The organism is Salinivibrio sp. ML323, from assembly GCF_001995745.1.
Lineage (GTDB): Bacteria > Pseudomonadota > Gammaproteobacteria > Enterobacterales > Vibrionaceae > Salinivibrio > Salinivibrio kushneri.
Genome location: NZ_MUES01000002.1, coordinates 230687 through 288357 on the forward strand (window position 1 = coordinate 230687; position 57671 = coordinate 288357).

Here is a 57671-nt window from a genome sequence, read left to right on the forward strand (position 1 = left end):
GTGATAACCGTGCTCAATGCCAAGTTGCATGATGTCTCCCACCTCGTCAGGGAGCGCGCGAGTCAGTCCCACACCGGCAAACGGCGTGGTGCCGACACCATCAGACTGCACGCCGAGATCATCCAGCGTGTTCTCAAAGGTGGTGAATAGGCTGAAAATGCCAATCGAACCTGTGATCGTGGTAGGTTGGGCAATGATTTTATCGGCACTGGCCGATAGCCAATATCCCCCCGAGGCGGCCACGCTCGACATCGACACCACGACAGGTTTGCCGGCCTCACGCAATGCGTCTACCTCATTGCGAATGACTTCAGAGGCGAAAGCGCTGCCTCCCGGGCTATCAACACGCAGCACGACGGCTTTAACACTGTTGTCTAGGCGCGCATCGCGAAGCATTGCCGCGGTGGTATCGCCACCCACCGTCCCCGGACGTTGATGTCCGTCCATGATGGGGCCGCTGGCGACGACGACAGCAATGTTATTGTTGCCCGGCAAGCTAAAGCCACTTTGTATCTTCGGCAGGTAATCGTAATAACCTGTGTATTCAAAGCTGTCTTTGCCATCGCTCCCGAACTTATCGGCGAGATGGCGACGGATTTGCTGACGCGTCATTAATTTATCGACGATTCCTACGTCCTTAGACAATGCGGCGAAGTCACCCTCGAAACGGCGTAATCGCGAGAGCAGTTGCTCAGCGCTGGGAGAGAGCATATCCGCTTGGATACCGCGGTTCTTGGCGACATCACTCACATACGCCTGCCACAGCTGAGACAGCCAGGCTTGATTCGCCTCGCGGGCGGCATCGGACATGTTGTTGCGCGTGTAAGGCTCGACAAACGATTTATAGGTCCCCACACGGAACACATGGGTAGAGACGTCCAACTTATCGAGTAAGTCTTTCCAATACAGATTGTAGCTACCATAGCCTTGCAGCATCACCATGCCATCAGGCGACATTAGCACCTCATCAGCATAGCTAGCTAAATAGTACTGACTTTGGCTATAGGTGCCGCCAATGGCGATCACGGGTTTGCCGCTTTCTTTAAAGGTATTGATGGCTTTGGCGATATACCGCATCTTGGTCAAGCTGGTGGACGGCATGTCGCCCAAGCTGAGCACAAGCCCATTGACCTGCTCGTCAGTGGCGGCATGGCGCACGGTGTCGACAATGTCAAACAACACATTTTCACGCTCAACCGGTTGACCGAGTGCGTTGCGCGATAGCGTATCAATTGGGCTAATACGTTGACGCTGCTCAACAATCGGGCCATCAATGTTTAGCAAGAGGGCGCGTGGCTCGGGCTCAGATTGAGCGACCTTGACCGATTCAGCGTCTTTTGGCGTCAAGGGGGTTTCCGACGTCAGCGCAAAGTAGATGGCAACAATGACGCCTATGAAAAGGACGTTTAACAAAAGCTGCCGCGTGAAACTGAGCGCACGCCACAGCCATTTAAAAAGGGATGCAATAAAGCGGAACAGTTTTTTCATACTTGAGTCCATCGGTGCATGTCGCTGATATCCTAGCTGATCAGAGCCAAGAGCGATAGGTGCGAGCGATTATCGATATACGCCAATACTGGGTGAAAGTCCTACCCAGATCATAAATCGCGATACCATGTTGCTAACTTGTAAACGAATGTTTGAAATCACGTGTCTGTCAGCGCTATAGTCTGGTCAGACCACAAAACAATAAGTGAGCAAGCAATGGAACAGCACCCTTATCCCCACATGCTAGCCCCCCTCGATCTTGGGTTTACCACCCTAAAAAATCGCGTGCTAATGGGCTCTATGCATACTGGGCTTGAAGAAGCAAACGATGGTTTTAAAAAGCTAGCCGCCTTCTACGCCGAGCGTGCGAAAGGCGATGTAGGGTTGATTGTGACGGGTGGCTTCTCGCCCAATTTTCGCGGTCGCTTGACGCCATTTAGCGCCCAGTTCAGCTCTGGACGCGCGGCACGTGCACATCGTGCCATCACGGAAGCGGTTCATGCTCATGGCGGGAAAATAGCGCTTCAGCTTTTGCATGCGGGACGTTATGCCTTTCATCCGTTCGCGCAAAGTGCATCAGCCATTCGCGCCCCCATCAGTAAATTTACTCCGTTTGAAATGAGTGAGCGGGCGATTTGGCGCACCATTAAAGCGTTTGGGCGTAGTGCCGCGCTTGCCCGCGAAGCGGGCTATGATGGCGTTGAGATCATGGGCTCGGAAGGTTACCTCATTAACCAATTTTTCTGTCACCGCGCCAACCGCCGTTACGACCAGTGGGGCGGAACGGTTGAAAATCGCATGCGCTTTGCCGTTGAAGTGATGCGCGCGGTGCGTCAGGCCGCTGGCGACGACTTTATCGTGATATTCCGCTTATCGATGCTGGATTTGGTTGAGCAAGGCAATACCTTCGAGGATGTGGTTGCCTTAGCGAAGGGCCTTGAACAAGCGGGCGTGACCATTATCAACACGGGGATCGGTTGGCATGAAGCGCGCGTGCCCACCATTGCCACCCAGGTACCACGAGGTGCGTTTAGCTGGGTGACGGAAAAATTAAAAGGTGAAGTGTCGGTGCCCTTGGTGACCTGTAACCGCATCAATACGCCTGAGGTCGCTGAATCGATTTTGGCCAGCGGGCAGGCGGATATGGTGTCGATGGCGCGACCCTTTTTGGCCGACGCTGAGTTTGTCGCCAAGGCCAAGGCGGGGCAGCCGGATGATATTAATACCTGTATTGCTTGTAACCAAGCCTGTCTTGATCACGTATTTAAAGGAAAACGGGCAAGTTGCTTGGTGAACCCGAAAGCCTGTTACGAAACCGAACTGATCGCCACACCGGTCCGGCAAGTGAAACAGGTGGCGGTGATTGGGGGTGGCATGGCAGGGATTAGCTGTGCCACCGAGGCGGCCGAACGCGGCCACGATGTGACCTTGTTCGAAAAGTCGGATCGTCTAGGCGGGCAATTCAATTTGGCGATGGCCATTCCAGGAAAAGAAGAGTTTAAAGAAACCATTCGCTATTACCTCCGGAGGTTGGAAAAAGCGGGAGTGACGGTCAAACTCAATCAAACAGTGGATGTGGATACATTAAGTGCCTTTGATGACGTTGTGGTGGCGACAGGCGTCAAACCGCGCCGCCCTGCGATTGAAGGGATCGAGCATCCAAAGGTGATTGACTACCAAACCTTTATTCGTGACAACCCGGCCTTGGGTAGCCATGTCGCGATTATCGGCGCGGGAGGCATTGGAGTGGATGTTGCCACCATGATCACCGAGCCCAAGGATCAAAGCTTGGATGATTGGCTCAAAGAGTGGGGCATCGATAAAACCATTAGCCACGAAGGCGGCTTGTATCCTGGCCATGATACCCATAGCGATAAGCAGGTTTGGGTATTACAGCGCCGAGAAGGCCGAGTTGGCAAAGGGCCGGGCAAAACCACTGGCTGGATCCATCGTAAAACCTTGCAAAAACGGGGCGTGAATCTTGTGGGGGGGGTGACCTATCACAAAATTGATGATGAGGGACTACATGTGAGTATCAAAGACGAGGCGCACTTGATTCCTGCCACTCAGATCATCTTGTGTGCCGGGCAAGAGTCGGTTAATCAGCTTGCAGAGCAGTTGAAACAAGCTAATCTGTCCTATCACTTAATTGGTGGGGCAGAGCATGCGGGCGAGCTGGATGCGAAGCGTGCGATTCGCCAAGGGATTGAAACGGCGTTGGCGCTCTAAATCCATACACTTTGCACGATTTTATCCGTTCTAGGCTGTGTTAACCTGTGATCACCGAGTTATACATGGCCGTTTAACGGTAAAAAGGATGAATCATGGACGCACTTGAATTGCTCTTACAGCGCCGCTCGATACCGCGTCTCGCCGCGCCCGCACCGAGCGGTGACGTGCTTGAAAACATTATTCAAGCAGGGCTGCGCGCCCCTGATCATGGCGCGTTGACGCCGTGGCAATTTGTGATCTGCGAAGGTGAGGGGCTCACCCGGCTTTCCACTATTCTTGCCGACGCCGCACAAACCAATGGCGCGGATGAGGCGGCGATTGAAAAAGCGCGTAATGCCCCGCTTCGAGCGCCTATGGTGGTGGCAGTGATTGCCCGCACGCGTCCGCACGATAAGGTTCCTACCATTGAGCAACATATTTCGGCGGGATGTGCCACACAAGCGATGCAAATGGCGGCTGTCGCGCAGGGCTTTCAAGGGTTTTGGCGCACTGGCGCGTTTGCTTATCATCCTGCTGTGCGCGAAGCGCTGTCGGTAGAAGGTGACGATCAGATTGTCGGCTTTTTATACTTGGGGACGCCTGATTGCGCCCCAGCTAATGCTCCTAAGCGTGATACCAGTAAGTTTGTGACCTACCTGTAAACTAGGATAAATCGCGTTTACCTCGAAAAAACCTGTGCATATGTACAGGTTTTTTATTGCGCCCTGATCGGCCTTTGCATACCATGCGCTCAGCGACGGTTAAAAAGGCTTTGTCATGGCACGATTGTTTATAGCGGAAAAACCCAGTCTCGGACGCGCGATTGCGGCGGGACTGCCTAAACCGCACAAAAATCACAAAGGGTACATCGAGACCGCTCAAGGCGATGTAGTGACCTGGTGTATCGGCCATTTGTTAGAGCAGGTTGAGCCGGATGCGTATGACAGCCGCTATAAAAAGTGGGATCTGGCTGATCTGCCGATTGTGCCTGAAAAATGGCAGCTCCGTCCTCGTCAAGCCGCCGCGGCGCAACTGGCTGTCGTCAAAAAACTGATCAAACAGTTTGATCAACTGGTGCACGCGGGTGATCCCGATCGAGAGGGACAGTTGTTGGTTGATGAAGTGATTGACTACGCCAAGGTCAGTGCCAACAAAAAAGCTAACATTAAGCGCCTTTTAATCAGTGATTTAAACCTTTCTGCGGTGAAGAAAGCCCTCGCGCACCTGCAAGATAACAAAGCCTACATGCCACTGTCCGTATCGGCTTTAGCGCGTTCACGCGCCGACTGGTTGTATGGAATGAATCTGTCTCGTGCCTATACCTTGTTAGGGAAACAGGCCGGCTACCAAGGCGTGTTATCGGTCGGACGTGTGCAAACGCCAGTGTTAGGACTGGTGGTGCGCCGTGATCAGGCGATAGACAGTTTTGTACCTCACCCGTTTTTTCAACTGGATGCGATCATTGCTCATCCAGAGGGAGAGATACGGGCACGTTGGCAGCCCAGTGAAGCGTGCGCAAAGTGGCAAGATGAACAGGGACGCGTCCTGTCTCGTCCCTTGGCAGAGAACGTCGCACAACGCATCGCAGGACAAACCGCGACCGTCACTGAAGCGGAGCGTCAGCAACGTAAACAGGCCGCGCCGTTGCCGTACAACTTGTCGGCACTACAAATTGACGCTTCAAAGCGGTTTGGTTTTAGTGCGCAAAAAGCACTGGATGTGTGCCAGCAGCTTTACGAACGCCACAAACTGATCACTTATCCGCGCTCAGACTGTCGCTATTTGCCCAAAGGCCACTTCGCCGAGGCGAATAAGATACTCGGTGCCATTAAGCAAGGCTGTGAGACGCTTAGCCAAGCATGTGAGGGGGCTGATACCAAGCGCAAAGGGAAGGCATGGAACGACAGTAAAGTAGGCGCTCATCATGCGATTATCCCCACAGCGAAAGTCGCGCCGACAAGCTTGTCAGCCGATGAAGCAAAGATTTATCAGCTCATCGCGCGCCAATACGTGATGCAGTTTTATCCGGCCGCTGAATACGCAGAAGGGAAGCTCATCTTTGATATCGCAGGTGGGTGTTTTATTGCCAAAGGGAAGGTGCTGACGTTGGCCGGCTGGCGTGCTTTGTTGCCGACAAATAACACCGCAGACAGCGACGCGGCCCCCTTGCCGCTAATGGAGAAAGGCGATCAAGGACGCTGTGAACGCGGTGAGATTAAAGATTGCATGACAGAGCCGCCGGCGGCGTTTACGGAATCCACGCTGTTGCAGGCGATGACAGGCATTGGTCGCTATGTACAAAACAAAGCGCTGAAAGAGATATTGCGCGAGACCGACGGCTTAGGCACTGAAGCCACCCGTGCCGGTATTATTGAGTTATTGGTGAAACGTGGCTTATTAACGCGGCAAGGAAAGACGTTGCACGCTAGCGCCAGTGGTAAAGGGCTTATCGCGGCGCTGCCAGACAGTGCCACCTATCCGGATATGACCGCCGATTGGGAGCGGCAACTGCAAGATATGGCGGATCGTCAGTGTGCGTATCACCCTTTTATGCAAGAATTAACGGCACAAGTGACAGGCTTAATTGAAACCGTAAAAACATCGCCCCCACCGGCCTCGTTAAGCGATTTGCCAGCCGCCCCCACTAAATCGTTCGCGCGTAAAGGGCGGCGCACGTCCGGCTACCGAAAACGGACAGCGAAATCAAAGCCGGCGGCTAATACAAAGTCAACGGCGAAATCAGCGCGCGCCACGAAAGCGAGACGCAAAGCCGCAAAATAATGTTGTTGGAGCGGTACGCCATATTACCACCAGTATGGCGACAGCTTGCATGTGAAGCATGTGGCGAGCAAACGTACAAGGTGACCTGTTAGAACGCATAAGCGGCAATACAGCCAACCAGTGTCATCACAAACAGGAAGCCTTTAAGCACCTTGGGGTTGGCGGAAATGGCAAAGCGAACGGCCACTCGTGCGCCCAACATGGTGCCAATGGCTAAAATCAGCCCTGGTACCCAGCGCACCAGATCATCGGCAATAAACACCACTAAAGATAAGCTGGTGAAGGCGAGCGTACAGGCCAGCTTGAGCGCATTGCCACGCACTAGGTCATAGTGCAGTGTACCGCACAGGGCTGCCAGTAGTACAAATCCTACCCCGGCTTGCACGAAGCCGCCATAGAAGCCTGCCAGCAAGAGACCCAACCAAGCCATGGGGGTATCTTTAACGCGCTTCGTTGGTGTTCCCTCTGGAGGGCCAAAGGTCGCGGGTTTGATCAGCATTACTAGCGTCATGGTCAGCAAAGTGCCAAGCAACAAGGGTTTCACCCAGCTTGCCGGTAGCCAAGCGGCAGCTAATGCGCCGCAAAGGCCACCGAGTAAATTGGGGACTAAAACAGGGATAATATCTTGGGTATCCAGTTTATTGTGCTGGCGAAAGCCCGCCATGCCGGAAGTACACTGTAACCACACTGCCACGCGATTGGTGGCATTGGCGACATCAGCCGGCATGCCCATCACCATTAACGCAGGTAAGGTCAAGTTCGAGCCACCGCCCGCCAATGTATTAATGATCCCCGCGATCAGTCCTAAGCTGACCAGTAGCAGACCATACTCGAGGGTCATTGCCATGCACACTCCTTGTTTTGCATCGCTGCGTTGGTGTGGTTACCTTGAGTGAAAGGGGTAACCGCTTGATAGAAAAGCCCCATCAAGCATACTGTTTATGCGCAATGTTGTGAAACCTAATAGTAATACTGGCGAATCTGTTCACGCCCTTTATAATCACGTCCTACACCCGAAGTTTGGTTATTTTCGCCCTATTAGTCCTGCGAAATAAGGTTATATCACGTCATGCAGCAAGCTGTTCCATCCGCGCTTGATAAAGTTGCGCGCCGCTCCGCGCGAGTGGGGTTTGTTTATAATGTGCTTATTTCCATCATGGTCTTTGCTTTCTCTGTGGTCTCGGTGGAGTTTTGGCTTTACCAGCAAGCGCATGACCAAGAGGTGAAAGAAGTGCAACGTGCGCTGCTGGCCTATCGCTCTCGTATTGAGCTGAAAGTGACACAGAATTTGGATTTAAGCCACGGGCTTGCCACCTACATCAGCCTTAATCCGGATTTGGACCAAAAGGATTTTTCCCGCTTTGCCGGCCAGCTTAGAGATAAAACGCCCCATATTCTTAATTTTGGCGCGGCGCGAAACTGGGTGATCAGTCACGTTTATCCCAATACACTCGAGGACTCGGTATTGGGCGCTGATTATCGTGATCTTCCCGAGCAACTAGAGAGTGTTCGTGCCGCCTATGGCTCGAGGCAGCCGGTCATCTCTGGCCCTGTTGAGCTTATACAAAGCGGGACGGCGTTGATTGCCAGGCAGTCAATCGTTAACCAAAACACCGGTCTGCCTTGGGGGGTGTTATCCACGGTGTTAGATATTGATGGTTTGTTCTCCGCCAGTTTTAAGCAAGGCGAAAACTATCCTGTCCGCGCGGTATTACAAGAAAAACGCGAATCAGAATCAGTATTCACGACGGTTTATGGTGACACCTCAGTACTGAGCCAGTCGCCCGAGACGGTTACGGTCAATTTGCCGTCGGGGGATTGGCGTTTATTGGGCGTACCGCAATCGGGGTGGAAAGGGTTGCATCCTCACCCCACGGTCTGGGTTGTGGGTACAATTATTTTACTTTTTTGGCTGGGTGGCCTGTATGGCCGTTACAATGCGGGGCGCAGTTTTGCCCAATCGATCGGGCGTGTGGTGGATGATAGCTACCGCTTTAGAAGCATTTTTAAACGTCACGATGCGGTGATGATGCTCCTCGATGCGAAAACGGGCGATATTCTTGATGCCAATGACAGTGCGCAGCAGTTCTATGGCTATGACCATGCTGCTCTAACGTCGATGCAGATCAGTGATATCAATACCCAAACCGATAGTGTCCTCAGAGAAAGCCTCTCGCAGGCACAACAGCGCGCGAAAAATTGTTTTATCTTCTCACATCGGCTTAAAAGTGGTGAGGTGCGGCAAGTGGAAGTTCATTCTTCACCGATCACCATTGGTCATGCCAAGCTGCTTTTTTCTGTGATTCATGATGTGTCAGAACGTCTTGAAGTAGAGAGAAAGCTGATGCTGAATGCAAAAATTTTCGAGCAGTCCAGTGAAGGGGTGCTGATTACCGATGCGACGGGAAGGATCGTGACGGTAAATGGTGGCTTTAGTGCGATTACCGGGTATCAAGAGGAAGAGGTGCTTGGTGCCACGCCGGCCATTTTGAACTCTGGACGTCATGACAAATCGTTTTTCGCTGAAATGTGGCAGCAAATTGTCGACCACGGACGGTGGAAAGGCGAAATCTGGAATCGACGCAAAGATGGCGTAGTGTACCCCCAGCTACTCTCTATCAGCGTGGTAAAAGATGAGGCTGATAATGTGGTTAATTATATTGGGGTGTTCTCGGATATCACCAAGCTTAAAGATTCAGAGAAAAAACTGATTGATTTAGCCCATTATGATTCGTTAACCGAGCTGCCGAATCGTCTGTTGTTAACGTCCCGCGTTCGTCAAGCGATGAATATGCAGTCCGTTCAGCGCAATCAGATCGCTTTGATGTTTCTGGATCTCGACCAATTTAAGTTCGTCAATGACAGCCATGGCCACGCGGTGGGCGATGAGTTGTTGAAGTTGGTGAGTGATCGCTTACATGGCTTGCTTGAGGAAGGCGACACCTTGGCACGTTTGGGGGGCGATGAGTTTGTCATTCTTCGTTTGATTCACACTGATGACACCGCGTGTATTCGCTTGTCAGAAGATGTGATCCATGCCATGAACCGTTTGTTTGTCCTCGATGGCGGCATTGATGCACAAATTGGGGTAAGCATAGGTATTGCGCAATACCCAGACGATACGTCAAGTACCGAAGAGCTCCTTACGTTCGCCGATTCAGCCATGTATCACGCCAAAAAGTCGGGCCGCAATACCTATGCGTTCTATGATGATGCGTTAACCATTAATGCCAACCATAAGCTACGTTTAGCGGTGGAGTTACGCCAATGTGTACAAAACAATGAACTGGCGCTTTATTATCAGCCACAAGTGGATCTGGTGACGGGGCAAATCATTGGTGTCGAGGCGTTACTGCGCTGGCATCATCCCGAACGTGGCTTGCTGTCTCCTATTCATTTTATCGAGGTCGCGGAAGAGCGCTCAATCATTCATGATATTACCCGGTGGGTGGTGGAAACCGGTTGCCAGCAATTAAAAGCGTGGCATGATGCGGGTGCGCCGATCTCCATGGCCGTAAACATCTCTCCCCGTAACATTGCTGACGTCACTTTTGTCCAAGTAGTGGCTGAGGCATTAGATAAAACCGGCGCGGATCCGCGCTTTTTAGAGTTAGAGATCACAGAAAATACCTTGATCGAAAACCAAGCCAATGCGTTACGTGTTCTCGAACAGTTGCGTGAAAAGGGGGTTGGGATAGCGATCGATGATTTTGGTACCGGCTATTCGTCCATGGCGTACCTAAAACGTTATCCGATCTCGAAGCTAAAAATTGACCGTCACTTTATCAAAGATATTCAAAGCCAATCGCCAGACGAAGAAGAAGTCGCGATTGTTTCAGCAATGATAGCGATGGCGGATAGTCTCGGGATCGGCGTGGTGGCGGAAGGGATTGAAACGCTACATCAACAAGCCATACTGCATGAGCTTGGCTGCACCTTTGGGCAAGGTTATTTATATCGTCGTCCAGCCCCTGCTGCCGATATTGGCGAGCTTTTGGGTGTGGAGAATGATTGATGTTTCACCATGCTGTTGCTGATCAAACTGTTGCCGATTAAACAGAGCAATGACTGACTTGACTCATCCTTGGATGGTCATGGCTCACATTTTTAGGGCGCAGACGCAGGAATGATGTCAACCGCTTGCGGGTTTTTTATCCTATAAGAAAATCGCAAGGAGTACGATCATGACCCCTGTATTTACTTGGCAGCGGCTCGCTATCGCGATAGCCGCTTCGCTTTCAATGGCAGCCGCAGCCTCTCCTCATATCACGGTGACCACCTCAACCACACAAGCTGATAAACCACTTGATGTAGACGCACCAGCGGTCTTCGCATTGGGAAAGAACACGTACCAAATCACCGTGGATGGCGTTGAGGGGGACTGCCAAGCCGATACGCCAAACAAAGCCAAGTTTAATACGCCGATACCGCTTAAGTGCGACACGGCCAGCACCTTTGATCTCACCATTCGCTTTGCTGGTGACTATGGCTTTTATTATCAAGCGGATACGCGCACATTACGGGTAAAGCGTGAGCCAAAAAAGACGGCCTCCACCTTTAAACGGCCTTTGCCAGATGTGCAATGCCAGCAGTATCAAGGCGGGCCGGTTACTCTGCAACTGGGCAATAGCTTTGCCGAAGGTACCCAGCTAAAAGAAGCGCTCAGTGGCCAGGTGGTGCGTGTAAAGGATCACAGTGTCACGCTAACGCCGGCAGCGAACAGTGGTGGCTTGGTACTCTTAGCCCCGGTTGACGCGCCTTCTCCGACGTTTAGCTACCGGAATGCCAATATCTATTTTGTGATGGTGGACAGGTTTAACAATGGCGATCCGAGCAATGATCACAGTTATGGACGCCATCAAGATAACGCACAGAACATCGGCACCTTTCATGGCGGAGATCTGCAAGGGGTGATCGATAAACTGGATTATATCCAGTCGCTCGGCACAGATGTGATTTGGTTGTCGCCGATTGTCGAGCAAGTCCATGGCTTTGTTGGCGGTGGGAGCAAGGGCAGCTTTCCTTTTTATGCCTATCATGGCTACTGGTCACGTGACTTTACCCAAGTAGACAAAAACTTTGGTGATGACACCGTACTCAAAACCCTCGTGGATGAAGCGCACCAGCGCGGCCTAAAAGTCTTTCTTGACGCTGTGGTCAATCATCCAGGTTATGCCACGCTCGCGGACTTACAGCAAGATGGGATTAACGTCGTCAATGACGCTGAGTTGCCAGAAAAATGGCAAGATTGGCAGCCTGATAAGGGGCAAAGTTGGCATGACTTCCATCAGGCCATTGACTACAAGAGCACCCAATGGCACCAATGGTGGGGCAAAGACTGGGTGCGAGCTGGGTTACCTGGTTATGATCAGCCCGGCAGCAGTGATAAAACCCTGACACTGGCTGGGCTACCCGACTTAAAAACGGAATCCGATCAGCCAGTGACGCCACCGCAATGGTTGCTCAACAACCCAGGTACCCGCGTTGAAGCGCGCGATAACTATACCGTGAGTGATTACTTACTGGAATGGCAAACCCAATGGGTAGAGCGTTTCGGTATTGATGGCTTTCGGGTGGATACGGTCAAGCATGTTGATGGCGAAGTATGGCGAGCATTGAAATCGCAAGCCTCTGCGGCGTTAGAGACGTGGCGGCATCAGCATGGCAAAACGGGAGAGCCGTTTTGGATGATGGGAGAAGTATGGGGCCACCGTGCTTATCGCAGCCCTTATTTTGACCAAGGCTTTGATGCCTTGATTAATTTCGATTTGCAAAAGCAGATGGACAAGGGAGCGTATTGCCTCAGTGAAATGCAAGACACTTATCAAGCGTATGCTGACACCATGGCAAAAGAGGGCGATTTCATTCCGGTAAGCTATATGTCGTCCCATGATACTGAGCTTTTTTTCAGTCGCTTTAAAGACGCCAGCATGCAGCGTGGTGCCGCTAACGCACTCTTGCTGGCGCCCGGTGCGGTACAAGTGTTCTATGGTGATGAAGTCGGGCGTGACTTGGGCCCTTACGGAGACGATTTCCATCAAGGTACCCGTTCAGACATGATATGGCAGCGCAATGATATGCAAACAGATTTGCTAAACCATTGGCGTAAAGTAGGCCAGTTTAGGCAAGATCACCCGGCGATTGGGGCAGGTACGCACCAAGTCATCCCACAAGCGGGGGCCTATGTATTTTCTCGTCAACGTGGCGAAGATACCGTGGTTGCGGCATTTGTCGGGCGGCAAGCGAAGTAACCGCCTTTAATGCGCACACACGAAAAAGCCCACCGTTCGATGAACGGTGGGCTTAAATATTGGTCGGTCTGACTGGATTTGAACCAGCGACCCCTGACACCCCATGACAGTGCGCTACCAGACTGCGCTACAGACCGACTAAGCGCTATATTACGAATCGGCCTAGTGGGTGTCAATTGCCAAGGGGCATTGTTTTTCGGTTTTTCAACCGTTTGGCTATTAAAGCGTCAACCCACCGTCGCGATGTGACATTTTGCTCTGCCCCTTGCTCATCACGACGACGGCTCTTCGGGATAATAAAAGCGTTTCAGTTCATGCATCACTTGCATCAGTAGTGACAATTGCGGTTTCCCCTCTGGCAGCGGTGTATAGTGCTTATCAAACACCTTATAGTTGCCAAACTTATCCACCACGGTGGTTTTTTGCGGTTGTACTACCACGATATCTCGGCTATCGCCGGCGAGCACCCACTTGCGTGGACGGTTTTTAAGCTCGAACAAGTTGGTTCCACTGCTATACGTCTCCGCCGGAGAGCTGACCGATAGCAAGGATTCCATCAATGTGGGGGCCACATCTAGGTGGCTACTATAATGCGCAGTTTGCTCCGCATTTTGGTTGGGCCAATGCATAATCATGGGCACTTGTAACTGATATCGGCTGTAGTTTGAGTTTGAGCCCCAACTGTTGAGTCCGGTCTCGTTAAACTCCATCCCGTGATTGGCGGTGATCATCACCACGGTATTGTCCAATTGCCCTGACTGGCCTAGATGCTCAAGCAAGCGGCCAAGTTGGTCATCGACATAATGCGCGGCGTTGTTGTAGCTGTTTTTTAATACCAAGCTTGTCTGGGTATCGACCCCTGCCATGGCACTATCCAGTGCCGGTTGAAAAGGCTGTGGGTAGTCACCACCTTGCTCGTATTCATTCACGGTTGCTAATTCTAGGTAACCAAACCATGGCTTGTCGGTTTCGCGACTTCCCAGCCAGTTTTGCATCGTGCTGATGGCCTCGGCATCGGCTTGCCAAGCGGGTTTGTCCGATTGGCTATCGCGTTCAAGCGCTTGGCTGAAAATACTCTGATAATAAATGGGATTGGCAAAATGATCGCCACTAAACAACCCCAGTTGATAATCACGCTGTTTGAGTGTTTCTATCAGTACCGGACGCAGCCCCTCGGTACGGGCGCTTTGCGCATAACTGCCAGGCAAGCCGTAGAAAAAGCCAAACAACCCCGCCATGTCGTCATTGCTGCTGCTAAAGTGATTTTTAAACCACAGGTTTTGATTAGCAAACTGGTGGAGGTGAGGCATGGTGACTGGGTTTACCATGTCCGCACGCAGTCCCTCTACCATCACCATCAGTAAGTTTTTCTGATATTTGTTGGCATCCGGTGCAAAGGCAAGCGGCTGAAGGGGATACCGGATCACTTCGCTGGTTTCTTGTCCACGTTGTTCACGCAAACGTTGGTACTCTTGCCTGTCGAGCAAGCCGTACTTTTCCATAAAGGTTTTCGCGGTCATCGGATAGGAGACCGGGAAGGTAGAGCGCTGTGCGGTGACCGGGCTATATATGAAGGCGTCCGCCCAAATATGGATAAGATGGCTAGATATAAAGCAAAGCGCAAAGACGGTAGCCACGGGGATACCAATCCGTTTACGCGTCAGTTTACGCAGTTTGCGCCACACCCATTCGGCAATAATCAACTCTAAGATAAAAATAGCAGGCACAGCAATAAACAAGTATTGCCAATGCGCATTCATATCGGTTTTTTCGCCGCTTAACAGCAGCTCCCACACCAGCGGGTTAAGGTGAAGGTGCAGGGTTTGGTAAGCGTAAATATCGAGCAGCAGCACCATCATCCCAACAGTGGCAACCAGTACGGCAAACAGCCGCATTAACCGCTGAGAGGGAATGAGAAAACTGGCCGGGAAAATAATCAGAATATACAGCGCAAACACCAGAAAGCCAAAGTGTCCAACCCAGTTGAACACCAAGTAGCTTTGCCCTAATAGGGTTTCAGGCCATCCCGATTGGCTGATGTAGCGCGTGCCCAGCAACATAGCGGCAATGATGTTAAAAAAGCTAAACCAATGCCCCCAACTGATGAGCTGGGATACTTTGTCACGATACGATGTTCCGCTATCAACCATACAAATTTATTCTTCTCTTATTAGCGACTGCTGCTTTATGCATTATTGCTTATCGATAGATGCCATTAATGCCTGGGCAAACTTGTCGGCAAATGCCTGGCGTTGGGCGGCAGGGATATTGTGATTGAGGATGTTGGTGGCGACATTCCCGATCACCATCAGCGATAAATCTGTCGATGCATCGTGTTGCTCTAACACGTTGACAACATCGTTGATAATACGTTCCACTTGCTCGTCGTCATATTTTGAAGTTACAGGCATAAATTCGTCTTTTCTTCTTAAAACCAAAGCAGCGTATAATAACTCACACTTTAGTCTTACTGAAAATCTTTTCAATCATGACCCTCACGCTTTCTAACGTAATATTGCATCAAATCGTTAAGCAAGATGATGATTCGCTTAACGTTCACCTTCGAGACGGCCCGTTGCCGCTGACTGAGCAGACCGAAAACCTGATGGGAGACATTCATCGGGTTTATCATGCAAAAGCAGGCAAAGGGTTTGCTTTGTTTGACACCGAGAGTGACTTCCAGCAGTGGTTAAAGGCTTATCGTGCCGGTGAACTCGACTTTCAAGCCTTGTCCGAAAAAGCGGTGGAGCGCTTGCGTGCTGAACTAGCCAAATACCCTTTTGCTGATAACGGCACCCTAGTGATGGCGCACTATCGAGCGCTCGCGACGGATTATCTGTTTATCGGCGTGCTTGAGTCCAAGCACAGTTTACGCGTCACCGATGAATTGGAGGTAAATGCCACCGAGTATCTCGATGTGAGCAAGATGGATATCGCTGCGCGCATTGACTTATCGACGTGGGAGACGGACGCCGAGTCAAATCGTTACCTTTCCTTTATCAAAGGTCGCGTGGGGCGCAAAGTCGCTGATTTCTTCCTCGACTTTCTGCAAGCGGAAGTGGGAATGGATAGCAAGCAGCAAAACCAGGTGCTGATGCAAGCGGTAGAAGACTACTGCGACGATGCGCGCCTCGACAAGGAAGAAAAGAATAACTATCGCAAACAAGTTTTTGATTATTGCAATGATCAGCTTAAAGCGGGCGATGAAGTGGTGGTGAAAGAGCTGGCGGGCGAGTTGCCGACCACCCCCGAAGGCACTGACTTTTATCAGTATGCTAACCAGCAAGGGTATGAGCTTGAAGAGCAGTTCCCGGCTGACAGAACCACGATGCGAAAGCTCACCAAGTTTGTCGGGGCCGGTGGCGGTTTGTCGGTAAACTTTGATGCCATGCTGTTGGGGGAGCGTGTGTTTTATGATCCAGAGACAGATACGCTGACCATAAAAGGCACGCCGCCGAACTTGCGCGACCAGCTTCAGCGCCGCTTGTCGAGCCGAGATGACGACTAGCGTCTAAATCACTGACTTTGGTTGGGTCAGGTTTATCTTGATGATAAAAAGCGGGACACCTGTTGGTGTCCCGCTTGTTTCTTTACTTTGCCTCGTGCCGTGTTCGCAACAAAACCTTATCGGCGTTTTTATGCGCGATCGGGCTGAGCGTCTAGGGTCGCAGCGTCATCAGTCTGCACGGTTTGTGCTGGATCGACTTTATCAACAAACCAACCCATATAGCTGGTCACGATAGTCACAGCGATACAAACAAAGCTTAGCCACATAAACGGCGCATACGACAAGGTGGCGACCCCTAAGATGCTTGCCATATAAATGCCGTTGTCACTCCAAGGCACCATCCCGGATGTCAAGGTACCACCGAACTCGGCGTTACGTGACAAGTTCTTACGCTGATAACCCAAGCGGTCGTAGTTTTTCGCACAAATTTTGGGGGTCAGTATCAGTGACACGTACATCGCTGAGCCAAAAATGTTACCCATAAAGGCCGTGCCGATGGTGGAGGTGGCCAAGCTTCCAGCACTGTTGACGCGACGCTCAAAGAGGCTGGCGATAGTATGGAGGACGCCCACTTTTTCCAGTAACCCGCCAAAGCCGAGACCAAATACAATCACTGCCACAGACCCAAGCATCGACGACATGCCGCCACGATTGAGAATGGCATCAATGAAATCTACCCCTGATGCGACAGAGAAGGGGGCCCAAGCGGTGTTAATCGCCGAAACGGGAGCCATGTCTTGCAACATCACTGCCCACACCACACCCAGTAGTGAGCCAAAGCTGATCACTGGGAAGGATGGAAGGCGCATGGCGAGCAACGCGAGTACGATGAGCACAGGAATAAATGACATCGGAGTGATCACAAACTGATCCTGCATCGCCTGTTTCACCATTTCTACCTGGCTCATATCGACATTGCCAGCGTAGTGCCAGCCGACCAGGGTAAATAGAATGCCGGTAATGATGTAGCTAATAAGCGCAATCGGAAGCATCCCTTTAATATGCTCGACAATTTCCACGCCTGACATGGATGAAGCCAGGATCACCGAATCAGACAGCGGGGACATTTTGTCGCCGAAATAACAGCCAGAGAGCACTGCACCCGCGGTCATGGGCGCGGGGATCCCAAGGCCTTGGCCAATCCCCATCATCGCAATCCCCGCGGTACCCGCCGCGCCCCAAGAGGTTCCCGTCGCCAAAGCGGTTAACGAGCAAATCAACATGGTCGCTAAAAGGAAGATAGAAGGATGGATAGCTTTCAGACCATAGTAAATAATAGTGGGGACAATGCCGCCGGCAATCCAGGTACCCACGAGTGCGCCCACGGAAAGGAGAATTAACACCGCGCCAAGGCCGTTGGAAATGCCTTTGGTCGCTGCCGACTCAAGATCTTTGTATTGATGGCCTAATTTGAGTCCCAAACCCATGATCACAAACCAGCCAATAAACAGTGCCAGCTGGATAGGTAAATCGAGTTTTGCGGTAAACGAAAACGCGAGCGCCAAAAATGCACCCAGCGCTAGGATGACCTGAACGATGGATGGTAATCGAATTTGATGTGTTGTCATAACTGAACCTTCTTCACGTCGCACTCGGTGACAACCGATAGGGCGAACGTATCAATATCATTATCGGAAGGTGGATCGTCTGTGATTGCGCGACTACTCCCTGCGCGATTTGGCGATGCAACTAGCAACAACCAAACTCACATCACTGTCCGTGTGTCAGTATCCTTTGTTCCATTTGTGAGGCGTCATACTCTAGCTAACAGAACAATGAGATGGGAAACATTTTTGTCGCTTATGTGAGTCAAACGCGAGCTGAGTTAATTGTCATTGTTATATGTTGTTTCCTTGTGGTTTTAAGGTTAATTATCTGTTTTATATTGATGATTTTTATGTGTCTTGAGGCGGTGTTTGTCGGCGTATGTACGTTAAACCAAGTAAGGGTTCAGTGACGGAATGTTTAAAAAATGGTGGATAATTGAGCAGAAAAAGGGGCTAACCTGACGACTGAGAAAAGACGTGTTAGTATCAAAAACGTTTTTTCACTGACTGTCGAACTTTATACGACGGTCACACAACATGGAGTGTGAAAATTATGATGCGAGTAGGTTTAGTTGGCTGGCGCGGCATGGTGGGATCGGTGCTGATGCAGCGTATGGTAGAAGAAAAAGATTTCGACCATATCGAACCTGTCTTTTTTAGTACCTCTCAAGTGGGTATCGACGCACCGAACTACGGTAAAGATGCGGGCACCTTAAAAGATGCTTACGACATTGAGATGCTAAAAACCCTCGATGCTATTATCACCTGCCAAGGCGGAGACTACACCAATGATGTTTACGCAAAGCTGCGTGAATCAGGTTGGAAAGGCTATTGGATTGATGCGGCGTCATCACTACGAATGGCAGATGATAGTATCATCACTTTGGATCCGGTTAACTTCAAACAAATCCAAGCGGGTATTCATCAAGGCACGCGTACCTTTGTGGGGGGTAACTGTACCGTCAGTTTAATGCTGATGGGCTTGGGCGGCTTGTACCAAAACGGGTTGGTCGAGTGGATGACTGCCCAGACGTATCAAGCTGCGTCTGGCTCAGGCGCCAAGCATATGCGCGAATTGATCAGCCAAATGGGTGTGATCAACGATGCCGTTAATACCGATTTGGCCAGTCCTGCTACCTCTGTTCTGGATATTGACCGCAAAGTCGCGCAAACCCTACGCTCGGGTAATTTCCCAAGTGACAACTTTGGCGTGCCACTTGCCGGCTCACTGATCCCTTGGATTGATGTGAAGCGCGACAATGGTCAAAGCAAAGAAGAGTGGAAAGCTTCGGTGGAGACTAACAAGATCTTAGGGCTAGACCACAATCCGATCCCTATCGACGGTACGTGTGTTCGTGTCGGGGCGATGCGTTGTCACAGTCAGGCACTGACCATTAAGCTGAAAAAAGCGGTGCCAATGGATGAAATTGAAGACATGATTGCATCACATAACGACTGGGTCAGTGTGGTGCCTAATGAGCGCGATGTGACCATGACGGATCTGAGTCCGGCTAAAGTGACAGGCACCATGTCTGTGCCGGTGGGCCGTTTACGTAAACTGGCAATGGGTGACGATTTCCTCAATGCCTTTACCGTGGGTGACCAGCTGCTGTGGGGCGCGGCAGAGCCTCTGCGTCGTACATTGCGTATTGTCTTGTCGGAAAAAGCGCAAGACTAATCACTGAGCGATAACCATCGCAAGCCGTCAACGACGTTGGCGGCTTTTTTATGTCCGGTTTTCTTCATGGTTAGCCAAGCGTTTCAAGCGCGCATAAAAAAGGAGGCGATAGACGCCTCCTTAGCTTCAAGCTTTTTCGTAAGCTGACTTAGCCTGCGAAGTTTTTCGCCACGAAGTCCCAGTTAACCAGCTTCCAGAAGGCAGCCAGATAGTCTGGACGCACGTTGCGATAATCGATGTAGTAAGCGTGCTCCCAAACGTCCACAGTCAGTAGTGGTGTTTCACCGTCGTGAGTCAGTGGGGTTTCAGCGTTTGAGGTGTTGACGATCGCTACTGAACCATCAGCTTTCTTCACCAGCCACGTCCAGCCAGAGCCGAAGTTGGTGACTGCTGCGTTGGTGAATTGAGTTTTAAACTCGTCAAAAGAGCCAAAGGCTTTCGTGATTGCGTCTGCAACGTCACCAGTAGGCTCGCCGCCACCGTTAGGGCTTAGGCAGTGCCAGTAGAAGGTGTGGTTCCACACTTGCGCGGCATTGTTGAATACGCCGCCTGAAGAGTTTTTGATGATCTCTTCGAGTGACTTACCTTCAAAATCAGTCCCTTCAATCAGACCATTAAGCTTCACAACATAGGTGTTGTGGTGCTTGTCGTAGTGATAGTCCAAGGTTTCTTTTGAGATATGTGGTTCTAGTGCATCTTTTGCGAAAGGGAGTTCTGGTAGTTGGAATGACATTGCTTATATCTCCGTTTTTATCGTGAGAGTGCTTCCTGTAGTCCATCACCGGCGCTCATGTGTGTTGTTGGCCATGAATGCTCACGCGAACAACTCAGCACCTAAGCATCGGGTGTGGCTACTATTTTCGTTTTGCTCAGTGTAGTTTAGCAAGTTTTTACTTTATTAAAAGGATCGCAGTAAAATTTTTATGCCTAATCCCACAAAAGATTTAGGCATTTTTTTCCGGCTTGTTAACCAGTAGAATCAAGACAAGATTCACAGACAGTGTTCGAGGAAGCAATGGAAACAACGGACAAAATCAAGCAGCAAATCGAAGAAAATGCGATTCTGCTTTACATGAAAGGGTCGCCAAAACTGCCAAGCTGTGGTTTTTCGTCACAAGCCTCTCAAGCGCTTATGTCGTGCGGTGAAAAGTTTGCATACGTGGATGTATTACAAAACCCAGATATCCGCGCAGAGCTGCCTGTATATGCGCAGTGGCCAACCTTCCCACAACTTTGGATTGAAGGTGAATTGGTCGGCGGTTGTGACATCATTTTGGAAATGTTCCAAAAAGGTGAGCTACAGCCACTGGTCAAAGAAGCGGCCGAGCGCCGTGATGTGAGCGAAAACGAATAGCGCGGTTACTGATGTGACAGGCCTAGAAAAAGCCACGTCTTGGACGTGGCTTTTTGTCTTCATCGGTGCGTGAAATTGCGCGTTACGTTTGTTGGGCGCCCCCGCTTAGAGCACCATGGCCGCGAGCCAGCCAAACGCAATTAATGGCAAATTGTAATGAATAAAGGTGGGGACGACCGTATCCCAAATGTGTTCGTGCTGACCGTCGGCATTCAGCCCGGACGTGGGGCCCAAGGTGGAGTCTGACGCCGGCGAGCCTGCGTCGCCCAACGCGGCTGCCGTGCCTACCAACGCAATTGTTGCCATCGGTGAAAAACCAAATGCCAGTGAGAGGGGCACGTAAATCGTCGCGATAATGGGAATGGTCGAGAAGGAGGAGCCAATCCCCATGGTGACCAGTAGACCCACCACCAACATTAGAAAAGCCGCTAGTGGCTTATTCTCACCAATGGGGCCAGACAGGGACGCGACCAAGGATTCGACACCCCCTGTCGCTTTCATGACGGCGGCAAAGCCCGCGGCAGTGATCATGATAAAGCCAATCATCGCCATCATGTGCACCCCTTTGGTAAACACGTCTTGGGTGTCTTTCCAGCGGATCACGCCACCAAAGGTAAACACCATAAAACCAGCCAGCGAGCCCACAATCATTGAGCCGGCCATTAGCTGAACACTTAGCGCGGCAACAATGGCAATGGCGGCGACCCACAAGTTGCGCGACTGAATGCCCTGGTTTTCCGGCTCAGCGCTGAGTACGTCTTTTTCACTGTATTGGCGAGGCTGACGGTAGCTGATAAAGGTGGCGATCAGCAGGCCAACGACCATACCCGCCGCAGGCAATAACATCGCGGTAGGGACTTGGCTTGCGACTACATCGAGACCATTGTCATTGAGATTTTTGAGCAAAATGTTGTTCAAAAAGATGCCGCCAAAACCGACCGGTAACACCATATACGGCATGATTAAGCCAAAGGTGAGTACACAGGCGACCAATCGACGGTCGAGCTTTAAGCGTTGGAACACATGCAATAGAGGGGGGATCACAATGGGAATAAAGGCAATGTGGACCGGGATTGCGTTTTGCGACGAAATCGCTAACAGGCCTAATAGGACTAAAACAACGTATTTAAAGGTGGCGGTATTGGCATCGGTGGGACGCGCGTTTAACTTGCGGATCACCGAGTGCGCAAGCACATCCGTGATACCTGAGCGGCTAATGGCGACGGCAAAGGTGCCGAGCATCGCATAGCTCAGGGCAATGGTGGCGCCGCCACCCAGTCCGCCCTCAAAGGCACTAATGGTGTCGGAAATACTAAGACCACCGACCAAGCCACCAAGGACGGCGCTGAACGTGAGCGCGACAACGACATTTACACGCATAAGCGCCAATGCCAGCATGACGCAGACTGAAATGACTACCGGGTTCATTAAACATTCCTGTTATGGGTGTGGTGACTGCAGCTTCACTGCAGGGATTATCTATGGTTTTGTAATTAAGCTACCCAGTTTGCGCAAAATTTTGTCCTTGTCGAGGGGTAATCGGTTTTTTTTGGTTACTTTCTTTCATGCTTGTCAGCGTTGCTGCAATTCGCGACCAGTAAAGTAGGCAAAAAGGGACGGCTGCAAATGCTAGTGGTGTGAAAAGCACTGGTGTGGGGGAAAGCAATTGCGGGTGTGGCCATACGAGGCGATCCTGTTCGATAGCGACCCAGTGCCGCTAAGCAGACCCTCCGCGCCAAGGACGGCGCGGCGGCGCCCCCAGGGATGGGTTCACGGCATGTCTGTGTGCGGGGCTTGGTCGCGTTGTTCCATCATCGCAGCCAGCCATCGCTTACCCCTGCAGTTATCACTCGCATCAGCGATTCGACCAAAAAAAGCCGGCCTATGTAGGCCGGCTCGTTGGGCTTAGGTTAAGCAGTCGGGATTAGAACAAGTAGTTCAGCTGCAAACCATAGATGTACGCGTCGCCACCGGCACTAAAATCGGTCGCCGTTGCGGCTTTACCAGATTGCAACTCTTCATTACCACCGACTTGTTCACCATCGAGGAAGGCAAAGCCGGCATCGATAGAGAGGTTGTCATTGGCAGTATAGGTGGCACCCAAGCTCCACCAGTGACGGTCTGAATCAGGAATGCTTAACGTGCGCTTTTCCGCCGATACTGGGCTTTCATCGTATGCATAACCAGCACGGAACGCCCAGTGCTCATCCATGGTATAGGTGGCACCTAGCGCATAACGCCAGCTGTTATCCCAGCCTTCGTCTTTTTGGAAGCACTCGCCAGCTACACCGTTATTAGTACATTCGGAGCCGGTTGCTTTAAGTTCTTCAAAGCGATCCCAGCCGGTATACATGGCGCTGTAATGGACGGCGAATTGTTGGTTTAACTGATGGAAGCCCGAGAACTCAATGATTTCAGGTAGGTTAAGCTCCAGTTCACCATCGACCTTTTTTTTCTTGGATGATAACCCCTGATAATCACCGTCAAGCGTTATGTCGGTTTGTGAGCGATAGGTGAGACCAAAACGGTTATTGTCATCCAATTCCCAGAGGGTACCGATGTTCCAGCCAAAGCCCCAGCCATCGCCAGTCAGCTTAGCTGTCTGATCTGTAGCGCTGTCTAATGCCGAAACAGCAGCAAATAAGGGACCGGATTGTCGTTTAAGCTCTGCGTCTGCATATATGGCGCTGATACCCGCACCGATACTCCACTGATCATTAAGCTTGTAGGCAATATTAGGGTTGAAGTTCATGGTCACCAGTTCAGTTGATCCCGCAATAGAACCCGCGTAAAAGTCTTTTGGGTAATCGGTTGACAAGCCAAAATTAGAAAAGGCAGAGAAGCCCACCGCTAATTTGTCATCAATCGGCTGAATAATATGAATATTAGGCACATATTCAGTAGGGGCTATATCTTTTGCACTCTTACTGGTTGTGCCTTGGGGTAAGGCTCCTGGAGTAACATCCGCATGCACATCGGGGTCAATAATCGTCAAGCCGCCCGAGAACGCGGTGGTGTTAAAACGGGTTAGGGCAGCGGCGTTGCGTGCACCCACTGCGGCATTGTCTGCGATAGCGGCTTCACCGGCAAAAGCACGCCCCAAACCGGATACCGAGGTTTCTGATACTTGAAAGCCGGCGCTGTGTGCTTGCACGGCTAACAAAGATAAACTGGTTGCCACTAGCGATTTCTTAAATAGTGATGACATAACGCGCCTCACTCCTTTGTTAATTAGCTTCTTGTTCTTTGGGGCCGCCGCTTCAGTGCCCATCTTACGTGGGCGTGAGAAGTGGTCGGATGTTCTACAGGTTCAATAGTGGCACCAATTTCACGTTTGTTAAAGGTTGGTTTCAAAACGGGTAACACGGTATTTCACCTGGTTAGGCTGACATTGTTTCTATCGGTTGTTTTAAGTAAAAACTCTATTTGAGTAATAACTATGTTCAGCCCCTATTTAACGTGATTTTTACATTTTTATTTTGTCGCTCACTCCTTATGTGCCTGTTTAATAGTGGTTAGTCTGATAACGAAATAAAGACCAAAATAAGATCACAAAAATGTGACCGCAAACAAGTTGTTAACAAGTCTAAGCAGAACTTTTTGTGGTTTGTGAATACGTTTGGCGTCAATTAACCAGGGTCGGTCGCAACGCAAAGGTTGCGTTGTTGCCGACCTGGCTGCGCGCATGTGATCTTTACATCAGCGTGATTAGGTAGAGGGGGACGCTGTGCTCTCCGAGGTGGAGGGAAGCGGCCAACCGCCTAAACGTTTCCAACGATTGACGATTTCACAGAATAGCTCAGCGGTGCGCTCGGTATCATAGAGCGCACTATGCGCCTCTTTATTATCGAACGGGATCTGCGCCGCTTGGCAGGCTTTCGCCAATACCGTTTGCCCGAGCGCCAGTCCACTCAGGGCGGCGGTATCAAAGGTGGCGAAAGGGTGGAACGGGTTACGCTTGAGCTTTGCACGCTCGGCGGCGGCCATTACAAAGCTATGATCGAAATTGGCATTGTGGGCGACCATAATGGTGCGTTGGCACTCTACCGCTTTTTGCTCTTTACGGATCAGCTTAAAGATTTCCCGCAAGGCCTCGCCCTCATCAACCGCGCCACGTAGTGGGCTATAAGGGTCACGGATGCCAGTGAACTCTAGAGCGGCGGGCTCTAGGTTGGCACCTTCAAAAGGGGTGACATGAAAGTGCAGCTTTTTGTCTGGCATTAGCCACCCCTGCTCATCCATTTTTAGGGTCACGGCACATATTTCTAGCAGTGCATCGGTTTGGGCATTGAAGCCGGCTGTCTCAACGTCGACAACGACAGGGAAATAACCACGGAATCGGGCTTTGAGACTGTTTGGATCACTTGCTTGGCTCATGCTGATGTCACTTTACTAACAATAAGAAAAGCGTGATTATCGCAAATAGTGGCGTTAAGCTAAAGTCGGCGTGTCACGCGTCGATAACTTTATAATCATTTGTTTGTGTCTTAGTCATGTTTCGGTCACTGTCCTAGCGGTGACGTACGCAACCTTGCAAGCAGTAAACTGTGCGTGAAGACAGAATCACGCGACGTACGGAGTCTGTAATGGCGTTTTGTCCTGTTGATTTAATAAAATGGCGCTTTGTGGTGGTGTTGTCATGTGTTGGTCTGCTTCTGCCCAACCAAGCGTCTGCCAACAAGCAGTACGTGGCATCCTTGGGGGAGTCAAACTGGACAGTGACGATTGATACGCCAATCGAGTGTCGGCTAGAGCATGACGTGCCAGGGTACGGGCAGGCCTCGTTTACGTCGCGGGCGAGCAAAGACATGAATCTCGATTTCTCACTCGATATGCAGCGGCCCATGGGAGAGACCGCGCCGGTGTCGCTGCTTTCCATGCCCGCTGACTGGATGCCCGGGGAGCCGGCACGTTATATGGACCAGCTCAAATTTTTCAAGCAATTCAATGGTTATGTGGGCGGTCAAACGGCTTGGGCGATGCTGAGTGAGTTAGAGGCAGGTCGATTTCCGACATTTAGCTTTAAAGATTGGCGGCGTCAGCGGCAGCAGATAGATGTGGCGCTATCGGCGGTGGCATTTGGCTCGCCATATAATGAATTCAGCCGATGTCTGAATAAGCTGTTGCCTTATGCGTTTGAGGATATTTCTTTTACGGTGTTGCGCTACCAAGAAAATAGCGATGAGTTGACCAAAGCCAGCCGCCAGCGACTCACGCAGATAGCCGAGTTTGTTCGTTACAGCGACGATATCGATTTGGTGTTAGTGGCGACCTATTCAGATGCACGAGGCACCCGTGAAGCCAACCAGCAAATGTCGGAGCGGCGGGCGAAGAAATTGCGCGACTACTTCACCTCGCTGGGCTTGCCAGAAGATAGAATTACCGTTGAGGCTTATGGCGAACGTCGCCCGATTGCCGACAACGATAACCCGATTGGACGCAGCAAAAACCGCCGTGTGGTGATTTCGTTAGGAAGAACTTTGTTGTAGACGACGGCCACAGAGGTTATCTCAGACAGCGTTTGTCCCCCGATAACACAAAGACAGCACAAAAAAGCCCGGCATCTCGTGCGCCGGGCTTTTCATTTTGACCTGTCTTGCTGTGTTAGCCGTTCAGGCCCGCAGAGGCACTTTTGTTCTGGATCAGCTCGAGCTTGTAACCATCAGGGTCAGTCACGAAGGCGATTTCAGTACTACCGCCTTTGACTGGGCCTGGCTCACGGGTGATGTTGCCACCTGCTTGGCGGATTTGATCGCAAGTTGCGTAAACATCATCGACCCCAATGGCGATATGGCCAAAGGCGTTACCGTGATCGTACTCGCTTTCACCCCAGTTATAGGTCAGCTCAATCACGGCACCTTCTGATTCGTCGCTATAGCCGACAAACGCGAGGCTATATTTATACTGCTCATTTTCATTGGTGCGTAACAAACGCATTCCCATCACTTCGGTGTAAAACTTGATAGCACGGTCCAGATCACCGACGCGGATCATGGTGTGTAGAATTCTGCCGTTTGACATGACGTTGCTCCTTTTTTGCTTGCCAGTGCTCGCCCTCGATGGCGTTAGCTATCTGGATAAACTTTTTCTTTGTACTCACATAAATCTTCAATGATGCAACTGCCACAGCGAGGTTTTCGTGCCAGGCAGGTGTAGCGTCCATGCAGAATTAGCCAGTGGTGCACATCGACCTTAAATTCTTTCGGCACCACCTTGATCAGTTTTTCTTCTACGTCATTGACGTTTTTACCCATCGCGAACTTGGTACGATTGGACACGCGAAAAATGTGGGTATCGACAGCGATGGTGGGCCAACCAAACGCGGTGTTGAGTACCACATTAGCGGTTTTGCGTCCCACGCCGGGCAGGGCTTCTAGCGCCTCTCTACTTTCTGGTACCTCGCCATGGTGTTGTTCAATCAAGGCGCGGCAAGTTTTAATCACGTTCTCGGCTTTGGAATTAAACAGGCCAATATTTTTGATATAGGACTTCACCCCATCCACGCCCAATGCCAGTAGCCCTTCGGGCGTATTGGCCACCGGGTAGAGTTTATCGGTGGCTTTATTGACACTCACATCGGTTGCTTGCGCAGACAGTAACACCGCGATTAGCAACTCGAAAGGGGTTGACCAATTGAGTTCCGTTTGCGGGTTTGGGTTGTTATCGCGCAGGCGTTCCAGAATTTGCCGTCGTTTTTCTTTATTCATTTATCCTATCCTGTCGATCATTGATTACCCGTCACACGCGCGCGCTCAATCACTGGCTTGTCGTCTTTTTCTGTTTTACTGGCAAGGTGTGTATCAATGATGTTCTTCAACGCGATCAGAAAGCCGACCGCGAGAAATGCGCCCGGTGGCAATATCGCTAGTAGAAACTTGGTGTCGAATTGAAAAATTTCAATCCGCAGTGCGGCAGCCCAATCACCGAGCAAGAGGTCGGCGCCATCAAACAAGGTGCCATTGCCGATGATTTCGCGAATAGCGCCGAGTACCACCAAGGCTGCTGTCATGCCGGTGCCCATCCAAAAACCATCGCTCACTGACAAGCCAACAGGATTTTTGGAGGCAAAGGCTTCGGCACGGCCGATGATAATACAGTTGGTGACAATCAAGGGGATAAAAATCCCCAGTGATTGATAAAGGCCGTAAGCATACGCATTCATGACCAGTTGCACACAGGTCACCAGTGAAGCAATCACCATCACGAAAATAGGAATCCGTACCTCTTTAGGTACCCAGTCTCGGATCAGTGACACAATTAAATTAGAGCCAACGAGTACGGCCAAGGTGGCGATCCCTAGGCCAAGTGCATTGGTGACGGTAGCGGATACCGCCAACAGTGGACACAGCCCCAATAACTGCACAAACGCTGGGTTATTACTCCACAAGCCATTTTTCATTAGCTCTTTGTGGGCGCTATTCATGATGCTCCTCCGCAATTAACTGGTTGGTTGATCAGCGCTTCTTGGCGTTGACTCACAAACCAAGCCGCCTTTTTGACGGCGCCGACAACCGCGCGCGGGGTAATGGTGGCACCGGTAAACTGATCAAACTGCCCGCCGTCTTTTTTCACCGCCCAGCGCGCATCATCCTCACTGGTGACGGTTTTGCCGCTAAAGCTATGGATCCAATCTGACACCCGCAAGCTCACTTTATCACCCAGCCCTGGGGTTTCGTTATGCTCGAGAACCCTTACGCCCAGCACCTGGTGGCTAGTCGCGTCCATACCGATCAAGACCTTGATAGCACCATTGTAGCCATTAGGGGCGATGGCTTGGATGGCAACGGCACTGACCTCACCGTTGAGGGTGGCAACATAAAAAGGCAGCGCGTCATCGGTCCCCAAGGCGTCCTTATTTTCGACAAGGCGACAGCTTTGATGCAGTGCATTATCGTGCCTGTCTTCAGGGATCACCTGATTGAGCGCCTTTGATAATTGGATTTGCTGCTGCTCTTTAATGGTGTCTTCGGTCAGTGCGTGAGTGACCGCAACCAGTGCTGTCGACAAGAGGGCAGCGATTGCGAGAATGCCCCCATGTTTTTTTATGGTCTCAATCATGACTTTGACTTCTTCTCTGCACGGTTTGTGGCATGTCCATACGTTCTTGGCTTGGTGTAATAATCAATCAAAGGGACGCACAAGTTGGCAATGATCACCGCAAATGCGATCCCATCAGGGTAGCCGCCCCACGTACGGATTAAATAGACCAATACGCCAATTAGGCCCCCAAACCATAAGCGGCCCCTGTCGGTCGTGGAAGCAGAAACCGGATCGGTGGCGATAAAAAATGCCCCGAGCATGGTGGCACCGGATAACAAATGGATCAGAGGCGAGGCGAGTTGATCCGGCGCGATCAGGTGGCCGAGCAATGAGCATGCAAGTAAGGCGGCGAGTACCGCGACCGGAATATGCCAATTGATAATGCCACGTTGGATCAGCACCAAACCGCCGAGGAGATAAAGCGTGTTGACCCACGCCCAACCTTTACCGCCTAGCGCTGAGAAAATGGGCTGCTGCAAGGCTTCACTCACAGTTTGGCCGCCGGCCAGTGCCGTTTTTATGGTATCCAGAGGCGTTGCCATGGTGGCGCCATCCACGGTCATACGCAATTGGTTGACGCTAAAGCCATCTAAGGTATAGCCGCCAAAAATTGCCGCGAGCGTATCGGCAATGGTCAAGCTATGGGTGGCGAGACTCTCCGGTGGTAACCAGGTGGTCATTTGCACTGGAAAAGCGATGAGCAGTACCACATAGCCAACCATGGCAGGGTTGAAGAGGTTCTGTCCTAATCCGCCGTAGATATGCTTGGCAACAATAATCGAAAACGCGGTACCTATGACGATCACCCACCAAGGTGCCATTGGCGGGATCGCGACCGCCAACAAAAACGCGGTGAGGAGGGCACTGTTGTCACGCAGGTAAGCCATTACGGGGCGACGTCGTAGCCGCATCACCAGCGCTTCGGTTGACCATGCCGTGATAACTGCCAAGGTTAATTGAACCAGCACGCCCCAGCCGAAGAAATACCACTGTGCGGCCAAACCGGGTAGGGCACAGAGGAGCACCGTCAGCATAAGATGGCTGGTGGAACGTTTGTTATGGGCGTGTGGTGAACTTGCGATGAAAAACGCCACGAGGGTTATTCCTTATCTTCTTGTGATTGTTGTGCCGCTTTACGTGCTTTGGCTCGGGCAACCGCGGCGGCGACGGCGGCTTTTTTGTCGTTAGCCTCGTCAGCTGCCGGCGTGGTGTCTGCAGCGTCGGATGACGTATCGGCAGCTGTCTCAGGTTGTGGCTTGGTGTCGCCTTGCTGCGCCGCTTTACGCGCTTTGGCGCGGGCAACGGCGGCCGCGACAGCCGCTTTTTTGTCGTTAGCCTCGTCAGCTGCCGGCGTGGTGTCTGCAGCGTCGGATGGCGTATCGGCAGCCGTCTCAGGTTGTGGCTTGGTGTCGCCTTGCTGCGCCGCTTTACGCGCTTTAGCGCGCGCAACCGCGGCGGCGACGGCGGCTTTTTTGTCGTTAGCCTCGTCAGCGGCCGGCGCGGTGTCTGCAGCATCGGATGGCGTATCGGCAGCTGTCTCTGGTTGTGGCTTGGTGTCGCCTTGCTGCGCCGCTTTACGTGCTTTGGCGCGGGCAACGGCGGCCGCGACGGCCGCTTTTTTGTCGTTAGCCTCGTCAGCTGCCGGCGCGGTGTCCGCAGCGTCGGATGGCGTATCGGCAGCCGTCTCAGGTTGTGGCTTGGCATCGCCTTGCTGCGCCGCTTTACGCGCTTTGGCGCGGGCAACCGCGGCGGCGACGGCGTCTTTTTTGTCGTTAGCCTCGTCAGCGGCCGGCGTGGTGTCTGCAGCATCGGATTGCGTATCGGCAGCTGTTGCAGATTGTGCCTTGGTGTCGCCTTGCTGCGCCGCTTTACGTGCTTTGGCGCGGGCAACCGCGGCGGCGACGGCGTCCTTCTTGCCGTCTTGGCTGTCGGGGATTGCCTGTGAATCGGTGGCCTCTGAGGCTTTTTGCGCCTCTTTGGCCGCCTTACGTTCACGTGCTTGCCGTTTGCGCTCCTCACGCAACTTCATCATTTCACTGTTGTCTGGCTCATCACTGCCGGTTTTTGCCGCTTCGGCCTGTTTCGCTTTCGCTCGGGCGATTGCCGCCGCCACGGCAGGTTTGACATCGCTCGATGCCGACTGCGCGGCTTTTTTCGCCTTCACCCGCTCCACTGCAGCGTTAAGCGCATCATCGGAGCCCGTGTTTTGTTGCGCGGCTTTTTTGCGACGCTCTGCGGCTTTGCGATGTTTTTCTTCTCGCTCCTGCTTTTCACGTTCCATGCGCGCTTTTTTGGCTTCAAAGCGCTGACGCGCGCGCTCCGCGGCTTCTTTTTCCGCTTCAATTTCACGAATTTCCGCTTTGGCCTGGCGATAGTATTGCACCAGCGGGATTTCACTGGGACACACATAGGCACAAGCGCCGCATTCAATACAATCGAAGAGATCATAGTCTTGGCACTTGTCGTAGTCCTGATCTTTGGCATACCACTGCAATTGCTGAGGTAAAAGGTGAGCGGGACAAACATCGGCACAGGCACTGCAACGAATGCAGGCCATTTCTTGCTTGGCAGGCGCTATTTCCTTGCGCGTTGGCACCAGCACACAGTTAGTGGTTTTGGTTACCGGCACTTGTGCGTGTGGGACGGTAAAGCCCATCATCGGGCCACCAATGATCACCCGTGGCTGTTTTTTCTCTGCCTTATAGCCATGGTGTTCCAAAAGCTCGCCAATTGGCGTGCCGAGAAGCGCCCACCGATTTTGCTGGGTTTTGAGCGTTTTCCCGGTCAAGGTGACCACACGCTTAATCAGCGGCTCGCCATCTAACACGGCACGTTTGATCGCATAGATGGTCCCGATGTTTTGCATAAGCACGCCAATACTAGCGGGAAAGGCTTTGGCAGGGACTTCTTTCCCGGTAATGATTTGAATCAGTTGCTTTTCACCGCCAGATGGATACTTGGTAGGGACGACCTGGATGAGTATGTCCTCATCGACGGCTTTCACCGCAGCTTTAAGCGCCGCGATAGCCTCTGGCTTATTATCTTCAATGCCAATCACGGTCAGCTTAGGCTTAACAATGTGATTAAGAATCTGTATCCCTGCGACGATTTCATCGGCGCAATCTTGCATCAGCCGATCGTCGGCGGTGATATAAGGCTCACATTCTGCGGCGTTGATGATAAGGACTTCTGTTCTGGCCAAGCCACTTTGTAGCTTTCTTGCGGTTGGAAAGCCTGCGCCTCCCATTCCCGCAATGCCCATAGAGCGGATATGATCGATCAATTGCTCGGGCGGCTGAGTTTGATAGGCCGGTAGGGCAGGCTTAGGTCTCCACGTATCTTTGCCATCGGGCTGAATGACCACGCAACGGTCGGACAAGCCTGAGGGATGCGCAATGGTTCTATCTTCGATAGCAATCACGGTGCCTGATGTCGGTGCATGTACCGGCACACATTGTTGAATATCTGTCTCAGTGAGGGCTTGTCCCGCGAATACCTGATCGCCCTGGCTCACGCATAGTTTGCCCTTACTGCCAATATGCTGCTTGAGCGGTATAACAAGCTCGGTAGGGAGAATCTTTTCTAAAATGGCCCCCTGATTCGACTGGGTTTTATGCTCAGGCGGATGAATGCCACCATGGAAATCCCAGATCTGGCCATGTTTTATTTGTTCGATAAGGCTGTCCATCAGGCGCGTGCTCTCTGACTCTCAGTAACATCTACAACGGGAATTTGTTCAAGCTTCCATTTCCAGGTTTCGGGCGTGTCCTGAACGGGGATCATTTCAATACAGTCGGTCGGACAGGGGGCGACACATAAATCACACCCAGTACAATCTTGCTCGATCACGGTATGCATCGCTTTGGTGCTGCCCACAATGGCATCGACCGGACAGGCCTGAATGCATTTAGTGCAGCCAATGCAATCTTCTTCATGAATGAAGGCAACGGTTTTGATACTTTTTTCTTCATCGTGGGCGAGTTCGGTCGCTTCGACACCCATCAAATCAGCCAAGTTTTCAATGGTTTGCTGACCACCTGGTGGACATTTGTTAATCTCGTCACCATTGGCAATGGCTTCCGCATAGGGACGACAGCCAGGGTAACCGCACTGGCCACATTGCGTTTGCGGCAGAATGGCATCAATTTGATCGACAATCGGATCCGCCTCCACCTTGAAGCGAATCGAGGCGAAACCGAGAATTGCACCGAATATGGCGGCAAGCGCGGCAAGCACTATCACCGCTATCACTATTCCACTCATGATAAAGTCACCAGTCCTGTAAAGCCCATAAAGGCGAGCGACATTAATCCTGCAGTAATCATCGCCACGGACGCGCCTTTAAAAGGTGCCGGGACGTCAGCGGCCGCAATGCGCTCACGCATTGCAGCGAATAAAACCAGCACCAACGAGAAACCACACGCCGCACCAAAGCCATAAATAATCGACTCGATAAAACTGTGCTGTTGCTTAACGTTGAGTAGAGCGACGCCTAACACTGCGCAGTTGGAGGTGATCAAGGGCAAAAATACACCCAATAGCCGGTGCAGTGTTGGGCTGGTTTTATGCACCACCATCTCCGTGAACTGCACCACCACCGCAATCACTAAGATAAAGCTCAGTGTACGCAGGTATCCGAGATCAAGTGGGATCAGAATATAGGTTTCAACCAGATACGAGCTCACTGATGCCAAGGTCAACACAAAGGTTGTGGCAAGCCCCATCCCAATTGCTGTTTCCAGTTTTTTTGATACGCCCATGAATGGACACAAGCCCAAAAACTCCACCAGTACGAAGTTATTGACCAATACCGTGCCCACCAGTAGCAACAAATACTCAGCCATGCTGTTTAATCATTTAATGTTTTTGTGATCTGCCTATTATCGACCTTTGAAGCGGCTATAACAACCGCCATTACGCAGGGTTTTTGCTTGGTTCGCTGTAAGCTGTTAGTGACGCTTTACGCGTACCTTATTCTAGGGATAGTGGCAGCGTAGCGTGTTCGATCACGGTAAGAGTGTGTGATGAGATCACGGAGAAAGTAGGATAGGTCAAGGAGAAGAGAGACATAAAATTGGCTCCCCCAACTGGACTCGAACCAGTGACATACGGATTAACAGTCCGCCGTTCTACCAACTGAACTATGGGGGAATTGTGTTGCTATTGTGCTCTGTGGTGTGGTGTCTCAAGAAGATGGCTCCCCCTGCGGGATTAGACGGGGACGCCTAGTCCTGCGACATATTCTGCGCAGCAGAACGGGTGCTCACTTTTGCAATGTCTATCTTATCTCAAGATAGATGGCTCCCCCTGCGGGATTCGAACCTGCGACATACGGATTAACAGTCCGCCGTTCTACCAACTGAACTAAGGGGGAATTGCCTTGAGAACGGAGCGAATGTTAGCGAGCGCCTTGAAAGGTGTCAACTGATGAAAAGCAATAAAATCTATCTTTTCAATCGACTGCTGAAAAGCTAGCCATCGACGAGGATAAAAACACCATAGTGGCGATTGATTAAGCATGGCGGCTAATTTTATCTTGACTTTTTATACGGCCGATTATGAAAGGGCTCTCAGCGGTTACCCACAGATTCTGTGGATAACCATGTGTGTGGATCCTGATCAACTCACGCGATGACTGATTTTCTACCAGCTTGACGCAGTGGTGATACGCATAAACAAATATATAACGTGTTTATTTTTAATGGTTTTTGTTTGTTTAACGCAATAAGATTGAAAAAAAAACTGTTGGGGATTATGCACAGGTCGCTATGTGTTCACCCCCTGAGTATCGGGGATAAAACGGTCGTACTAGAGAGTATTGGGCAGAGATACGCACGAAAACACGTGATTTAGAGGATTTATTTTTATCGCACTATCTTTAGTTAGCGTTTTCTTTGCTTAGCGCTTTGTCTTCGTGTAGAGGCTGGATGCAGTGAATGCATGCCAAAAGAGGACAGATAGATTACCTAGGAGCCATAGTGAGATCAAGCATTCAATGAGAAAAAGATCGCAATGATTATCTTGCGAGTAATGAACCGCAGTCGTTGACTCCGTAGGGCGAGTCAGGACAATAGGCTTTTCGCGTTAGCGCCCCAATCTAGACACAGTGGTCAGCCCCTAACAGGATAGTTTCATGAGTAAAACATTTACACTGCACTCTGCTTTTAAACCATCAGGGGATCAGCCTGAGGCCATTCATCGCCTGTGTGAAGGATTAGAGGCCGGTCTTGCCCATCAAACACTGCTGGGGGTAACAGGGTCGGGGAAAACCTTCACCATGGCCAATGTCATTGCTGAGCTTAATCGTCCGACGATGATATTGGCCCCCAATAAAACCTTGGCGGCGCAGCTCTACGGAGAGATGCGCGAGTTTTTCCCTGATAATGCGGTGGAGTATTTCGTCTCTTACTACGATTATTATCAACCAGAGGCGTATGTCCCTTCGACGGACACCTTCATAGAGAAAGATGCATCGATTAATGATCATGTTGAACAGATGCGCTTGTCGGCGACAAAAGCGTTGATGGAACGCCGTGATGTGGTGATTGTGGCGTCGGTCTCTGCCATTTATGGGTTGGGCGACCCCGATTCATATTTAAAAATGATGCTTCACATCCGTCGTGGTGACTTTTTAGACCAGCGCACTATCTTACAACGCCTCGCTGAATTGCAGTACACCCGCAATGATTTAGCTTTTGAGCGTGGAACGTTTCGCGTTCGCGGAGAAGTCATCGATATCTTTCCGGCCGAGTCAGACAAAGATGCCATACGGGTAGAGCTGTTTGACGACGAGGTGGAAACCATTAGTATGTTTGATCCCTTAACCGGGCAGGTGAGTGTCAAAGATATGCCTCGATGCACCATCTATCCTAAAACGCACTATGTGACACCGCGCGAGCGGATCCTCGAAGCGGTCGAGCAGATAAAAGTGGAGTTAGCGGACCGTAAAAAAACACTGCTTGAGCACAATAAACTGCTGGAAGAGCAGCGGATCACTCAGCGAACGCAGTTTGATATAGAGATGATGAACGAGTTGGGCTATTGCTCGGGTATCGAAAACTACTCGCGTTATTTGAGTGGCCGCGCAGAAGGCGAACCACCACCGACCTTGTTTGATTATTTACCCGCCGATGGACTGTTGATCATCGACGAGTCGCACGTCACGGTGTCGCAAATTGGTGCCATGTACAAGGGCGATCGCTCGCGTAAAGAGACCTTGGTGGACTATGGATTTCGGCTGCCTTCAGCGTTGGATAACCGACCGCTAAAATTTGATGAGTTCGAGGCACTGGCACCACAAACCGTGTATGTCTCTGCCACGCCGGGTAACTATGAAGCTGAAAAATCGGGCTCGGATATCATTGATCAAGTCGTGCGTCCAACGGGGCTTATCGACCCTGAAATAGAAGTACGTCCGGTGGCCACCCAAGTTGATGATTTGCTCTCCGAAGTACGCGCCCGTCGTGAGCGAGACGAGCGCGTACTCGTTACGACCCTGACTAAGCGCATGGCTGAAGACTTAACCGAATATATGCAAGAACATGACGTCCGCGTGCGGTATCTGCACTCCGATATTGATACGGTGGAGCGTATGGAAATCATTCGAGACTTGCGCCTCGGTGAGTTTGATGTGTTAGTTGGGATCAACTTGCTGCGAGAAGGGTTAGATATGCCGGAAGTGTCATTGGTGGCGATTTTGGACGCGGATAAAGAAGGCTTTTTACGCTCTGAACGTTCGTTGATTCAAACCATTGGCCGCGCAGCACGTAACCTTCACGGCAAAGCGATTTTGTATGGCGATTCGATGACCAAATCGATGAAACGCGCCATTGATGAAACCGAGCGACGCCGGGCTAAGCAAATTGCCCATAATGAGGCGCATGGCATCACGCCACAGAAACTGAACAAGAAAGTGATGGACGTGATGGAGATAGGCACGGGTAAACGGAGTAAACCTGCGAAACCAGCAGCCAAATCGCTGCGTGCCGTTGCCGAGCCTGATGCGGATTATGCGTTGAAGTCACCACAACAAATTGATGCTGAAATCAAAAAGTTGGAAAGTCAGATGTTTGAGGCCGCGCAGAACCTAGAGTTTGAAACCGCGGCACAATTGCGAGATCAGTTACAAGCACTGCGTGAGCAGTTTATTGTTAATAGTTAATGGGGTGAACAATCACCGCTTGAAAGTAAAAAAAAAGCCAACCTAAACGACAGGTTGGCTACAGTGTTTCAGTGAGTGAAAACTCACAAACAACGTCAGTTGGCTAGGTGACCCCTGAGGGTCACTGGAATAGATGCATTTGGCGTGCCAAAAATAAAAGATAGCCATTACATCGACAAAACGTGTGGTTTTAACGGACTCGTCCCGCTACAATGGTTGTAAAATTGCATAATGCAACGCATTTCGCATACGCTCGTGCAACTGAGTGAGTTAACGCTACACGCCGCGATGCGATTCTTGGAGGATACATGCCAGCACTATCACCCAGTAAACGAATTTTGATGGTGGAAGATACAGCGTCGGTGGCGGCGTTATATAAATCCTACCTTAACCCCTTAGATGTGGATGTCACCATTGTAGGGACGGGGCAGGAAGCGATGGCTTTTTTCGAGCAAGAAGGCGACCAGTTAGCACTGATGATTTTAGATTTACGCCTGCCAGATATGTCGGGCATCGATGTGCTTGCCAAAGTGCGTGCGGTCGCGCCCGATTTACCCGTGATTATCATGACCGCTCACGGTTCGATTGATGCCGCTGTCGATGCGATGCGTCATGGTGCCAATGACTTTTTGATCAAGCCATGTGAAGCCGATCAGTTGCGTGTCACGGTCAATAAGTCGCTCAAACCCAAGCCGAGTCATCCGGAGAAAGCGACTAAACAGGAAAGTGAATACCACGGGTTCATTGGCCGTAGCTTGCCGATGCAGGCGGTCTACCGTGTGATCGAATCGGCCGCACCCAGTAAAGCCACGGTGTTTATTACCGGTGAAAGCGGGACAGGTAAAGAGGTGTGCGCAGAAGCGATTCATGCTGCCAGTACACGAAGTAACAAGCCGATTATTGCACTAAATTGCGCGGCGATTCCGAAAGATCTGATTGAAAGTGAGTTATTTGGCCATGTGAAAGGAGCCTTTACGGGCGCTGCGTCCGAGCGCGAAGGGGCTGCAGAAATGGCCAATGGTGGCACCTTGTTTTTGGATGAAATTTGCGAAATGGATATGGATTTGCAATCCAAACTGCTACGTTTCATTCAAACGGGGAGTTTTCAAAAGGTTGGCTCTTCGCAGGTGAAGTCAGTGGATGTTCGATTTGTCTGTGCCACCAACCGCGATCCCTGGCTCCAAGTACAGCAGGGGAAATTCCGGGAAGATCTCTACTACCGCTTGCACGTCATTCCACTCGAGTTGCCACCTTTAAGAGAGCGTGGAGACGACGTCATCGCCATTGCCAATGCGTTGCTTGCTTTGTTTTCCGCGGAAGAAGGCAAAGATTTTTGTCGTTTTAGTGACGAAGTGACCACGCAGCTCCTTCGCTACGATTGGCCAGGCAATGTTCGGCAGCTGCAAAACGTGATTCGTAACATTGTGGTGTTGCATAACGGCGAAGAAGTCAGCAAAGAAATGCTACCATCGCCAGTCGCTCGCGTTTCTGGTGTTGAAATTGCATCTACAGGGGATAACACGCGATCGGAAGCGGCGAACAGCGCACTAGCGCCGCACGAGCCCGTCAAACCAGCATCACCAGTGGTGATGAAAGCCGATATAGAACCACTGTGGAAAACGGAAAAACGGGCGATTGAAGTCGCGATCGATGTGTGTAATGGCAATATCCCGCAAGCAGCGGGGTTACTTGAAGTTAGCCCTTCAACCTTGTATCGAAAGCTACAAGCTTGGCAAAAATCTGCGGCGCATGAATGATAGGAATGGATGTATGGCCACCACAGTAAATACTGACACATTACGTCGACTGAAATCAGAAGTAGGCGAGGATACGGTGACGGCTTTGCTCACTGTTTTTAGCGATGAGCTATCGCAATACCATTCTCAATTGTCTGGTTCTCCGTCGATCGAGCAAGTGCGTGAGATCAGCCATGCGATAAAAAGCAGTGCAGCCAGTTTTGGTGCGGATGATTTGGCCGAGATGGCGCGTGAGTGTGAATCACGGGTCAAGCAAGGCCAACAAGAGTGGATGACACATCATTTAGATGAGCTAACCGAAATGCTACGAGGAACGGCTTCTACCTACCGAGAAATGGCCGTCGAGCAGAGTTTCATCAATAGCTTGACGTAGTTTATCCCTGTCATGACGCCAATGATGATTTGAAGAGGCCAAGCTGGCCTCTTTTTGTTGGTAACGCGTGGCGAGCTGCGGCGCGTGTTGTTCTCCGATCACAACATCGATTTCTTTCCCGCCCATCGCGCGCTCGCACCAGGAAAGCATCGTTGCTAAAGGCATCTCGCCCGCTGGCCCGATTTCCTTGCCGAGGTTCCTAATAAACACCAGCTTGGCCTGAGCATGTTTTAACGCACGGCCGAGTTCAGGGACCAATAGTGGCGGCATCACACTGGTCAAAAAGCTGCCAGGGCCGAGTAAAATCAAGTCAGCGTGCTCGATAGCCGCAATCGCTTCGCGGGTCGCGGGGACGGTTGGGGACAAAAAGAGACGCGTCGGTGGCGCGCTTAGCTCATCAATGTGTGTTTCCCCCGACACTGTTTCGCCCGCTGGCGTTAACGCGGCAAGCTCAGAAGGGTGCTCAGACATCGGCAGTAAATTGGGGCGGATATCTAGCAGATCGCGAATAAGTTGGATGGCTTCCAGCGGACGGACTGAGAGGTTATCCAGCGCCGTCAGGATCAGGTTACCTAAATTATGACCGTTCAGCTCACCTTTCCCTTTGAAGCGATATTCAAACAGCATGGAGCCGACCGAGGGCTCGGTAATTAGTTGGTTGAGGCAGTTACGAATGTCGCCCCAGGCTATCCCTCCTTGACATGCGCGAATACGACCCGTTGACCCGCCGTTATCGGTTGTGGTGACAATGCCTGTTACCTGCTCGCCATAGTCCCCCAATGCCGATAAGACGCGTCCCAGACCATGTCCGCCCCCAATCGCGACGATACGTTGTGAATGCTGATCTGAAACTTGTTGGGTCATTGCTTGGTTTCCTGAGAAAAATCAATGCGTCTAGTTTACCTGAAGCTCGAGCGACAAGGTATTGACCGCAGCAGTAAAGTGTGACTAAGTCAGGAAAGTAGGATAAAAGGGTGAAAGCAAAAAAAAGAGGTAACGCGTCGCGTTACCTCGCCCAATCAAGCAAATGAATAAATAGGGCAAATAGCAAGGCAGCAATAAAAACGGTTTAATGGGGATCTTGCATCATGCTCAACAGATAATCCCGTGTGGCGACACAGGAGTTGTTCGCCATTAACTGTTGTTTTTCCCCGGTGGGGAGCGGCAGCAGCTCTAACCAGCGTTGGCATAACCACGTCAAATTGGAGAACTCGGTCTCTCGGTGCATTTGTTGTAGTTCAGGATAGCGCTCAAACATCGACTGTAAGCGCTCCACGAGAGGCTCGCTTTGTTTGTCGACGTGGCAATCGGGCCACCGAGGTAACGCGTTTACCGAGGCAAACAAGATGTGGTTGTGCTGCTGGTTAAACGCATGAATCGCAAAGCGTGCGGTTCCCCGTGCCGTGATCACTAAGCAGCCATCTTCTTGGCTTCGGGTATAGTCCTCAATTTCAATAAAGGTGCCAATATCCACGTGAGAGCGCTGAGCTTGTGTTTCCGCCATACACACCCCGAGAGGCAGTCCATGCTTTAACGCGAATACGAGTGTGTCTAAAGAGTCGCCTGTTGGAATGCGAAGAGGCATCCGCCCCCCTGGCAAGATGTGACGATCATTAAACAAAATTGGTGTGGATTGTCCCATGTGACACCCCCTGACAAGCAATGGCGTTGGTCTAGTAATTTAGATATAGCAAAAGGGGTGCCTACTTTTTGAAACGCCCTTATACCAGCAGTTCGGCATGGTGACGCTGCAGTTACGTCGCGTTTGAGAGAGAAAAGTCGCAATTTGCAATGCAAATCCGCTCGCGATACCGCATTACGCAAACGCTAACTTGCCCGCGTTGTGGCGGCTTGTGAGTAGGGGATTGCTCTGACTCGTCGTCAGCATCGCGGTATGAAGACAAAAAAATAGCCTCGACGTGGAGGCTATTAAAGGGGTGTTTTAACATCAACACCGCGTTAGCGGTTAACCTGTGGTTTTTTTCCTTTATTTGGGTTGTAACCATGGCGAACGCGAGCGCATAAAGGGCGCGAGGTTGAGCTTTGTGGTCTCATAGTCTTGCTTTTTACTCTCTTGTCGGAAGAAAAATCAGGTTGATGATCGGGAACAACGCATCAACAACATAATGATGGGGGATATGGCGTCGAATAACAACATTGCTTGCTTAAAAATGCATCAATATTGGTATTTCGTCTAAACAGCCGCTTATTATCAGAAAATGTTATTAAACTAAGTCAAGAGCGGGCCGATATCCGCTCTGGTCTTGGGCTGCGACGTCAAGGTGCTGTAGGGACGATACTGTCTGGTATGCCTTTTCGGCCATATTTTGCTTTATTGACGATGAAGGTGTAGCGTAAAAATTGCACAAGCGGTTTGTACTGGCGCAACAGTCGATCACACTCGGTCGGTGTTGTGCGAGTGACTGTGCCAAATACTGATGAGTTCAGGAGGACACAATGAAACACAAGCGCTATAGCAACAAGAAAATGAAAGAAATGCTCAACGAGGTCATGCCAGAAATGGAAAAAGCACGCGAGGACAACCGTGCTCTGCACGATGAGGCCAATGATCGCTCATCCGATAGTGGCCCCGTGTTTAGTCCCGACGATGCTAAAAAATAGTGGTTTACAGGACAAAGCCAGCCTCGAAGCTGGCTTTGTTGCGACATGATCACCGCTCGAGTCTACCGTAGCAGCCGTTTCTACCTTCTCCCTCCATTTTATATCCTCGCTTGACCCTCGCGCCTATTCGCGATGACAGGTTCCATTAACGCTCATCCAAGCCAGATTTTGTGACCGTGATAGCTGTCTGACATCACGTGCATGTGTATCTGTTGAGTTTTTCCGACAAATAACGTTTAGTAACGGCTTTACAATTAAGTAACATTTGACGCATATTGGCAGTCAAAGTCACTGAGATTGCGAAGATAGAGAGAGGCTTGTGTGTTTTTTCGACCGCAAGCTAGTTCAGCATTAGTGCCAATGCCCCCAGATTCAGTATAAATAGCAATTTGTTCCGTATTTTGTTTCTTGTGGTGAATAAAGCGCTAACGCGGCCTCGTCTTACCAGCTTAAAATTCCTTTATGTGACTTTTTAGTAGTGAAAGATGAGTTTTTAATCTCATTCTATGGCAAAATACTTCAGATTTATGGCAAAACACAGCGTTGCTTGGTAATGTTTTGCCTCTAATCGCGCAGTGAGGCGTAGCACAGCTTTTTAGATTGTGCAAAACGGATTCTCCCGCCAAGCGGCGTCGATTGTCATGGATGCAATAGCGATTGTTATGGAGTTACACGATGAAGCTAAACACGATCACCCGAACCCTCTTTATGGGCGCTGGCCTTTCTCTGGCGCTAGCAGGATGCAGCGAACCAGAGCAAAAACAGACCTCTCAATCTAACCCTGAAACCAAACAACAAGCCGAGTCCGCGACAGGCGAACCGCAACTGGCGGCAGAGCAAGAACTCGTGCGTGGCAACGGTGCCGAAGTGGCGTCGTTAGATCCGCATAAAACCCAAGGTGTGCCAGAATCGCACGTTATTCGTGACCTGTTAGAAGGCCTGGTTAACCAAGATGCAGATGGCAATGTCATTCCAGGTGTCGCTTTACGCTGGGAAAACAAAGATAACAAGGTGTTTACCTTTTATCTGCGGGAAGACGCCAAATGGTCTAACGGTGATCCTGTGACCGCGCAAGATTTTGAATACAGCTTTAAGCGTGTGGCTGATCCAATGACCGCATCACCGTATTCTTGGTATCTTGGCTACACCCACATGGAAAATGCCAAAGCCATCATTAAGGGTGACAAAGACAAAGACACATTGGGCGTTGAAGCGCTAGATGATCATACCCTTCAGGTGACGTTAGATACCGCCGTGCCTTACCTGGTGAAGATGATGGGCCACACCACCATGAAGCCGGTGCATAAAGAAACGGTAGAAGAATATGGCGATCAGTGGACCAAGCCTGAAAACTTCGTCGGTAATGGTGCCTATGTCGTCGATAAGTGGGTAATCAATGAGCGTCTTGCATTAACACGCAACGACCAATATTGGGATAATGAAAACACCACGCTCGATAAAGTGACCTATTTGCCGATTGAAAACCAAGTGGCGGAAATGAACCGTTACTTGGCTGGTGAGATTGATATGACTAATGAGATCCCCAACGAGCATTTCCGTCGTCTTAAAAAGGAACATCCTGAGGATCTTTCAATCGTCGGTAACCTGTGTAGCTATTACTACATCTTCAATACCAAGCGTGAACCTTTTAATGACGTGCGTGTACGTAAGGCGCTGTCTTACGCGATTGAGCGTAACGTGATCACTGATGCCTTGCTGGGTCAGGGTCAAAAGCCGGCGTACTTCTTGACGCCTGAAATCACTGCTGGATTTGATCCTGAGCTGCCTGCGTACGCCAAGATGAGCCAAGAAGAGCGTGACGCGGAAGCGAAGCGTCTGCTCAAAGAAGCTGGATTCGGTGAAAATAATCCGCTTGATTTCTCACTGCTGTATAACACCAGTGAAAACCACAAAAAGCTGGCCGTCGCCATTGGTCAAATGTGGAAAGACAAGCTGGGTGTGGATGTTGCACTCAATAACCAAGAGTGGAAAACCTACCTTAACACCAAAGATGAGGGGAACTTTGATGTGGCGCGTGCCGGTTGGTGTGGCGATTACAACGAAGCCTCTACTTTCCTTAGCTTGATGCGCAGCTCTAACTCGTCAGGTGGTGTGCACTATGATAGCCAAGCCTACGATGCGATCATGGAAAACGCCATGACCACCACAGACGACGCCAAACGCACACAACTGTACTTGGATGCAGAAGCCCAAATGGCAAAAGACATGCCGATTGCGCCTATTTACCAATATGTAAAAGCGCGTCTGCTTAGTCCACAAGTCGGTGGCTTCCCTGCCAATAACGCTGAAGAGAAGATCTACTCAAAAGATCTTTACATCAAGGCGGAGTAACGTCTGATTCACAGCTGATAAGGGAGCTGCAACATGCAGCTCCCTTGGCTGGTTGTCGCTATGTAGGTATCGCCTAGGTAGCGGACGCTGTGAGGCTCAAAACGAAACGGTACAGTTATGTTGAAATTTATCGCCAAGCGCCTTTTGGAAGCTATTCCAACCTTGTTGGTCTTAATTACTATCTCTTTTTTCTTGATGCGGTTTGCACCAGGCAACCCTTTTTCAAGCGAACGCCCATTGCCCCCTGCCGTAATGGAGAATATCAATGCCAAATACGGCCTCGATAAGCCGGTGTTTGAGCAGTACACCACCTATTTGGGGAATATCCTAAAAGGCGATTTTGGTCCCTCATTCAAGTATGTGGACTACTCGGTGAACGAGTTGATCGCGGGCTCGCTCCCCGTGTCAGCGCAGATTGGTGCTGTCGCATTTATTTTTACCCTCTTATTCGGCGTGAGCATTGGCACCATTGCCGCGCTTAAGCAGAACACCTGGATTGATTACACCATTATGTCCACGGCCATGTTGGGCGTGGTGATGCCATCCTTTGTGTTAGCTCCCGTGCTGATTTACATCTTCGCCATTAATCTTGGTTGGCTCCCTGCGGGTGGCTGGCAAGGCGGCGGCTGGCAATTTATGGTGTTGCCGATGATTGGCATGTCCTTGCTGTACGTGGCCACATTTGCGCGTGTGACTCGTGGCAGCATGATTGAAACCCTAAACAGTAACTTTATCCGCACCGCGCGTGCCAAAGGGCTCAGTTACCCTAAAATTATTGTTAAACATGCGCTCAAGCCTGCGATGCTACCGGTTGTCTCCTACATGGGGCCGGCGTTTGTGGGCATTATTACTGGGTCGGTGGTGATCGAAACCATTTTCGGCTTGCCGGGTATCGGTAAGTTATTTGTGAACGCCGCGTTTAACCGTGATTATTCATTAGTGCTTGGCTGTACCATTTTGATCGGTACACTGACCATTCTTTTCAACGCGATCGTCGATATCCTGCTTGCGTATATCGATCCTAAGATTCGTTACTAGGGGTGACATGATGCTGACGAAAAAAGAAAACATTGACGCCCTCGAAAACTTTGCTGAAGAAGTCGATGTCAAGGGGCGTAGCCTTTGGCAGGATGCAGCGATTCGTTTTAAGCGTAACCGTGCTGCGATGGCGAGCTTGGTCATTCTTGTATTGATTGGTTTGAGCGTGATCCTTGGGCCCTACATCAGTGCTTATGCCTATGACGCGACCGATTGGTATGCGATTCATGCCGCGCCTTCATTGGGCTTAGAGGGCCATTGGTTTGGTACCGATGCGTTAGGCCGAGATCTCTTTACTCGCACCATGATGGGTGGGCGTATATCGATCATGGTAGGCGTCATGGGCGCCTTTGTCGCCGTCTTGATTGGTACCTTATATGGTGCCACATCAGGCTTTATTGGCGGCCGCACCGATGCGGTGATGATGCGCTTGGTGGAAATCCTCCAATCGATTCCGTTTATGTTCTTTGTGATTGTGCTGGTCACCTTCTTTGGCCGTAATATCGTGCTGATCTTCGTGGCCATTGGCTGTATTGCCTGGTTAGATATGGCACGTATTGTGCGCGGTCAAACCCTGAGCTTGCGGAGTAAAGAGTTTGTCGAAGCCGCTCACGTTTCAGGGGTGAGCACGCGCCATATCATTACCCGCCATATCGTGCCAAACGTACTTGGGATTGTTGCGGTTTACTCGACCTTACTGGTGCCGAACATGATCTTGTTTGAGTCTTTCTTGAGTTTCTTGGGGTTAGGTGTACAAGAGCCAATGACCAGTTGGGGGGCCTTACTACAAGAGGGCTCGCAAACCATGGAAATTGCGATTTGGCAGCTGCTGTTCCCTGCCGCCTTTATGGTGATGACATTGTTCTGTTTTAACTATGTTGGCGATGGGCTTCGTGACGCCTTGGATCCAAAAGACAGATAAGCGACGTTTTTTGCCATCGTAAAAAACGCAATAATATGAAAAGCGCAGGTTTATTTCCTGCGCTTTTTTGTTACTGTTAAATGCGTGTTTCAAGGATGAGAATCGATAGCAGTGGTGGCTGTCGATAGAGTGACAAAGGAGCTGTCATGCGATCCCTCTCAATTCAATGGAAGGTCACCCTGGTGGCCAGTGTGTGTGTTGCCGTAACCGCGGTGACATTATTAACCTTCTCAACATACGTTAATAACCAGTTTCAGCAAACGGTCGGGCAAGCGAGTACCCAAACGCTGCGCAGTGCCGCCCAGCGCCTCGCGACCAGCCAAGCCCAAGTGCAAGCGACGCATGTTCAACGCTCGTTGGATGAAGCGGTGTATCGTGCCCAAATGCTGGCGCAAAGTGTGGTGTACCTACAATATAACGCTGAGCAAAACTTTACCGACAGTGGCGAGCTTCGCGGCTCAATCAATGAGCTGGTGCGGCGCTCAGTGGAGAACTTCGATACGGTGCAAGCTGCGTTCGTGGTGTTTAAGCCCAACGCGCTCGATCAAGAAGATGACTTTTATCAGCTCGATACAGAACGGGGCGCCAATGCCGCAGGGCGTTTTGCCAGCCGCTGGCAAAAGCGGGACGGCGATCTGCAAGGTACCGTGCTCAGTGAGAAACAAATTAACAACGGCGATAAAAATGACAACGGGCAAGCGGCGAATCATTGGTACCAGTGTCCATTGAGCCAAGGCGCCGCTTGTGTATCTGCGCCCAAACAAGCGGGCAGCAGTATGAGTGTCACCATTTCCTCACCGCTGATGCGTGATGGGCAAGTACTGGGGGTGCTAGGCATTGATATTGCGCTTGGCGGCTTACAGTCAGTGATCTCAGAGGCGGATAAAGCCCTATTTGACGGCGCTGGCAATGTCAGTGTACTAAGCCAAGGTGGGCGAGTAGTCGCGTCGGATAACTCGCAAGCAACGGGAGGGAAGGTCGATGATTTGCCGTCGGCGCCCGGTAACATGGGTGGGTGGCTGACCGAAGGTCAACCACAGACCGTGTGGCAAAAAAGCCAGTTGATGACCTATGTGCCGATTGCTTTGCCAGGCACTACGTGGGGAGCCCTTATCACCTTGCCGGAAGATGTCTTACTCTCTGAGGCAAACCAATTAAGCCAACAAATTACCGCGCAACGCAGTCAAGCCGCGTGGACAGAACGTAGCTTAGGGGTTGTGGCAACCCTGCTTGCCTTGGTGATCGCCGGATTCGCGGCGCGCCAAATCGTTAAACCCCTGAAGCTACTGGCAGAACGTTTGGCAGAGATTGCCGACGGCGATGGCGATCTCACGCAACGTATCCAGCTTAAAAATCGTGATGAAATCGGGGTACTGGCGGGGCGCTTTAACCGCTTCCTCGATAAGCTGCAGCCTATTATGGCGAATGTGATTAATAGCGTTGAAGAAGCGGAACATACGGCCAAAGAAGCTGCCCGTGTGGCCGCGCAAACTCGAGATGGTAGCCGTGAACAAGTATCAAGCTTGGATGCAGTGGCGACGGCGTCAGAAGAGATGACGCAAACCGCCTCCCAGGTTGCCAGCCATACTGAGTCAGCGCTGACTGCAGCCAACGCGGTCAACACCGCCACAGAGAGCGGTGAAAAAATTGTGACTGGTTCATCACAAGCCATGGCGCGTTTGGTGGAGACGCTGAATGGGGCTACCCATGATGCGCAAGCCTTACAAAAGAGTAGTCAGGACATTACTGAAATCTTAACCGTGATTGATACCATGTCTGAGCAAACTAATTTGCTGGCGTTAAATGCGGCGATAGAAGCAGCGCGTGCGGGTGAGCAAGGGCGCGGGTTTGCGGTAGTCGCTGACGAAGTGCGTGAACTGTCACAGCGTACTAACCAGTCAATCACCCAGATCCGTACCGTGATTGATTCGTTGCAGTCCGGCGCACAATCAGTGGTAGCGGCGATTCATGATGGGAATCAGCTAGCGGATGATACCGCTGAAAAGGTGCAAGAAACCGTCACCAGTTTGGACCAAATTCGTACTGCGATGCAGGATATGATGGGGCTTAACAGTGAAATTAGCGCGGCGGCGGAACAACAAAGCGCGGTGTCAGGCGACGTGACGCAAAACGTAACCCATATTCGTGAGCGCAGTGATGAACTCTTGTCGCATGCCGAATCGGCGGCGAGTATTGCCAGTCAACTGGAAGCGCTGGCTGGCCGTCAGCGTGCGCTAACGGCCCAGTTTAAAGTCTAACCTTGGTGATCCGCGGTTACTCTGGCGCTTCCTCTAGAGGATACCAGTAGCCGCGGTTTACCCACAGCGTGAGCATCGGCCAAAACAGACTATTGTCAGCGGCTTTACCGAGCGTTTCCCAATCGATAAAACGTTGATTGCACAGCTTAGGGGTCAGTGACTCACACCCTCCTGCGGGTAAGTCAAAGCTCTCACCGAGCATAAAAATCATCTCTGGCTGATCGGCGTGATAGAACGCACGCAAGCCACTGAGCTTTTCCAGACAGAGTCCATCTTGCATGGCGGCTTTGAGACTATCCGGCTGCCACTGAGGATCGGGGCTAAGTAAGTCGAGTTCATGCCGAGCTTGAGAGAGAAACTCGCCAATCCAGCGCTTTTTACGGATCTCGTCGTGCATTAATGCCATCATCATTTCGTCCATCTGGGCGAGATGTTGTGGATCCAATGCCGCAGGCGCGTCTGGTTGGGCTGACATGGCAGGCCAATGGAAATGATTATCGCCGGCTTCGTCGACAATCACTTGGTCGGCATAACTGCTCAGTAGCTCGCGGGCTTTTGGTGAGCGATAGCCAATTGAGTAGCTGAGCGAAGGCTCAAGGGTATCGCCTTCGTGTGGAAAGCCTGGCGGGATATAAAGAATATCGCCTGGCTCTAGCACCACATCGATGATGGCATCAAAGCCGGTGATCTGCTTGAGCCCGGTGTCTAAGTTGGCTTCTTGGTAATCACCTTTTGGCCCAACGCGCCAACGGCGGCGGCCTTGGCCTTGCACGATAAACACATCATACTGGTCAATGTGTGGCCCGACGCCGCCCTGAGGCTGGGAATAACACACCATCACATCGTCAAATAGCCACTGCGGTAGCGAGGTAAATGCGTCAGCCAGTTCACGTACGCCTGGGTGCCAATGGTTAGCGGCTTGTACCACCAGTTGCGCATGGGTCTCTGGGAAATCATCGAAGTGCTCGAAAGGGCCGTTTGCGACTTGCCACTTGCCATCGGCTTGGGTCACCAGGCGTGAGTCAATATCGGCTTCCATCGCGAGTCCTGCGACTTCTTCAGGCTCAATCGGATCGTCAAAATCGGCTAATCCCTGGCGGATAACGGTGGGGCTTTGATGCCAATGTGTGGCCATAAATTCGGCGAGCGAGAACTGAAATTGATACATAACGACTTAGTTTACGAAATTTGCGGCAGTATAACGTGACGAGCGGGGCGGTGCGAGGGGGAGAAAAAACGGCCTCCAATATGGAGGCCGCGAGCATTGGACGCATTTTGCTTACAGTTTATCCGTGAGCTTGACCGCATCGCCAATGTAGTTAGCCGGTGTCATTTGCTTGAGGCGTGCTTTCTCGTGCTCAGGCAAATCAAGGCTATCAACAAAGGTACGCATTCCTTCGCCATCAACCCGTTTGCCACGTGTCAGCTCTTTGAGCTTCTCGTAGGGCTTTTCTATCCCATACCGACGCATCACGGTTTGAATAGGCTCGGCAAGGACTTCCCAGTTTTGATCCAATTCCGCTTCGAGTGCGGCTTGGTTCACTTCCAGCTTGCTGATCCCTTTCAGAGTCGACGCATAAGCAATCAGGGTGTAGCCCACACCCACTCCGAGGTTACGTAATGCGGTGGAGTCAGTCAGGTCACGCTGCCAGCGAGAAATCGGCAACTTTTGCCCAAGGTGAGAGAAAATGGCATTGGCTAGGCCGAGGTTACCTTCCGAGTTTTCAAAATCAATCGGGTTAACCTTGTGCGGCATGGTCGATGAGCCAATTTCACCCGCGATAGTTTTTTGCTTAAAGTGGCCCAGCGCAATGTAGCCCCAGATATCACGGTCAAAATCGATCAAAATGGTGTTAAAACGCGACACGGCATCAAAGAGCTCGGCAATATAGTCATGCGGCTCGATTTGAGTGGTGTACGGGTTCCAGTCAATACCTAATGAGGTCACAAAAGCTTCGCTGTAGGCATGCCAATCGATCTCTGGATAGGCCGACAAGTGCGCGTTGTAGTTGCCCACTGCGCCGTTGATTTTACCCAGGATCTCACTGCTTTTAACCTGCTTGATTTGGCGCGCCATGCGGTACGCCACGTTTGCCATCTCTTTACCCATGGTCGATGGAGACGCAGGCTGACCGTGGGTGCGTGAAAGCATGGGCACATCGCGGAACTGCTGGGACAGATCTTTGACGGCGTCCGCCAGACGTTGCATTTCTGGCACGATCACGGTGTCACGTGCTTCTTTGAGCATCAATGCATGCGACAGGTTATTAATGTCTTCAGAGGTGCAGGCAAAGTGAATGAACTCGCTTACTGCATGGAGTTCTGCGTTATCGGCAATCTTTTCTTTTAGAAAATACTCAACCGCTTTGACATCATGATTGGTGGTGCGCTCAATCTCTTTGATACGCGCGGCATCTTGTTCGTCAAACTCAGCAGCAATGCGGTCGAGTTGGGCATTGGCGTCATCGCTAAAAACGGGCACTTCAGCAATGCTGTCTGTGGCTGCCAGTTTTTGCAGCCAACGGATTTCCACGATGGTGCGGTATTTAAGCAATCCAAATTCACTAAAAATCGATCGCAACGCAATCGTTTTCGTACCGTATCGGCCATCGACCGGTGAAACAGCAGTCAGCGCTGACAGTTCCATTTTTTGTCTCCTGAGTTCAATCTGATTAGCTTCGGGCTAGAATGAGTTTGGCCTGCTCAACCATTTGTTTGCGACCAAAGATAAGATGCCGGCGTTTGCCGCCTACTTGACGCCATAGGACAGCACTGCGGATACCGGAAAGCAAGATGGCACGCACGCGATGTTGCACGCCAGTTTGCTGTAAATGTTGTGGATCACCAGATACTTGAATGCGCGGTCCAAGTGGGCTGATCACGTCGAGATAAATGCTGGCAAGGTTGCTGATCATTTGCTCATCGAGCAAATCAAAATGGCTCACTTGGCGCTCGATCGTTTCAATGCGATCGCCCAGTTGTGCCATGGCATCACGGCGGCTGGACAGCTTGCGCTCCAACGCCAACAAATTAATCAGGTAGCGCATGGTTTCGCTACCATTGCGGCTATTATCGAGTTGGCCAATGAGGGTCTCTAAACCAAGGTGAAGGCCTGATTCACCGCCACCGGTGACATTCCCTACTTCTCCACGAAATACGTCTAGGGTAGAAGAGGGATTGGTGATGATAATGCTGCTCAGGCTCGTATTTAATGCGTCTTGGTCACAATACCCATTGCGAGATACGTCCTGCACCAATTTTGCTGCCTGACAAATGCTGGCAAACGCCAGGGTGCGATCATAAATCGTCTCTGCCACTGATCACGGCTCCTTAAATACGTTGCTCGATAATGCCACCGCCTAGGCACACATCGCCATCGTAAAAGACAGCGGATTGCCCCGGCGTTACCGCAATTTGCGGCTCGTCGAAGATAACTTTCACTGTATCATCATCAACGGGCGTGATAGTACACGATATATCGTGTTGACGGTATCGGGTTTTTACCGTGCAACGGCGGGTCTCAGTCACAATCTCGCGATCGACCCAGTGTAATTGCGCTGCGATGAGTCCTTCTGAATAGAGTCGAGGATGATCATGGCCTTGACCGACGAGCAATACATTACGCGCAACGTCCTTATCGACCACATACCAAGGCGCTTCGCTACCGTTGCCACCTTTAAGACCGCCAATGCCTAAGCCTTTGCGCTGACCCAAAGTGTGGTACATCAACCCTTGGTGTTCACCAATCACGTCGCCCTCAGTGGTTTCGATAGGGCCGGGCTGTGCGGGTAAGTACTGCGACAAAAAGTCAGTGAACTTACGCTCGCCGATAAAGCAAATGCCGGTTGAATCTTTTTTCTTCGCCGTCACCAAACCTTGCTCTTCCGCGATTTGGCGTACCTGCGGTTTTTCTAAATCGCCCACAGGGAACAGGCTGCGTGCCACTTGATCATGGCTAAGCGTGTACAAGAAATAGCTTTGATCTTTGTTATTGTCTAAGCCGCGCAGCATTTGCGCTTTTTCGCCGTTTTCAGGGAAGGTGCGACGGACATAATGTCCCATGGCAATATAATCGGCATCCAGCACTTCGTCGGCAAACTCGAGAAACGCCTTAAATTTGATTTCTTTATTGCAGAGAATATCAGGGTTGGGCGTGCGACCCGCTTTGTATTCGGTCAAAAAGTGCTCGAAGACGTTGTCCCAGTACTCAGCGGCAAAGTTAATGGTGTGCAGCTCGATGCCAAGCTTGTCACACACATCTTGCGCATCGGCCAAGTCTTCTGCAGCAGAGCAATACTCCTCGTTGTCATCCTCTTCCCAGTTTTTCATAAACAGGCCTTCTACCTGATAACCCTGTTGTTTCAACAAGTAGGCAGAAACGGAGGAATCAACACCGCCGGACATTCCGACAATCACTTTTTTGCTGCTGTTATCTGACATGGTGATCACAAATGCTGCTATCAATAAACGGACGCTGAGTTTAACAGAATCAAATCGCCGGATACAGATGTGATAGGGCTCACACGTTAACCGTTATCCAAAGTGGGGAGATGGTTGCGTGGCCTGTGACCGAGGCGGCATATGTTAATACTATTAGTAGCAATGAGGGTTAATACTTGGGATTGGATGCCGCGCAAAGACTTGTGAACCCCTTAGGTTTATCGACCGATTCCCGCACGCAGACACGCCGTATACCCATCCCTGGGGGCTCCGCCGCGCCATCCTTGGCGCGGAGGGTCTGTGTGCGCAAATCGATCGATGGTGTGTTCAGGTACTCCTAGTACTCATTGCGTTTCTTCGACGGTGCGCGCTTGGACGAGCGAGTGCGACGGCGTGGTGCTTTCCCTTTTGGTCCTTTGGGTTTAGGGGTGAACTGCTCGAAGCCTTTCGGGGGCGCGACCTCACGCCACTGGCCCGGTTGCAAATCATCTAGCTGCCATGGGCCGAGTTGGGCGCGAATCAAGCGCAATGTCGGGTGGCCGATGTGCGCGGTCATCCGGCGTACTTGCCGATTTCGCCCCTCTTGTAGCACCACCTCTAACCAAGTGGTGGGAATGTTAGCGCGATAACGCACCGGAGGGTGGCGTTCCCATACGGTGGGCGGGGCGATCTTGGCGACATCGGCGGGCAGCGTCATACCATCTTTCAGTTCGACACCGTCACAGAGCGCCTGAATCGCCTCATCGCTGGGCTCGCCTTCGACTTGTACCCAATAGGTTTTGGGAGACTTGGATGAAGGTTGGGTGAGTCTCGCTTGCAAGGCACCATTATTGGTGAGCACCAGTAAGCCCTCGCTGTCTTTGTCGAGCCGACCGGCCGGGTACACGTCTTTCACCGAGACAATGTCGGCCAATGTACTGTCACCGGGCTCGCCACTAAACTGGGTCAACATGTTATAAGGTTTGTTAACAAGTATCACTTTGGTGGCGACGGTGGCCGCTCGGGGGGGCTTTCCACCTTTGGCCGATGGAGCTTGGGTGTTTGAAACAGCCTTTGACGCTGGCTGGGGGCGGGCTTTATATGGCATGAGGGCTGTCAAATAGATTAAACGGCAAATGAGACTTCCGTATTATACACGTAATAATCTGTTTGGCGTGTTGTATGAATTCGAGTATCCTCAACTCGCATCTTACACAAAGATAACAAATGGACGCTAGGAGATTAAAATGGAAAGTAAAGTAGTTGTACCGGCGGAAGGTCAGAAGATCACACTCGACGGCACAAAACTGGTAGTCCCTAACCACCCTGTGATCCCTTACATTGAAGGGGATGGCATCGGGATGGATGTTAGCCCTGCAATGATCAAAGTTGTTGATGCAGCTGTTGCTAAAGCCTATAACGGTGAGCGTAAGATTTCATGGATGGAAATCTATACTGGTGAGAAGTCTACCAAGGTATATGGTGACGATCAGTGGCTGCCAGCTGAAACTCTCGACTTTATTCGCGAATACAAAGTGGCAATCAAAGGGCCACTGACGACCCCAGTAGGTGGTGGTATTCGCTCATTGAACGTGGCGCTTCGTCAAGAGCTCGACCTTTATATCTGTGCGCGTCCGGTACGTTACTTCACTGGCGTTCCTAGCCCACTGAAAAAGCCAGAAGACACGGACATGGTGATCTTCCGCGAAAACTCAGAAGACATCTACGCGGGTGTTGAGTTTAAGGCAGGCACGGCCGAAGCGGATAAAGTGATTAAGTTCCTGCGTGAAGAAATGGGTGCCAACAAAATCCGTTTCCCTGAGCAGTGTGGTGTAGGCATTAAGCCAATCTCAGAAGAAGGCACCAAGCGTCTGGTTCGCGCCGCTATCGAGTACACCATCGATAACGACCGTGACTCGCTGACTATCGTCCACAAAGGTAACATCATGAAGTTTACCGAAGGGGCGTTTAAAGATTGGGCATACGAAGTAGCCAATAAAGAGTTTGGTGCCGAGTTGCTTGATGGCGGTCCTTGGATGACGATGAAAAATCCAAAAACCGGTAAAGAGATCATCATCAAAGATTCCATCGCGGATGCCTTCTTGCAGCAAATTCTGCTGCGTCCTGCGGAATATGACGTGATTGCCACCATGAACTTGAATGGTGATTACGTATCTGATGCCCTGGCCGCACAGGTTGGTGGTATTGGTATCGCCCCAGGTGCCAACATTGGTGACGGCGTGGCGCTGTTTGAAGCGACCCATGGCACGGCGCCAAAATACGCCGGTCAAGACAAGGTGAACCCAGGCTCACTCATTCTCTCAGCTGAAATGATGCTGCGTCATATGGGCTGGTTTGAAGCGGCTGACTTGGTGATCAAGTCAATGGAGAACACCATCGCTAACAAAACAGTGACGTATGACTTCGAGCGCCAAATGGAAGGGGCAAGCCTGCGTAAGTGCTCTGAGTTTGCTGACGAGATGGTCAAGCAAATGTAATCACTGCCTATCAGTGAAGACCAAACCCGGCTCAGTTAGCCGGGTTTTTTAGTTGTGGCAGAGGGGATAATCCACTTGGGCTATCAGTCTATATCTTCCCATGACAACGGGGTGCCTTTGGTTAACGCGCGTGTTGCGCGCTTTCCGATCACCGCATCATAGTGTTTCGGTGCCAACCCAAAGCCAGGGCGAATACTGCGCACATTATCCGCCGTCAGTGGCTCACCGGGCGCGATATCCTCACAGACATACAAAGAGCGCCTAAATTGACGGTTGCTTGCTTCCGCCTTTCGGGTGGTGAAGGCGCTTTGTCCTAACGCTTGCCACGCCGCGTGGGTTTGCTCGCAAAGCGCACTGAGTGCAGGTGGCGTAAGCGAGAAAGCAGCATCTGGCCCGCCCGAGTCTTCAGAGAGCATCACATGCTTTTCAATCACGCACGCGCCGAGTGCCACGGCTGCGATCGCGGCGGTATTGGTCAGCGAATGATCGGATAAACCTGCCAATACTTGATAGCGGCTGGCTAAGGTTGGGATGGTTCGCAGATGGCTTTGTTCAATCGGCGCAGGGTAGGCGCTGATACAATGAAGCAACACCAGCTCACGACAGCCGTTATCACGGGCGGTCGCCACCGCCTCGGCAATCTCTGTCTGGTCAGCCATGCCGGTTGAGATGATCATCGGTTTACCGGTTTGCGCGGCATAGCGAATCAAGGGCAAATCAATCGCCTCGAACGAGGCAATTTTATAGGCGGGGGCGTTAAGATCTTCGAGCAAGTCAATCGCTGAGCAATCAAAGGGAGATGAGAATAGAGTAATGTCCTCTTTTCTGGCGTGATCAAATAACGGCTTGTGCCACTCAAACGGGGTTTGTGCCCAGCGATATAGCTGGTGGAGACTATAACCATCCCACAGTCCGCCTTTGATCTGAAATTCATCGTGGTCGCAATCAAGGGTAATGGTATCGGCAGTATAGCTTTGCATTTTGACAGCATCGGCACCGCAGGCTTTGGCCATGGAGATGGTTTGCTTGGCAAGCTCAAGGCTACCATTATGGTTGGCCGACATTTCGGCAATGATATAGGGAGGATGCTGGGGACCGATCAAACGGCCTGCAATTTTAATGTCGTTGTTCATAAACCGCATCGATATTCAGTTTGGTTTGAAGGTCGCTGGCGCCTTGCTGCCACTCATCAGCGGACAAAGACAGGCACACAATCTCGACTGTTTTTCCCTCAGGCAGGGAAAAGGTGCGTTGCCGACTTTGCGGCGTTTCACGAAAGCCAAAGCGTTGATGTAGCCGAGCCACCCCCTGATTATGACTGAGCACTTCACAGTTCAATCGGGTCACGCCCAAGGTCTCAAATGCTAAACTTAATGCGCCAAATTCCATGAGCGCGCCGCTGCCACGCGGTGCATCCGGAGCCGCATAAAAAGCCCAGGTCGCACTTGTCCTATTCTCGCTATTTAGGTCAAGATTGACCACGCCAAGTGGCTTGTCCGGTTGGCCGTCTACGCGTTTGTAAACGATATAGAAATAACGGTGCGTGTTGGCGAGCATATGGCTGAACCATGCTTTGTGCTCATCATGGCTAATTTCATGCTGGGTGTACATAAACTGCCGGACAGCGGGACGATTGCGCCAATGCCATAAAGTATCACTGTCCGCGTGACTCACCGCTTTAAAAATCAGTTGCATAAGTCATGCTCCAAGGCCGCGACCACGCGCTCTGCGCCTTTTCCATCAGTGATCGCTGGCAGGGTAGGAAGCTGATGCCAGTTTGCCGCAAGGTGCTGCAGTGCAGACGCGTAATCTTGCCAGCGGGTATGCTCACCACGTCCTAAGTATTGATAGCCCGGCTGTCCGGCGAGATACTCGGCCATGGCGTGTTGGTTTTCCGCCACACACACCAAGGTGCTCGGGATCCCCAAGCAGCTGCGCTCAATGGCGGTCACACCGGCCGCCCCAAACGCGTAGCGTGCCCGTGCCATCTGGGCATCAAAGTCCGACAGTGCTTCCACCACGCTAACCCCATCGGGGACAGACGCTTTACACAATGCGTCGCGGTCTGGGTTACGTCGTCCGGTGACAATTAATAGCGAGAAAGGCAGTCTCTCGCGCGTCTGCTCTTTTGCTAGGTGTTTCACCGCGTCCACAAGCTTACGGCTTTCACCGGTCGGATCCGTGCCGGAGAAAAAGGCGATCACCTTATCTTCCCTTGGCGGCGGAGACTGATGTAAGGCGGCAAAGGCTGGACGCAATAGCGCATAGTCTGGCCCCAATAAGCATCGGGTTTGTGAATTTAAAAGCTGTGACGCATAGCGCGTGGTAAGCTCAGGCCAAGGGTTTTGATCGAGTAAAAACGCGCAATCGTGGGGCCGATTGGCTAAATCATCGACCACCATCACCGGACAGC

At 51.2% G+C, this 57671-nt stretch carries 44 protein-coding genes, 3 tRNA genes and 1 pseudogene (2 of these 48 running past the window's edge); 18 read left to right on the forward strand and 30 right to left on the reverse strand.

Annotated features, from left to right (window positions below; genetic code table 11):
* A protein-coding gene (gene sppA / locus BZG13_RS02680; protein ID WP_077484775.1) for a signal peptide peptidase SppA crosses the window boundary here: on the reverse strand, nt 1-1488 show its 5' portion. 399 nt of this gene lie to the left of the window's left edge; only the first 1488 of its 1887 coding nucleotides appear in the window; it begins with the start codon at nt 1486-1488; its stop codon lies off the left edge, out of view.
* Nucleotides 1489-1704: 216 nt separating this feature from the next.
* Here sppA and BZG13_RS02685 point away from each other — a divergent pair, with 216 nt between their 5' ends.
* The 3 genes from BZG13_RS02685 to BZG13_RS02695 all read left to right on the forward strand — a co-directional run bounded on the left by BZG13_RS02685 (nt 1705) and on the right by BZG13_RS02695 (nt 6480).
* The gene (locus tag BZG13_RS02685) at nt 1705-3717 is read left to right on the forward strand and encodes an NADPH-dependent 2,4-dienoyl-CoA reductase (RefSeq protein ID WP_069362020.1); all 2013 of its coding nucleotides are present in this window, start codon (nt 1705-1707) and stop codon (nt 3715-3717) included.
* A gap of 95 nt (nt 3718-3812) precedes the next feature.
* Nucleotides 3813-4361 (forward strand): NAD(P)H nitroreductase, encoded by a 549-nt coding sequence (locus BZG13_RS02690; RefSeq protein ID WP_077484777.1) that lies wholly within the window; start codon nt 3813-3815, stop codon nt 4359-4361.
* A gap of 115 nt (nt 4362-4476) precedes the next feature.
* Nucleotides 4477-6480 (forward strand): DNA topoisomerase III, encoded by a 2004-nt coding sequence (locus tag BZG13_RS02695; protein ID WP_077484779.1) that lies wholly within the window; start codon nt 4477-4479, stop codon nt 6478-6480.
* 88 nt (nt 6481-6568) lie between these two features.
* On the opposite strand, the gene BZG13_RS02700 is transcribed toward BZG13_RS02695, so the two are convergent.
* Nucleotides 6569-7327, reverse strand: coding sequence for a sulfite exporter TauE/SafE family protein (locus tag BZG13_RS02700; protein WP_077484781.1), 759 nt, complete (start codon nt 7325-7327; stop codon nt 6569-6571).
* A gap of 222 nt (nt 7328-7549) precedes the next feature.
* On the opposite strand from BZG13_RS02700, the gene BZG13_RS02705 reads away from it, so the two are divergent.
* Both BZG13_RS02705 and BZG13_RS02710 read left to right on the forward strand, forming a co-directional pair.
* Entirely contained in the window at nt 7550-10495 is a 2946-nt protein-coding gene (locus BZG13_RS02705; RefSeq protein ID WP_077484783.1) for a bifunctional diguanylate cyclase/phosphodiesterase, read from the forward strand.
* Between the two features lie 169 nt (nt 10496-10664).
* A complete protein-coding gene (locus BZG13_RS02710) occupies nt 10665-12731 on the forward strand; it encodes an alpha-amylase (RefSeq protein ID WP_077484785.1) in 2067 nt (688 codons plus the stop codon).
* 60 nt (nt 12732-12791) lie between these two features.
* Here BZG13_RS02710 and BZG13_RS02715 read toward each other — a convergent pair.
* From BZG13_RS02715 to BZG13_RS02725, 3 genes are all read right to left on the reverse strand, one after another.
* A tRNA-Pro gene (locus BZG13_RS02715) sits at nt 12792-12868 on the reverse strand.
* Nucleotides 12869-13003: 135 nt separating this feature from the next.
* Complete coding sequence (locus BZG13_RS02720) at nt 13004-14881, reverse strand: DUF3413 domain-containing protein (RefSeq protein ID WP_077484787.1); 1878 nt, start codon at nt 14879-14881, stop codon at nt 13004-13006.
* A gap of 42 nt (nt 14882-14923) precedes the next feature.
* Nucleotides 14924-15142, reverse strand: coding sequence for a YejL family protein (locus BZG13_RS02725; protein WP_069362013.1), 219 nt, complete (start codon nt 15140-15142; stop codon nt 14924-14926).
* Nucleotides 15143-15219: 77 nt separating this feature from the next.
* Here BZG13_RS02725 and yejK point away from each other — a divergent pair, with 77 nt between their 5' ends.
* Nucleotides 15220-16239, forward strand: a complete 1020-nt coding sequence (gene yejK / locus BZG13_RS02730) for a nucleoid-associated protein YejK (RefSeq protein WP_077484789.1) — start codon at nt 15220-15222, stop codon at nt 16237-16239.
* A 128-nt stretch (nt 16240-16367) separates the two neighbouring features.
* Here the strand turns inward: yejK and nhaC are convergent, their stop codons facing one another.
* The gene (gene nhaC / locus BZG13_RS02735) at nt 16368-17807 is read right to left on the reverse strand and encodes a Na+/H+ antiporter NhaC (RefSeq protein WP_077456260.1); all 1440 of its coding nucleotides are present in this window, start codon (nt 17805-17807) and stop codon (nt 16368-16370) included.
* Between the two features lie 535 nt (nt 17808-18342).
* Here nhaC and asd point away from each other — a divergent pair.
* On the forward strand, nt 18343-19464 hold the full coding sequence (asd, locus tag BZG13_RS02740) for an aspartate-semialdehyde dehydrogenase (RefSeq protein WP_077484907.1): 1122 nt from the start codon (nt 18343-18345) through the stop codon (nt 19462-19464).
* 148 nt (nt 19465-19612) lie between these two features.
* Here the strand turns inward: asd and sodB are convergent, their stop codons facing one another.
* The gene (gene sodB, locus BZG13_RS02745; RefSeq protein WP_069362010.1) at nt 19613-20197 is read right to left on the reverse strand and encodes a superoxide dismutase [Fe]; all 585 of its coding nucleotides are present in this window, start codon (nt 20195-20197) and stop codon (nt 19613-19615) included.
* A 282-nt stretch (nt 20198-20479) separates the two neighbouring features.
* Here sodB and grxD point away from each other — a divergent pair, with 282 nt between their 5' ends.
* Nucleotides 20480-20818, forward strand: coding sequence for a Grx4 family monothiol glutaredoxin (gene grxD / locus BZG13_RS02750; protein ID WP_077484791.1), 339 nt, complete (start codon nt 20480-20482; stop codon nt 20816-20818).
* A 105-nt stretch (nt 20819-20923) separates the two neighbouring features.
* On the opposite strand, the gene BZG13_RS02755 is transcribed toward grxD, so the two are convergent.
* From BZG13_RS02755 to rnt, 3 genes are all read right to left on the reverse strand, one after another.
* Nucleotides 20924-22246 (reverse strand): Na+/H+ antiporter family protein, encoded by a 1323-nt coding sequence (locus BZG13_RS02755; protein ID WP_077484793.1) that lies wholly within the window; start codon nt 22244-22246, stop codon nt 20924-20926.
* Nucleotides 22247-22742: 496 nt separating this feature from the next.
* Nucleotides 22743-24026: a porin gene (locus BZG13_RS02760; protein WP_077484795.1), complete on the reverse strand. Its 1284-nt coding sequence runs from the start codon at nt 24024-24026 to the stop codon at nt 22743-22745.
* A 500-nt stretch (nt 24027-24526) separates the two neighbouring features.
* The gene (gene rnt / locus BZG13_RS02765) at nt 24527-25195 is read right to left on the reverse strand and encodes a ribonuclease T (RefSeq protein WP_077484797.1); all 669 of its coding nucleotides are present in this window, start codon (nt 25193-25195) and stop codon (nt 24527-24529) included.
* A gap of 209 nt (nt 25196-25404) precedes the next feature.
* On the opposite strand from rnt, the gene motY reads away from it, so the two are divergent.
* A complete protein-coding gene (gene motY / locus BZG13_RS02770; RefSeq protein WP_077484799.1) occupies nt 25405-26307 on the forward strand; it encodes a flagellar protein MotY in 903 nt (300 codons plus the stop codon).
* Nucleotides 26308-26422: 115 nt separating this feature from the next.
* Here motY and gloA read toward each other — a convergent pair whose 3' ends face one another.
* From gloA to BZG13_RS02820, 10 genes are all read right to left on the reverse strand, one after another.
* Nucleotides 26423-26839 carry a lactoylglutathione lyase gene (gene gloA, locus BZG13_RS02775; protein ID WP_046075308.1) on the reverse strand — a complete coding sequence of 139 codons (417 nt, stop codon included), beginning with the start codon at nt 26837-26839 and terminating at the stop codon, nt 26423-26425.
* 44 nt (nt 26840-26883) lie between these two features.
* Nucleotides 26884-27525: an endonuclease III gene (gene nth / locus BZG13_RS02780; RefSeq protein ID WP_046075309.1), complete on the reverse strand. Its 642-nt coding sequence runs from the start codon at nt 27523-27525 to the stop codon at nt 26884-26886.
* Nucleotides 27526-27542: 17 nt separating this feature from the next.
* Nucleotides 27543-28241: an electron transport complex subunit E gene (locus BZG13_RS02785; protein WP_069362006.1), complete on the reverse strand. Its 699-nt coding sequence runs from the start codon at nt 28239-28241 to the stop codon at nt 27543-27545.
* Nucleotides 28238-28876, reverse strand: a complete 639-nt coding sequence (gene rsxG, locus BZG13_RS02790; protein ID WP_077484801.1) for an electron transport complex subunit RsxG — start codon at nt 28874-28876, stop codon at nt 28238-28240. Before rsxG ends, BZG13_RS02785 begins: the two co-directional genes overlap by 4 nt.
* Entirely contained in the window at nt 28873-29952 is a 1080-nt protein-coding gene (gene rsxD / locus BZG13_RS02795; protein ID WP_069362004.1) for an electron transport complex subunit RsxD, read from the reverse strand. Before rsxD ends, rsxG begins: the two co-directional genes overlap by 4 nt.
* A 5-nt stretch (nt 29953-29957) precedes the next feature.
* Nucleotides 29958-32546 carry an electron transport complex subunit RsxC gene (rsxC, locus tag BZG13_RS02800; protein ID WP_077484803.1) on the reverse strand — a complete coding sequence of 863 codons (2589 nt, stop codon included), beginning with the start codon at nt 32544-32546 and terminating at the stop codon, nt 29958-29960.
* On the reverse strand, nt 32546-33121 hold the full coding sequence (gene rsxB / locus BZG13_RS02805) for an electron transport complex subunit RsxB (RefSeq protein ID WP_077484805.1): 576 nt from the start codon (nt 33119-33121) through the stop codon (nt 32546-32548). Before rsxB ends, rsxC begins: the two co-directional genes overlap by 1 nt.
* A complete protein-coding gene (rsxA, locus tag BZG13_RS02810) occupies nt 33118-33702 on the reverse strand; it encodes an electron transport complex subunit RsxA (RefSeq protein ID WP_046075315.1) in 585 nt (194 codons plus the stop codon). Before rsxA ends, rsxB begins: the two co-directional genes overlap by 4 nt.
* A 231-nt stretch (nt 33703-33933) precedes the next feature.
* Nucleotides 33934-34009: transfer RNA gene (locus BZG13_RS02815), tRNA-Asn, on the reverse strand.
* Nucleotides 34010-34156: 147 nt separating this feature from the next.
* A tRNA-Asn gene (locus tag BZG13_RS02820) sits at nt 34157-34232 on the reverse strand.
* A 759-nt stretch (nt 34233-34991) separates the two neighbouring features.
* On the opposite strand from BZG13_RS02820, the gene uvrB reads away from it, so the two are divergent.
* The 3 genes from uvrB (at nt 34992) to BZG13_RS02835 (ending at nt 39149) form a co-directional block, all read left to right on the forward strand.
* On the forward strand, nt 34992-37019 hold the full coding sequence (uvrB, locus tag BZG13_RS02825; protein ID WP_077484808.1) for an excinuclease ABC subunit UvrB: 2028 nt from the start codon (nt 34992-34994) through the stop codon (nt 37017-37019).
* A gap of 308 nt (nt 37020-37327) precedes the next feature.
* Nucleotides 37328-38776, forward strand: a complete 1449-nt coding sequence (gene luxO, locus BZG13_RS02830; RefSeq protein WP_241824766.1) for a quorum-sensing sigma-54 dependent transcriptional regulator LuxO — start codon at nt 37328-37330, stop codon at nt 38774-38776.
* Nucleotides 38777-38789: 13 nt separating this feature from the next.
* Nucleotides 38790-39149: an Hpt domain-containing protein gene (locus BZG13_RS02835; protein WP_069361189.1), complete on the forward strand. Its 360-nt coding sequence runs from the start codon at nt 38790-38792 to the stop codon at nt 39147-39149.
* Here the strand turns inward: BZG13_RS02835 and yvcK are convergent.
* Both yvcK and BZG13_RS02845 read right to left on the reverse strand, forming a co-directional pair.
* Complete coding sequence (yvcK, locus tag BZG13_RS02840) at nt 39081-40013, reverse strand: uridine diphosphate-N-acetylglucosamine-binding protein YvcK (RefSeq protein ID WP_077484810.1); 933 nt, start codon at nt 40011-40013, stop codon at nt 39081-39083. The two genes, BZG13_RS02835 and yvcK, sit on opposite strands and share 69 nt — an antisense overlap.
* A 205-nt stretch (nt 40014-40218) precedes the next feature.
* A complete protein-coding gene (locus tag BZG13_RS02845) occupies nt 40219-40791 on the reverse strand; it encodes an LON peptidase substrate-binding domain-containing protein (RefSeq protein ID WP_077484812.1) in 573 nt (190 codons plus the stop codon).
* An 815-nt stretch (nt 40792-41606) separates the two neighbouring features.
* Here BZG13_RS02845 and BZG13_RS15265 point away from each other — a divergent pair.
* From BZG13_RS15265 to BZG13_RS02865, 5 genes are all read left to right on the forward strand, one after another.
* Nucleotides 41607-41771: a hypothetical protein gene (locus BZG13_RS15265; protein WP_155522562.1), complete on the forward strand. Its 165-nt coding sequence runs from the start codon at nt 41607-41609 to the stop codon at nt 41769-41771.
* A 675-nt stretch (nt 41772-42446) separates the two neighbouring features.
* Nucleotides 42447-44123, forward strand: coding sequence for an ABC transporter substrate-binding protein (locus tag BZG13_RS02850; RefSeq protein WP_077484814.1), 1677 nt, complete (start codon nt 42447-42449; stop codon nt 44121-44123).
* A 117-nt stretch (nt 44124-44240) separates the two neighbouring features.
* Nucleotides 44241-45161, forward strand: a complete 921-nt coding sequence (gene oppB, locus BZG13_RS02855) for an oligopeptide ABC transporter permease OppB (RefSeq protein WP_069361193.1) — start codon at nt 44241-44243, stop codon at nt 45159-45161.
* A 10-nt stretch (nt 45162-45171) separates the two neighbouring features.
* Nucleotides 45172-46083 (forward strand): oligopeptide ABC transporter permease OppC, encoded by a 912-nt coding sequence (gene oppC, locus BZG13_RS02860; RefSeq protein WP_100297933.1) that lies wholly within the window; start codon nt 45172-45174, stop codon nt 46081-46083.
* Between the two features lie 146 nt (nt 46084-46229).
* Complete coding sequence (locus tag BZG13_RS02865) at nt 46230-48341, forward strand: methyl-accepting chemotaxis protein (RefSeq protein WP_077484816.1); 2112 nt, start codon at nt 46230-46232, stop codon at nt 48339-48341.
* A gap of 16 nt (nt 48342-48357) precedes the next feature.
* Here BZG13_RS02865 and BZG13_RS02870 read toward each other — a convergent pair whose 3' ends face one another.
* The 5 genes and pseudogenes from BZG13_RS02870 to BZG13_RS02890 all read right to left on the reverse strand — a co-directional run.
* Nucleotides 48358-49509 carry a ribosomal protein uL16 3-hydroxylase gene (locus BZG13_RS02870; RefSeq protein WP_077484819.1) on the reverse strand — a complete coding sequence of 384 codons (1152 nt, stop codon included), beginning with the start codon at nt 49507-49509 and terminating at the stop codon, nt 48358-48360.
* A 111-nt stretch (nt 49510-49620) separates the two neighbouring features.
* A complete protein-coding gene (gene purB / locus BZG13_RS02875; protein WP_077484821.1) occupies nt 49621-50988 on the reverse strand; it encodes an adenylosuccinate lyase in 1368 nt (455 codons plus the stop codon).
* Nucleotides 50989-51013: 25 nt separating this feature from the next.
* Nucleotides 51014-51658, reverse strand: coding sequence for a high frequency lysogenization protein HflD (gene hflD / locus BZG13_RS02880; RefSeq protein WP_069361197.1), 645 nt, complete (start codon nt 51656-51658; stop codon nt 51014-51016).
* A gap of 13 nt (nt 51659-51671) precedes the next feature.
* Nucleotides 51672-52781, reverse strand: a complete 1110-nt coding sequence (mnmA, locus tag BZG13_RS02885) for a tRNA 2-thiouridine(34) synthase MnmA (RefSeq protein ID WP_069361249.1) — start codon at nt 52779-52781, stop codon at nt 51672-51674.
* A gap of 457 nt (nt 52782-53238) precedes the next feature.
* Nucleotides 53239-53868: pseudogene (locus BZG13_RS02890) on the reverse strand (pseudouridine synthase); the annotation flags it as partial.
* A gap of 139 nt (nt 53869-54007) precedes the next feature.
* On the opposite strand from BZG13_RS02890, the gene icd reads away from it, so the two are divergent.
* Nucleotides 54008-55258 carry an NADP-dependent isocitrate dehydrogenase gene (gene icd, locus BZG13_RS02895; RefSeq protein ID WP_069361198.1) on the forward strand — a complete coding sequence of 417 codons (1251 nt, stop codon included), beginning with the start codon at nt 54008-54010 and terminating at the stop codon, nt 55256-55258.
* An 83-nt stretch (nt 55259-55341) separates the two neighbouring features.
* Here icd and pseI read toward each other — a convergent pair whose 3' ends face one another.
* The 3 genes in view from pseI to pseG are tightly spaced (each overlapping or abutting the next) and all read right to left on the reverse strand, a layout consistent with a single transcriptional unit that may run on beyond the window.
* Complete coding sequence (pseI, locus tag BZG13_RS02900; protein ID WP_077484827.1) at nt 55342-56391, reverse strand: pseudaminic acid synthase; 1050 nt, start codon at nt 56389-56391, stop codon at nt 55342-55344.
* Nucleotides 56375-56953, reverse strand: a complete 579-nt coding sequence (gene pseH, locus BZG13_RS02905; protein ID WP_077484830.1) for a UDP-4-amino-4,6-dideoxy-N-acetyl-beta-L-altrosamine N-acetyltransferase — start codon at nt 56951-56953, stop codon at nt 56375-56377. Before pseH ends, pseI begins: the two co-directional genes overlap by 17 nt.
* Nucleotides 56944-57671 carry the 3' portion of a UDP-2,4-diacetamido-2,4,6-trideoxy-beta-L-altropyranose hydrolase gene (pseG, locus tag BZG13_RS02910; protein ID WP_077484833.1) on the reverse strand. The gene runs 349 nt beyond the window's last position, so 728 of the gene's 1077 nt are visible here — the last part of the coding sequence; its start codon lies beyond the right edge, outside the window; the stop codon is at nt 56944-56946. Before pseG ends, pseH begins: the two co-directional genes overlap by 10 nt.

Coding starts and splice junctions, on each gene's coding strand:
- rsxB (WP_077484805.1), bottom strand. CDS start 33,121: ATGAGTGGAATAGTGATAGCGGTGATAGTGCTTGCCGCGCTTGCCGCC.
- BZG13_RS02685 (WP_069362020.1), top strand. CDS start 1,705: ATGGAACAGCACCCTTATCCCCACATGCTAGCCCCCCTCGATCTTGGG.
- nhaC (WP_077456260.1), bottom strand. CDS start 17,807: ATGACAACACATCAAATTCGATTACCATCCATCGTTCAGGTCATCCTA.
- BZG13_RS02850 (WP_077484814.1), top strand. CDS start 42,447: ATGAAGCTAAACACGATCACCCGAACCCTCTTTATGGGCGCTGGCCTT.
- motY (WP_077484799.1), top strand. CDS start 25,405: ATGGCGTTTTGTCCTGTTGATTTAATAAAATGGCGCTTTGTGGTGGTG.
- BZG13_RS02785 (WP_069362006.1), bottom strand. CDS start 28,241: ATGAATAGCGCCCACAAAGAGCTAATGAAAAATGGCTTGTGGAGTAAT.
- luxO (WP_241824766.1), top strand. CDS start 37,328: ATGCCAGCACTATCACCCAGTAAACGAATTTTGATGGTGGAAGATACA.
- BZG13_RS02720 (WP_077484787.1), bottom strand. CDS start 14,881: ATGGTTGATAGCGGAACATCGTATCGTGACAAAGTATCCCAGCTCATC.
- uvrB (WP_077484808.1), top strand. CDS start 34,992: ATGAGTAAAACATTTACACTGCACTCTGCTTTTAAACCATCAGGGGAT.
- BZG13_RS02695 (WP_077484779.1), top strand. CDS start 4,477: ATGGCACGATTGTTTATAGCGGAAAAACCCAGTCTCGGACGCGCGATT.
- BZG13_RS02700 (WP_077484781.1), bottom strand. CDS start 7,327: ATGGCAATGACCCTCGAGTATGGTCTGCTACTGGTCAGCTTAGGACTG.
- mnmA (WP_069361249.1), bottom strand. CDS start 52,781: ATGTCAGATAACAGCAGCAAAAAAGTGATTGTCGGAATGTCCGGCGGT.
- gloA (WP_046075308.1), bottom strand. CDS start 26,839: ATGTCAAACGGCAGAATTCTACACACCATGATCCGCGTCGGTGATCTG.
- BZG13_RS02870 (WP_077484819.1), bottom strand. CDS start 49,509: ATGTATCAATTTCAGTTCTCGCTCGCCGAATTTATGGCCACACATTGG.
- yejK (WP_077484789.1), top strand. CDS start 15,220: ATGACCCTCACGCTTTCTAACGTAATATTGCATCAAATCGTTAAGCAA.
- rsxG (WP_077484801.1), bottom strand. CDS start 28,876: ATGATTGAGACCATAAAAAAACATGGGGGCATTCTCGCAATCGCTGCC.
- BZG13_RS02690 (WP_077484777.1), top strand. CDS start 3,813: ATGGACGCACTTGAATTGCTCTTACAGCGCCGCTCGATACCGCGTCTC.
- BZG13_RS02760 (WP_077484795.1), bottom strand. CDS start 24,026: ATGTCATCACTATTTAAGAAATCGCTAGTGGCAACCAGTTTATCTTTG.
- BZG13_RS02710 (WP_077484785.1), top strand. CDS start 10,665: ATGACCCCTGTATTTACTTGGCAGCGGCTCGCTATCGCGATAGCCGCT.
- BZG13_RS02725 (WP_069362013.1), bottom strand. CDS start 15,142: ATGCCTGTAACTTCAAAATATGACGACGAGCAAGTGGAACGTATTATC.
- nth (WP_046075309.1), bottom strand. CDS start 27,525: ATGAATAAAGAAAAACGACGGCAAATTCTGGAACGCCTGCGCGATAAC.
- BZG13_RS02835 (WP_069361189.1), top strand. CDS start 38,790: ATGGCCACCACAGTAAATACTGACACATTACGTCGACTGAAATCAGAA.
- oppC (WP_100297933.1), top strand. CDS start 45,172: ATGCTGACGAAAAAAGAAAACATTGACGCCCTCGAAAACTTTGCTGAA.
- asd (WP_077484907.1), top strand. CDS start 18,343: ATGCGAGTAGGTTTAGTTGGCTGGCGCGGCATGGTGGGATCGGTGCTG.
- yvcK (WP_077484810.1), bottom strand. CDS start 40,013: ATGACCCAACAAGTTTCAGATCAGCATTCACAACGTATCGTCGCGATT.
- purB (WP_077484821.1), bottom strand. CDS start 50,988: ATGGAACTGTCAGCGCTGACTGCTGTTTCACCGGTCGATGGCCGATAC.
- rnt (WP_077484797.1), bottom strand. CDS start 25,195: ATGAGCCAAGCAAGTGATCCAAACAGTCTCAAAGCCCGATTCCGTGGT.
- grxD (WP_077484791.1), top strand. CDS start 20,480: ATGGAAACAACGGACAAAATCAAGCAGCAAATCGAAGAAAATGCGATT.
- BZG13_RS15265 (WP_155522562.1), top strand. CDS start 41,607: ATGAAACACAAGCGCTATAGCAACAAGAAAATGAAAGAAATGCTCAAC.
- BZG13_RS02845 (WP_077484812.1), bottom strand. CDS start 40,791: ATGGGACAATCCACACCAATTTTGTTTAATGATCGTCACATCTTGCCA.
- BZG13_RS02705 (WP_077484783.1), top strand. CDS start 7,550: ATGCAGCAAGCTGTTCCATCCGCGCTTGATAAAGTTGCGCGCCGCTCC.
- pseH (WP_077484830.1), bottom strand. CDS start 56,953: ATGCAACTGATTTTTAAAGCGGTGAGTCACGCGGACAGTGATACTTTA.
- BZG13_RS02865 (WP_077484816.1), top strand. CDS start 46,230: ATGCGATCCCTCTCAATTCAATGGAAGGTCACCCTGGTGGCCAGTGTG.
- pseI (WP_077484827.1), bottom strand. CDS start 56,391: ATGAACAACGACATTAAAATTGCAGGCCGTTTGATCGGTCCCCAGCAT.
- rsxA (WP_046075315.1), bottom strand. CDS start 33,702: ATGGCTGAGTATTTGTTGCTACTGGTGGGCACGGTATTGGTCAATAAC.
- BZG13_RS02755 (WP_077484793.1), bottom strand. CDS start 22,246: ATGAACCCGGTAGTCATTTCAGTCTGCGTCATGCTGGCATTGGCGCTT.
- oppB (WP_069361193.1), top strand. CDS start 44,241: ATGTTGAAATTTATCGCCAAGCGCCTTTTGGAAGCTATTCCAACCTTG.
- rsxC (WP_077484803.1), bottom strand. CDS start 32,546: ATGGACAGCCTTATCGAACAAATAAAACATGGCCAGATCTGGGATTTC.
- sodB (WP_069362010.1), bottom strand. CDS start 20,197: ATGTCATTCCAACTACCAGAACTCCCTTTCGCAAAAGATGCACTAGAA.
- icd (WP_069361198.1), top strand. CDS start 54,008: ATGGAAAGTAAAGTAGTTGTACCGGCGGAAGGTCAGAAGATCACACTC.